Raw genomic sequence first — 52,925 nt, forward strand, 5'->3', positions numbered from 1 at the left:
CCGTCTTCAGTTCGACGGGCGTGCCGCGCCGGAGCGCGTCCGCTCGCCCCTTCAGTCCGAAGGTGGGCGAGATGAGCGTGAACTCCGACCGCCACGTGTCGTCGTCGCTCAGCGTCCCCTGCGCGAGCCACCCCTCGACGGCGGCGGCGTTGCGGCGCACCTCGTCTTCGACCTCCTCCGTCTCGTAGCCCAAGAGCCCGAGCTCGAGCCCGGCGTCCGCGACGCGGTCCTCCACGGACTCTTCCAGCTCCATCCCGCGGAGCAGGTCGCCGAACACCTCGTGGACGACGGTCCCCTTGACCACCGGGTAGTTGAGCGGGATCCCGGAGAGCTTGTTCAGGTAGTACATGCGGGGACACTGTACCCACGACCGGATCCCCGTCACGTCGACGAGGAAGTCGGGCTGGAGGACGACCCACGACTCGTCGGTCGTCGCGTACCCCGTCTCGCCCCGGTACTCGTCCGCCTCGGCCTCGGTAACGAGGAGCTCCATCCCCGTTTCGGCGTGTTCCGCGGTCTCCGTCCACTTCCCCCACAGCGTCACGTCGACCGGCTCGCCCGCGCCGCGGTCGGGCCGGACCCGCACCTCGCGGAGGTCGCGCTCGCCGTACGACGTCGACACCGTCCGCGCCTCCCCGACGGAGACGATCGGCCCCCGAACGTTCACGCCCCTGCTCGGCGGCGGCACCGAAAAACGCTGTCGGTGGGTGTACCCCGCGGTGGGCCCAGTCCCCGTCGTCTCCGCCGACCGCTTACCGCGTCACCGGCGCGCTCACGCTCCCGATCGACTCGACGACCGCCCGCACCTCGTCGCCGGGGGCGATCGGCGCCGCGCCGGGCGTGCCCGTGCTGAACAGGTCTCCCGGTTCCAGCGTCATCACGTCGGAGTGGAAGGAGACGATCTCCGTCGGCGGGAACAGCATGTTCCGGATCTCGTTTTCGGCCCGAACCTCGCCGTCGACCTCGGTCCGGACCGAGAGCCCCTCCAGATCGAGCGGCGCCTCCGGCACCGCGAGCGCGGCGCCGGGCACGAGGAAGGTGTCGTAGCTCTTCGCCCGCGTGAGGAACCGCGGGTTCCGCCGGAGGACGTCCTCGGCGGTCATGTCGATCGCGGGGAGGAACCCAGCGATCACGTCTTCGACCTCGTCTGCGGCGACGTTCCGGCAGGCCCGTCCCATCACGACCCCGAGCTCCGCCTCCGCCGTCACCCGCTCGCTCTGCGACTCCGGCGGCAGGCGGATCGGCCCGCCCGGTCCCGTCAGGGCCGACGACGGCTTCATGAAACTCGCCGGCTCCTCGGGGCGATCCTCGTCGAGGTCGCCGGCGTGCTCCTCGTAGTTCAGGCCGATTCCCCACAGCTTCCCGAACGACGCCAGCGGCGCGCCGAACGACAGGTCCGCCGCCGGGACCGGGTTCGCGGTCGCGTCGGTCACGTCGCCGAGCGTCCCCGCCGCTGCTCGCGGGAGGGCGTCGCGGACGCTGTTGAGGTCCGGCTCGACGGCGCCGAGGGGGACGTACCCCGCCTCGTCGCCGAGCAGGGGGTCGCCGGTCGCCGTGCGTGCGAGGTACTTCACGGCGCCCTCGGTCCGCTCACTTTCATTGCGCCTTCGGTCCGCTCATCTCACTCCTCGCGGTCCGTCCAGAAGTCGAACGAGCGGCCGGGCGCGAACACGTCGAGGCCGACCGCGCGCTCGTCGCCGGTGTTCTCGACGCGGTGGGCCTCGTTCGCCGCCAGGAGGGCGGAGTCGTTCTCCGCGAGCGTGACCGAGTCGTCCTCGGTCTCGACGGTGAGTTCGCCCTCCAGGCAGAGGCACACCTGCTCGTTCTCGTGGTCGTGCATCGGCGAACTGTGTCCCGGCGGCTTCTCGAACCACTCGAAGGAGAACCGGTCGCTGCCGGCCATCGAGACGCGCCGCCAGCCCTCGTCGGGCTCGTAGCTCTCCGCCTCGTCGAACGCGACCGCCCTCATAGGTTCGCACCGGTGGCCCCGCCGTCGATCGGCAGCGCGGTGCCGTTGACGAAGCCCGACTTCGGCGACGAGAGGAACGCGACGGTGTTGCCGAGCTCCATCGGGTCGCCGATGCGGTCGAGCGGGTTGCCCGCCCAGTCGTCGAGCCCGTCCTCGTAGGCGTCGTACTCGCCGCGCTCGACGCCGGCCTCGACGAGGTCGCGGATCCGGCTCGTCTCGTGGGGGCCCGGCAGGACGGCGTTGGCGCGCACCTCCGGGGCGAACTCCTTCGAGAGCGTCTTCTCTAACCCGATGACGCCCATCCGAACCGCGTTCGATAAGACGAGGCTGTCGAGCGCCTCCTTCACGCTCCGGGAGGTGATGTTGACAATGGTGCCGCCGTCGCCCTCCCTGAGGTGCGGGTACGACTCCCGCGCCAGCCGGACGACGCTCATCACGAGCAGGTCGTAGGCGTGCTGCCAGTCCTCGTCGTCGGTGTCGAGGAAGGCGCCCGAGGGCGGGCCGCCGGCGCTCGTCACGAGGTGGTCGATCGTGCCGAACTCGTCGACGGTCGCCTCCACCAAGGCCGTGACCTCGTCGGCGTCCGTCAGGTCCGCGGAGTGGGCGACGACCTCGCCGGTCGCGACCTCCTCGACCTCCGCTTTCGCGTCCGCCAGCCGCTCCTCGTCACGGCCGTTGATGACGACGTTCACGCCCTCCCGCGCGAGCGCCTTCGCCGATGCCTTGCCGAGTCCGCTGGACGACGCCGTGACGAGGGCCGCGTTCCCGTCGATCCCTAGGTCCATGTCTCCCCTATCCCGGGTACGCGGTGAAAACATTTTCCTGCAGGCAAGCGGCCCGCGATCCTGCGGGCGATTGTCGACTGTCGGATGTTCCCGTGGGCGACCCGCAGACATCGGAGCGGCGACCGAGGGGGACGAGCGAACGGCGTGAATTCTCACGTGTTGTCGTCGACCGCCGGCTCGAACCCCGCGATCCCCTCGTCGAATGCTATCGACTCGCGGTCGACCACCTCCGCTGCCTCCGGGAGGTTCTCGATCACCGCTTTTGAGACGCGGTACTCCCCGAGATCCTGGGTGTTCCGGATCCAGATGATCCGGACGGTTTCTGGGTCGTACGCGCCGAGCGCCGCCGTCGCGGTCCGAAGGGCGAACTCGTCGTCGGGCGCCACCAGCGGAAGCTTTGCCTTCGAGAGCGACCCGCTTGTGAGCGCGTTCGCATACGTCTTCTTCAGGTCCAGTTGGTCGACCGCGGCCCGCCGAGTGAGGTCCGCAAGCCCGATCCCGTTACCGTTCCCCCTCGTTGCCTCGGTCAGTCCCCGGACGTAAATGAGGTCGACATCCGGCGTCTCCGGGTCCGGCGCGTTAAGGACGCGGTAGCGACCGACGACGTTCGTGTCCATCCCGGCGCCCGAGATCTCCTTGCCGATCTCGTCGACGACGAGGAGGTCGATGTCGTCAACCGGGAGTGTCGGCATCTCGTCGTAGGCGCGTGCCAACAGCTCCGGCTCGCGGTCGAGGAACGAGCCGGCAGGGACCGCCTCTAAGTGCCCGATTTCCTCCTCAAAGTTTTCGACGAGCGCGACGCCGCCGACGAGTGGGGTCTCCCGCTCGATCACGTCGAGCGCGGCAGTCAGTGTCTCGACGTATCCCTCGGCGATCGCCGTCGAGTGGAACGACTTCGCGCCGCGCTGTTTGCCGAGGCCGACGACGGTCATCTTCGCGAGCCCGCTCTCGATCGGCCCGGAGAAGTTGGTGTGGGCTTTCACGCGGTTCACTACCAAAGCCGCATCGGCGTCGAGCGTCGCTGTCGAGAAGCACACCGGCATCTCCGCGTTGCCGACCGACACCGTCGCCAGCTCCTCAGCGTCCATGCGTGCGTCGATCGGCGCGCCGACCGCCTCCTCAGTGACACCGAGCGACGCTAGAACCTCGCGCTGTCCCTCGGACGTCGCGCCGCCGTGGCTCCCCATCGCCGGCACGACGACCGGCTCGAACCCCCTCTCCGCGAGGCGGTCGACAACCGCCGTCGAGACCTCGTCGATCCGGTCGATGCCACGACTGCCGACCCCGATGGCGACGGTCGCGCCCGCCGGAAGGTCGCCGAGATCAAGCTCGTCGACCGCCGCACGCGCCGCCCCGGCAGGGTCGTTGAGCCGCTCCGTCCGCGGCTCGTACCGCACCCGCACGAATGCCGGAAGCGGTTGCGGGTCGATGAGCCCATCGACATCGGACCGTTCGGGAAACTCCATACCGTCCCCTTGCGGCGTCGATACAAAAATCGCGGGTGGGAACCTTGCCGATACGGGGGCCTACTTGCCCCCGAGTGATACCGGATCGCATATGTGGAAGACCGGCGGAACGACGGCCTGCGTCCTCCCCGGCGCGGCCACCCCGAACTTCGACCTGCTGGAGTACTAGGCGCTGGAGGTCGATTGGTGGCACGGCCTGTTGTCCCGCGACGAGCTGCTGATCGAGGACGACCGCATCGCGGTGCTGGAGGCGTCCGGCCTCGGCATTGAATTCGACACCGAGGTCGCAAAGGACCACCTGCTTGACGGAACCGACGGCTGGTCGTAGGAGACACCGGGACGACCTCCAGTCCGTCGGCCGTGTAACCCTCCGTTCCGGTCGGATACGGAGATAGCTATGGTTATTTTATCTTCGGGATCGAACGTGAGCGTATGCTGGATTACTTCGACATGGAGTCGACCCTGACCGAGGAGGAGCGCCTGCTCGTCGACTCCGCCCGCTCGTTCATCGACGGCGAGGTCGACGACGTGGGACAACACTGGATCGACGGGACGTTCCCCACGGAGATCATCCCGAAGATGGGCGAGATGGGGTTTTACGCGCCGAACCTCGAGGGGTACGGTCTGCCGGGCGTCAGCGAGCGAGCGTACGGCCTGCTGATGCGCGAGTTGGAGGCCTGTGACTCCGGGCTCCGCTCGATGGCGAGCGTTCAGGGGGCGCTGGTGATGTACCCGATCCACGCGTTCGGCAGCGACGAACAGAAAGAGGAGTGGCTGCCGCGGCTCGGCACCGGCGAGGCGGTCGGCTGCTTCGGGCTCACGGAGCCGGAACACGGGTCGAACCCCTCCGCGATGGAGACGATGGCCGAGCCCGACGGCGACGAGTACGTACTGAACGGCTCGAAGACGTGGATCACGAACTCCCCCATCGCCGACGTCGCGGTCGTGTGGGCGAAAGACCACGGCGAGGAGGGGACCCCAGTCCGCGGGTTCCTCGTCGAGACCGACCGCGACGGCGTCACGACCAACGAGATCAAAGAGAAGCTCAGCCTCCGGGCGTCGATCACGGGCGAGATCAGCCTCCAGAACGTCCGCATCCCGGCCGAGAACCGACTCCCCGGCGTCTCGGGGATGAAGGGGCCGCTGTCGTGTCTCACCCAGGCGCGCTACGGCATCGCGTGGGGCGCGGTCGGCGCGGCCGCGGACTGCTTCGAGGCCGCCCGCGAGTACGCCACCGACCGAGAGCAGTTCGGCAAGCCGATCGGCGGCTTCCAGCTGCAACAGGAGAAGCTCGCGGAGATGGCGACGCAGATCACGCTGGCACAGCTGCTCGCCCACCGGCTCGCCGACCTCAAGGAGGCGGGCGAGATGCGGCCGCAACACGTCTCGATGGCCAAGCGCAACAACGTCCGGACCGCCCGCGACCAGTCGCGGATCGCCCGCGAGATGCTCGGCGGCAACGGGATCACCGCGGACTACTCGCCGATGCGCCACATGGCCAACATGGAGACGGTGTACACCTACGAGGGCACCCACGACATCCACTCCCTGATCCTCGGCGAGGACCTCACCGGGCTACAGGCGTTCCAGTAGGCCGGCGCCACCGACGCAGGCGTTCCAGTAGGCCGCCGCCACCGACACGCTCTTGCGCTCGCGCGGCCGACAGGTCGACCGTCATGCGCGTACGAGACTGGGACGACATCCTCGCGGACGTCGCGAGCGACTCGACCGACCCCGACGGCTGGCGCGCCGTCGCCGGGTCCCGCCGCGAGGGGCTCGGCGAGGACCTCTATTTCGGCCACCCGAGCGTCGGACTCTATCACCTGAAGACGTACGCGAAGAACCCGCGCGACCTCCGGGGCGTCGGCACACGGGTCGCCCGCAGGGTCGACGACGAACTCGACCCGCTCCTCCCGGACGCCGAAAGCGACGGGCGCTTCGCGGTCCGGTCCGCCCCGGAGGACGAGGACCACGCCGAGGAGATGATGACTCGCCTCACCGAGACGCTCCGCGTTCACGCCGAGGCGCCGACCGACCCGGACCACCTCTTCGAGGACGTGATGGAGGCGGTCGACTCGCCCGCGTTCGGCCCGATGGAGTACGAGTTCGACGGGCGCCCCGACGAGCTCGACGAGCTCTCCGACACCTTCGAGGCGGCCGAGGACCTGCTCACGTCGGAGCTCGACGACCTGATCGACGAGGACGACGTCGACCGCGGCTTTCACTGAGTCGCGGCCTGCCGGCCGCCGCCGACCGCGCAGTCACGCCGTCGTCGCGGCCGCTCGTCCTATATCGCCGTCACCCACGCCCGGTACTCCTCGTCGAGGTCGTACACCTCGCGGAAGGCCCGCTCGATGAACCCCGCGACGCGGTTCGCGTCCGACCGCGCCGTGACGACGGCGTTCGTCCCCTCGGCCTCCTCCGGGCTGACGAGCTCGTCGATCCGGAACTCCGGGAACTCGCCGAGGAGGTCCTTCAGCCGGTCCAGCTCGTCGTCGGTACAGTCCAGAACGAGCTCTGTGCCCGCGAGCTGGATCCACGGCGGCACCGCTCCTCCCTCGGAGTCGTCGCTGTCGGGGTCGACGTCGACGGTCATCACGTCGCTGGAGCGCGCGCGGTGCGCGGCCGCGGCGTCGGCGAACAGCTTCAGCCGCTCGTCCTCGGTCGCGGCGTCGAATCGGGTCATACCTCCGCTCGACCGCGACGGGGCTTAAAAATCCGCACTCGGCGACGACGTCCGGGGTGGCGCTTCCGCTCCCGCTCCGCTACGTTCTCTCCGCCCGCGCTACTCTCGTTCCGTCTCCGACAGCACGTCGTCGACCGTCGAGAGCGTCCGCTCCGCCTCGGCGAGCCGGTCGTCGGCCTCGCCGCGCTCGATCAGCGACAGCTCGGCCTCGTCGAGTTCGTCGCGGACCGCGGCCGCCCGGCGGAGCCGCTCGTACTCGTCGGTGCGCGCCAGCTCGCGGACGGACCGGAGCGTCGCGACCGCGTCGTCGTCGGCGATCCGGCCGACGAGCGGGACAAGTTCGTCGATCTCGTAGGCGAGCTCGTCGCCCGGCTTCGGCGGCCAGTCGAGCGTCAGCGGCTCGCCGTCGAGCCGTTCGAGGTACGTCCGGTGGACCGCGACCGCGGTGCGGAGCGCCCCCGGATCGTCGACGTAGTGTTCGAGCTTGGAGTTCGAGTAGTCGGCGTACTCCAACAGCGTCGCCGGCGGCTCCTCGCCGGCCGCGTGGCTCTCGACGTACTCGGACAAGTCGGTCGGCGGCACGTCGACGTCGACGAACGGCGTCGCGTCCGCGCGGTCGAGGAACCCGAAGACGTCGCGGGCGGACGCCGAGCGGAAGAACTCCCGGAACGCCTCGCGGACCGCCTCGTCGTACGCCTCCATCGGCTCGCGCAGGCGGCTCACGTCGGCGTCGAGGTCGGCGTCGGCCATCTCCGCGACCTCGCGCAGTTCGTCGAGCCGCGAGTCCAAGCGCTTGCGGGCCTCGCGGGCCTCCTTCCGGGCCGCCCGGTAGTCGTCGACGCCGTCGTCGTACGCCTCCAGCAGGTCGACGAACCGCCCGGCCGGCTCCAGCGCCTCGCGGGCGGCGGCGATGTCCCCCTCGGAGAGCCGGCGCTTGTCCACCGCCTCGTCGGCCGCCGCGAAGGACTCTCCCGCGGGCATGTCGTCGTCCACGTCGACCGCGTCGCCGAACTCGCCGCGGAACCGGACGTACGACTCGAAGTCGCCGGAGCCGACCGCGCCCTCCTCGTACCGGTCGAGGACCCGGTGCGCGGTGCGGTACGCGTCGGCCGCGGCCTCGACGCGGTCGCGGCCGTAGCCGTCGATCCGCGACTCGATCCGACGGAGCTCGTCGTAGCGTTCGCGGAGCCGCGCGGCCGCCTCGCCCGCCTCGGCGACGGGGCCGTCCGCGTCCGGGTCGGCTCCGCCGTCGGCGACGAGACCCATCAGTACACCTCGTCGGGGTCGAAGACGCGCTCGCCGACGTTCTCGCCCTCGATCGTTCGATGGAAACACGACCGGTGGCCGGTGTGGCAGGCGCCGACGTTCTGGTCGACGAGGTACAGCAGGGTGTCGGCGTCGCAGTCGACGCGTACCTCGCGGACCGACTGCGTGTGTCCCGAGGAGCCGCCCTTGCGCCACAGCTCCTCGCGGGACCGCGAGTAGTAGTGGGCCTCGCCGGTCTCGCGGGTGCGCTCGAGCGCCTCGGGCGAGACGTACGCGAGCATCAGCACCTCGCCGGAGTCGGCGTCTTGGGCGATCGCCGGCACGAGCCCGCTCTCGCCGAAGTCGACGTCGATCGGCTCGGCCCCCTCCCCGGCGGCGTCCGCCGGGGCGCTCCCGCCGCCGTCCGACCCGTCTTCCGCGTCGGCGTCACTCATGGCTGTCCGGAGACGTGGCGCTCGAATAGGCCTTATGCCTGCGGCGGTCGGCGGAGTCGAGAAACGGCCGTCCGCCGGCGCGCTCGCTACGCGTCCGGCGCGCGTCGCAGTACGAGCGCGTCGCCGTCGGCGTACGCGTCCGGCCGCCGCTCGACGACCTCGAAGCCGCACGACGCGTACAGCGCGAGGGCGGCGTCGTTGTCGGGATGCGCCTGGAGCGTCACCGCCCCGTCGGCGTCGGCGGTCACCGTCCGGAGCAGTCCCCGAGCGCGTCCCTCGCGGCGGAAGGCGGGCGCGACGACGAGCTCGGCGACGTGAACGCCCGGACGGTTCGGGGCGTCCACCGGTAGCAGGTAGCCGACCACGCGACCGTCCGCGACGCTCACGCGGGCGTCGCCGGCCGCGAGGCCGTACTCCAACAGGTCCGGACTCGGCTGTCGGAGGTGCGACTGGAGCTCTCGAATCCGGTCGGCGTCGGCGGTCCGTCCCCGCCGGATCCGCGCCGCGGAGCCGTCACCGGCGGGGTCGGGGTCGTCGCCAGCCATCTCAGACCACCGTCAAGAGGGCGACGGCGACGACCGACCCGGCGAGCGTCGCGAGGAAGTTCACGGCCTGGTTCCCCACCCGTTCCCCTTCGATCAGGGCGCCGAGAATGCTGTCGACCGTCATCCCGGCGAACCCGGCGGCGAGGACGACCGCGCCAGCGGCGACCCCGCCGGAGACCACCGGGTCGAGGACCGGGCCCCCGCCGGCGGCGAGCGCGCCGACGAGCAGGGCGCCGGTGAGCCCCGCGAGTTCGCCCTGCCAGGTGATCGCGCCGTCCGTGCCCGGTTCGACGCGCCGAAGCGTCGTCACCAGCCGCGGCCCGTCGTAGAGCCCGCCGATCTCCGAGGAGAGCGTGTCGGCCATGGCGGTCGCGGTCGCGCCGGCGAACGCGGCCCCGAACGGCGCGGCCGGTATCGCGGCGTGCGGGGCGGCCGCGTACCCGACCACGGCGGCGAGCGCGACGGCGGAGTTCGCCAGCACGTTGCCGGTGCCGCGGGCGCCCTCGTTCTCCTGTGCGACGCCGCGGTCCGCCTTCTCGTCGAACCGGTACTTGGAGGCGAGCCCGCCGACCGCGTAGAAGGACATCAGCGTCAGGAACCAGCCGACCCCGCCGAGGACGACCGCGAGCAACGCGGCGACGACGCCGGTGAGCATCCCGGCCACCGAGGCGGTGCCGATGGCGAAGGAGACGTAGCCGAGCGCGCCCGTCACCGCGAGGCCGACCGCGATGAGCGGCGCACTGACGGTCGGATCCAGGGTGAGGAACCCCCAGACCACGAACGCGACGAGTATCGTCGTGATGTGCGCGTCCCGCGCGAACACCAGCGAGCGGACGAGGGCGGCCGTCAGCGCGGCCGCGGCGGCGAGGAACACCAGCAGCGGCACGGTCGCGGCGTCGACGGCGGCGCCGGTCTGGAGCCGCACCGCGATCTGACCGGCGAGGGCGGCGACCGTCCCGGCCGCGACGTAGCCGGCGACGAGCGGGAACTCGTCTGTCGTTCGGCGGGAGACGAGCGTCCGACCGAAGCGGCCCGCGCCCACCGCGAGCGTCGCGGCCGCGAACGCCTCGTACGGCAGCGGGGCGCGCGGCAGCGACGCGAACAGCGCGAGCCCGCCGGCGGCGACCGCGAAGGAGACGAGTCCGTACAGGCGCTCGGCCTCCCGGTCCCCGGGAAGCGCGAGGGTCTCGAACCACTCGCCGTCGCGGACCCCGAAGAAGGCCAGGCCGGCGACGGCGAAGAACGGCACGGCGGCGGCGGTGCCGAGCGCGGGTGCGAGGACCGCGAGGGCGGCCACTGCGGCGAAGATACTCGCCCGTCGGAGCCTCCGTATCACACCCTCGGCTACCCGCGACGACCACTTAACGGTCCCGACAGCCGTCCGGCGGTCGGTACCGCCCGGAGAACCCGACGTAGTCGCCGTCAGTACCGGTACTCGTTGAACTGGACCGCGTGCCCCTCGACCACGCGAACCGCCTCCTCGGGGTCTTCTTCGTCGTCCCCGGTCCGATCTTCGTGTGAGTCAACCACTCCCATGAGAGAGACGAGCAGTTCTTCGCATATAGTTGTTACCCACACAGCGGAGGTTGTCCGCGCCTCGAAGGGGACCTTCAGCCGATGACGCGGTCGATCTGTCCGAGGTGGTCGATCACGTGGTCCGGATCGATCCCGGACGCCGCGAGGGTCTCGTCGTCCGTGACGCCCGACCGCACGAGGGCGGTCGTCATCCCGGCGCGCTCGCCCAGCGCGATGTCCGTGTCGAGCCGGTCTCCGACCACGAGACACTTCTCGGGCGGGTAGGGGAGGCGCTCGCGCACCATCTCGATCGCGACGTCCGAGGGCTTGCCGAGGACGGCGTCCGGCTCGCGCTCGGCGACGCCGGCGACGGCGTTTATCACCGCCCCGGATCCGGGCACGTCGCGCTCGGGCGCCGGGATGACCACGTCGGGGTCGGTGCCGATGAACGGCACGCCGCGCTCTAAGGTCCACAAGGCGGTACAGAGGTCGTCGTAGTCGAACTCGCGGTCGATCGAGGCGACGAGCGCGTCGGCGGCGGCCACCTCGTCGGTCGTCGAGAGGCCGGCGTCCGCGAACTGGTCGAGCAGCCCCGACTCCGCGATACAGAGCAGGTCGTCGTCGGCGTGGTTCTCCCGGAGGTACCTCGTCGTCACGCTGCCGGCGGTGAACACCCGCTCGGCGTCGACCTCGTACCCCGCCGCGCCGAGGCGGTCGACGTACGCCGGCGGCGCCTTCGTCGGGTTGTTCGAGACGAACAGGAGGTCGATCCCGGCCTCGCGGAGCCGTCGGTAGCCCGCCGGGGCGCCCGGGATCGGCTCGTCGCCGCGCACGACCGTGCCGTCGACGTCGAGGACGGCGCCGCTGTATTCCATGAACGCGCTGGGGGCGCCACGGTGGTAGTGGTTGCGCCCGGCGTGCCCGGTTTCGGCTCCCCGTCGTCCACACCCCGCGGGGGCTTCGGGGTCGCTGGATCACGAAGACGGTACCCGTCCCACCTTCGGGATAACGGAAGGGTAAAGCGGCCGCGTTGCGTACCGGTGTTCACTGTGACGACGACCCAGGTGACCCTCGTCCAGATCGACAACTACGGTCCGTGGACGACGACGCCGGAGCCTCGCCGCGAGATGGACCTCCAGACGCTCCAGTCGCGGCTCTTCGCCGACGTCGCCCAGTTCCTCGGCCACCGCGACGCCTACGTCTTCTTCACCCGATTCGACAACATGATCGCGGTGACGAACGGCGTCGACGGCGAGGGTCACGCGACCCTTCAGGAGTCGATCGGCAACCGCTACCCGGTCAGCGTCAGCCTCGGCACCGCCGTCGCCGAGCGCCCCGTCGACGCCCTCGAAGCGGCGAACCGCCGACTTCAGACCGCGGGCAGCGCACAGGACGAGAGCCGGACCGAGGTGCTCACCGGCGAGTACCTCTCCGAGACGAACCGCTCGGACCTCCAGGTCGCGCACTTCGACGTTGTCAACGCCACCGGCAAGTACACCGACCGCCTCAACGAGTTCGACACGTTCATCAACATCGAACAGGCGTACGGCTCGCTGATGCGCCACCTCCGCGAGGCGCACGGCGCCCTCTCCTTCTTCGTCGGCGGCGACAACGTGATCGCGGTCTGCCCAGACCTCCCCGAGACGGCCTTCTCGGCGGCGGTCGACCACGTCCAAGACGACGTCGACATCGAGCTCCAAGTCGGCGTCGGCCGCGGCGCCTCCGCGCACGAGGCCGGCTTCGCGGCCAAACACGCCCTCGAAGACTGCCGCCACGACGGAACGAGCGTCGAGCTGTTCGGCGCGCCCGCCGCCAGCGACTGACACACCGTTCGCGGTCTGCCCCGACCCACTGCGTCGCCGTACTCTCCTACGTAGCCCGAGTCTCCACTCCGGCTCATCGCCCCGCTGATTCGCCGATTCTCTCTTCGCGGATCGATCCCCTTCCGCCACTTTCGGCCTGATCGCCCGCGTTTCGGTCGCTCTCATCCGATCCGATCTGCGGTTATTCTCGAAATCAAATCTGATACTCGGGCTGTGGCATTTTTATACACCGACCTGGAAGACGCGGATAGCATGTCAGAGGATATAGTGTTCGTCTGTACGGCGGACGGCTGTGACGCGGGTCCCTGGGAGGGGTCACACGACGCGATGGCGCACTGCTCGGAGTACCCGGACCACGGGTACACGGGGCGGCCGCGGTCGGAGATCGAACCCACCCGCGAGGTCATCCCCGCGACGGCGACGCGGAAACGGGACAACCGCAACCTCCAGCACAAGGGCCACCCGGAGGGCGCGTACGCACAGAACGACTAACGACTGACGACTCCCGACGAACGAGCGACGATTCCCGACGGACCGGCCGCGACTCCGGCGCCCGCCCCCTGCGTCGACCGCGGTTCCCCGCCGTCGGACCACCACATCGCGTCGCGAGAGGTGGCTCTCCTGATTCTGCGGTTCCCTGCTTCACCCGAACCGACGACGGCCGATAGTTCCGCACGGCCTCGCTCGGCGGATCTCCTCGCGACCAGCGGATCTCCTCGCGACCGGCAGCCCCCTCCGCGACCACAGCGAACCCGGGCACCGATCCGGCGCCGTTTATTGGTGGGCCGGGCGTATCGCCCCGTATGGTTTCGGAGATATTCGACCCCGACGCGTGGGAGCCCGTCACCGACGAGTTCGACGACATCACCTACCACCGGGGCGTCGACGTTCCCGCGGTTCGGATCGCCTTCGACCGGCCCGCGGTCCGCAACGCGTTCCGACCCGGGACGGTCGACGAACTGTACGCCGCGCTCGACCACGCGCGAAAGCAGGCGGACGTGGGCTGCGTCCTCCTCACCGGCAACGGCCCCTCGGAGAAGGACGGCGGCTGGGCGTTCTGCTCGGGCGGCGACCAGTCCGTTCGGGGCGGCTCCGGCTACGAGTACCGCGACGACGACGAGGCGGGCGACGACGACGACGACCTCGTCCGCGACGCCCGGGCCGGGCGCCTCCACATCCTCGAAGTCCAGCGCCTGATCCGGTTCATGCCGAAGCCGGTCGTCGCCGTCGTCCCCGGCTGGGCGGTCGGCGGCGGCCACTCGCTCCACGTCGTCTGCGACATGACCCTCGCGAGCGAGGAACACGGGAAGTTCCTCCAGACCGACCCCGACGTCGCCTCCTTCGACGGCGGGTTCGGCTCCGCGTACCTCGCGAAACAGATCGGCCAGAAGAAGGCCCGCGAGGTGTTCTTCCGCGGGAAGACCTACTCCGCCGAGGAGGCCGCGGACATGGGGATGGTCAACGAAGCGATTCCGCACGAGGAGTTAGAGGACGTGGCCTTAGAGTGGGCCGCCGAGATGACAAAGAAGTCGCCGACCGCGATGCGGATGTTAAAATACGCGTTCAACATGACCGACGACGGGATGGTCGGCCAGCAGGTGTTCGCCGGCGAGGCGACCCGACTCGCGTACATGACCGAGGAGGCGGCGGAGGGTCGTGACGCGTTCTTAGAGGGTCGCGAGCCGGAGTTCAGCGAGTACCCCTGGCACTACTGAGCGCCGGAGGCCGCCGCAGGGGAGCCGGACCCGTCCCCCGCCGTCGGCCTCGCCGAGGTCACCTACAAGTGCTCGCCCGCGGTATCTCTCCCCATGCTCGTCGAGGAAGTGATGACGACGGACCTCGTGACCTGCGACGCCGACGCCACGGTCCGAACGGCCGCGGAGCTGATGCTCCGCAACCGGATCGGCAGCGTCGTCGTCACGGACGGCGGGACGCCCGCCGGGATCCTCACCGAGAGCGACGTCCTCCACGCCGCCTACGCCACCGACGACCCGCTGTCGACGATCCCGGTACAGAAGGCGGCGAGCGCCCCGCTCGTCACCGTCAGACCCGACGCCACCCTTCGGACCGCGACGGATCGTATGCGCTCTGAGGGCGTCAAGAAGCTGGTCGTCGTCGACGGCGTGACACCGGCGGGGATCGTCACCACGCAGGACGTCGTCGACAACTACGCCGGGATCCGACGCGAGGTTCACGACCTCGCGACGGACGCGACGGGGTGGTCGGAGCGGTCCGACGGCTTCGGCGACTGAGGGGTCCGGACGGTCGGCCCGTCGACCGCTCAGTCGTCGCCGGCGATCCCCTCTGCGACCGCCATGTCGTCCACCGATGGGTCTTCTTCCGACACGCGCAGGACGAACCGCTTGCGGATCAGGTCGGCCACGTGAACTGCCTCGGGGTCGAGCCCCGAGGCACTCGCCTTGTTTTCTCTGTAGACGACCGTCCCGACGATGATCAGCGTGTCACCGGGGAGCCGCGCCCAGAACAGCGTCTGGACGAGGCCGCCGTCGTAGAACTCGAGGCTGCGCGCCGCGGTAGCTCTCCGCGAACATGTTCGCGGGTCGGCTTACCCGGACCGGTGGTCTACGAACGCGTATGGCCCAACCCAGCGAGATGGCGGAGTCGAGCCCGGCCGAAACGGAGTCGAGCCCGGACGCGGCGGACGCGACCGCGACCGAAGCGGAGACGACGGTCACGGTCCGGTGTACCGGCCACGTGCGAACGGAACTGGGCGTGTACGAGTTCGAGTACACGTTCGCGGGCGACACGCTTCGGGCCTTCCTCGACGAGCTGTTCGAGGAGTACCCGCAGCTTCAGGACATGCTGATCGCGGAGTCGGAGTCCGACGCGACCCACAGCGGGTGGGCGCCCGCGCCCGACGAGCTGCCCGGAACGTGGACGAAGAACCCGGTCGGCGAGCAGACGACGACGTACGCCCGGATCCTCGTGAACGGCCACTTCAACGAGAACGAGAACGGGTTCGACACGGAACTGGAGGCGGGCGACCGCGTCGCCTTAGTCTACCCCTTCATGTTCTGCTGTTAGCCGCCGCCCGCGGCCGCCGATACCCTTTTCGGAGTCGCTCGTCGGTCTGAAGCCATGTACGCGGCCCTCTACCGATTCGCAGTCGGTGCTTACCTCCTGTGGATACTGCTGACCGTCGTCCACCTCGTCGGGCGGTTTACGCCGGCGCCGTCGTTCCGGATCGCTCACCTCGGCGTCGTCGTCGGTGCCGGCGTGTTGACCCTCGTCGGTGCCGCCAAACTGCTTCGGAACGGATACGAACGGGCGGCGCGTCGGCTCGACGAGCGGTCGTGAGTGCGGTCGCCCGGCTGCTGCTCGCGACGTGAGTGCGACAGCGAGAGAGGCGGGATTCGAACCTCACTCACTCCGCTCGCTACGCTCGCTTCGTTCCCTGGTTCGAATCCCTTCTGTGCCCGATGCTGTCGCTCACGTATTGTTCGCGACAGCATGCGGGGGAAGGGATTCGAACCCTCGAACCTCTACAGGAGCGGATCTTAAGTCCGCCGCTTTTGGCCAGGCTCAGCCACCCCCGCGCGGATTCGAGTATCCGCGGCGGGATGAAACGCCTTTCGGAACCGTCGGCCGAGGCCCTACCAGTCGACCGAGAGCGTCCCGTCGCCGTGCGGGTCCGGTGCTATCTCTTCGTCGGTCCGACGGTCGACGACGTGGATCACGCCCGCGTCCTTCTTCGCGGGACACGCTTCGGCCGCGCGGACGTTCTCGGCTAAGTCCTCCTCGCCGATGTAGTACGCCTCCGGCTTCGCCATCCCGCTCGCCACGTCCATCACCCAGTTGTCCGCGACCTCGGCGCACTTCCCCGCCCCGAAGCACTTGTTCGCCTCGAAGACGATCTTGTACGGCTTCTCGTCGATCGGCGGCCCCTCGCCGCCGATGTCGCTGGCGCGGAGCACCTCGTCGCCGCCGTCGGTCGCGGCCTCGTCGCCGTCGGCCTCGTCGCTCATGCCGTTCCCTCGGCGGTCGCGGGACTTTCGTCTGTCGGTCGTTCTCGCTCGCTCGCAACGAAGCCGTCGGTCACTCGTCCGCGTGGTCCGCGAGCAGCCGCTCGGCGTGGTCGGCCGACTCCGCCAGTTCCCACCGGACCTTCGCGGCGTCGCCGTACGCGAGCGCCTCCTTCAGGTCGTCGCGGAGGACGCCGGCGCCGAACCCGACCGTCTCGCCGTCGGCGTCGCCGAGTTCGTACAGCGCGTAGCGGTTCGGGGCGCTCCCGACGGTCGATCGGTCGAGGTCGCGCCACGGCTTCGCGAGACTCATCGGCTCCGGGTGGGCGGGCTCCGCGTCACACTTCCCGGTGGGCGTCGAGGCCGTCTTCCGGGCCATCGACGATCTCGTAGCTCCCCTCGGTCCAGCCGTCCTCGACGAAGACGAACACCCGTCCGCCGGCGATCTCGGGGTCGGCGACGACCTCGTTCCGCTGGCCGGTCCGGCCGACGATCACGCCGGGGAACACCTCGTCGCGCTCGCCGTCCTCGACGATGACGCGACCGACGCCGGACTCCTCTAAGATCTCGTCGTCGGTCTTGTAATCGTTCACGTACGTCATCACGCCCTCCGTCTCCGTGGGGTCGGTGACGAGCACGTGGGTCTCCTTGCCGGGACCGGCGGTCACCGACCCCTCGGCCGACTCGGGGACGCCCCGGTAGAGGGTCGTCCGGCCGTCGAGGTACTCGATGACGACGCCCTCCTCGCGGAGGTCGACGCCGATCGACGTCGGGGGCACGTCGCTGCGTGATGGCGCAGACATACGACACGCTCGGAGTGCCGGACTCAAAAGGACCGCGCTCGGCGCGCCGCGCCCGCTGTCAGCCGCGAGAATCGGCGTGCCACATTTAAGTTACTCCCGAGGGGAGTGCGTGTCATGCAACGGACGCGACGGACGCTTCTCGGCGTCGGTGCCGCCCTCGTCGGGACCGCCGGGTGTCTCGGCGTCGAGGGCGTCGAGTACCCCGAGAGCGCCGACGCCCCGGGCGACGCCGACCCCCCCGGCGACGACCCGCCGGAAGACGGCCCTCCCGACGACCCCGCGGACGCCGGCGACGAGCCCGCGACGCTCAATTCCGCGCTCGCCGACGCGACCCGCGAGGTCGTCGACGACGCGGTGTGGTTCGCGACCGAGTACCCGGCCGCGGTGGCGACGTACCGCGACGCGATCGCCGACGCGGTCTCGACCGTCCGATCGGTCCGCGCGACGGTCGACGAGGAGGCGGCGGTGACGACCGAACAGGTGGACGCGGTCGCGGCCGCGACCGCGACCGCGGAGGACCGCGCCGCGGACGCCTTGGAGCCGCACTTCTCGCCCGGTCCACGAATCCGCGCCCGAACGGACCGACACGTCGAGGCCCTGCGGACGGTCGCGCCCCGTGACGACGTCGACCGAGTCCTCGAGGAACTCGACCGTCTGGACGGGGAGCTGGCGAGCATCGGAACGGCGATCTACGTCGACGAGGCGTTCTCGCGTCGGCCGATACACAACCGGCTGTTCCGGCGGCTGCTGGCGCCGCTGCCGACGGACGACGACGATCGCAACCGGGTCCTCTCCGACACGCTCGTCGAAGTCGCCGTCGCGAGCCGCGGGTTCGAGACGTTCGCGCACCGGCCGTACGACCGAGACGAACTCGAGCGCGACGAGGTGCCGCGAATCTACGGCGACGCGTTCAACGCCGAGCGTCGCCGGGAGCTCCGCGCTCGGCTCGGGCCGATCCCGCAGTCGACGGACCGCGTCGAGGAGCTGTTCTTCGCGTTTACCGACCGACCGCTCCCCGGAAACCGGAGACGAGAGGCGTTCCGGGGGTGGGCCCGCGAACTCGACGGCGTTCCGGCTTACGTCCAGCGCTATCCGGACGCGGAGACCGCCGCGGAGCGCCTCTCTGCGGCCCTCGACGCCGGCTCGACCGAAGGACGTGCGCCGATCGATCCGGAGGCGACGCTCGCCGGCTCGGACGTCACCGGCAACGCCTCCGAGTCGGCGAACAACACGGCCGCCAACGCGACGGGGGCGGACGGGGAGGCGGTCGATCCCGGACCGACCGCTTGGCACCGGTTCTACCACCGCGAAGCGGAGGGCGAGCGGTACGGCTTCGACGAGCACGCCGGCGTCCAGTACGGCTACGTCGCCCGGGCCGGTGAGTTCCTGCTCGCGACCGGGTTCTCCGGCGACGCGTGGGAGGAACGGACCGGCTGGCACGGTGGCCTGCGGCACGGGTGGGTGACCGGCGCGTGAACGCGAACCGGATCGGCCTCGTGGCGGCCGCGTTCGCGCTCGTCGGCGCCGGCGCGGGGGTCGTGGGCGCGGCCGCGACCGGGTGGGCGGAGACGGCGCTGGCGACCGCCGCGACCGGCGAGACCGCGCGGTTCGGCCCGGTATTCGTCGCGCAGTCGTACCTCGCCGCGACCGCGACCGTCCTCGTCGGCGCGGTCCCGCTAGCCGGCGTCCTCGGCGTCCTCGTCGGTTCCCGGTCCCGGAGCGTCGTCTCCGCGGCGACGACCTGCGGCCTCGGCACCGGTCTCGGCGCGCTCGCCTACGGGCTGGTGGCGGTCACGGTGATCGTCGTCTCGCAGGGCGACGCCGCCACGCAGGCGCACGGGATCGTCGACGCGCTCGTGCCGACGCTCGCGACGGCGTTCGTGTCCGGCGCAGTCGGCGCGTCGACCGGCGTCTTGGGGACGGTGATGCGATGACCCCCGACACCGACGCGAGACGGAACGGTCGCCGTGACGCCGACCGACCCCTCCGGCGCGCGTCGCGTCGAGGGGTGCTCGCGGTCGGCGCCGCGGGACTGCTCGCCGGGTGTCTCGTGACCTCCGAAGAGGAAGGGGACGCCACCGCTCCGCAGACGGACGACGGTGCGAGCGGCGACGACTCCGACGGTGAGGGGTCGGGAACCGACGACGGGGGAGACGGCGAGAGCGACGACGACACGACGCCCGACGAGGTCGGTCCGGACGGAGCCGGCCTCGTCGTCACCGACACGACGGTCCGGGAGGTGACAGAAGGCGGCGGCCGGACGAGGGTCCGAGCCCGACTGACCGTCGAGAACGCGGGCCGGTTCGACTACGGCGTCGTCGAACTCCGCGTCGACGCGTACGCCACGCCGGCCGGGACCGACGAGCGCGAGGCCGTCGGGTTCGCGTACGTCACGAAGCGGTTCTCGCCCGACGACCCCTTCGACGGTTCGGACCCCCGTGCGTTCGACGTGACGATCAGGTTCGAGAGTAACGGAACCTCCGTCCGCCCGGCCCCCGACCGTTACGCGGTCGACGCGGCGGTCAGACGCGCGGAGCCGCTCTGACACCGGACCCCGGCCGGTGTGAGGTCACCGTTAGTTCGCGGGCTCGCGGCCGAGAGTCTCGCCGTGATCGCTACCTCTTTGTCCGCGCTCGCGAGCCGGGAACCATGGAGGGACGGGCAACCGCGCTCGGCGCCGGCACCGTGTTGAACGCGCTCGCGACCGGCACGGGCGCCGCCTTCGGCATCGACGTCGAGACGCGCGCGACCGTCGACCTCGTTCCCGCGGCCGACGGCGTCACCGGCGAGATCGCCGAGGACCCGGACGCCGACACCGAACTGATCGAGCGCTGCGTCTCGCTCGCGACCGACCGCTGGGGCGACGGCGAGGGCGGCACCGTCCGGACCGACAGCGACGTGCCGCTCGCGGCGGGGCTGAAGAGTTCGAGCGCGGCCGCCAACGCGACGGTCCTCGCCACCTGCGACGCGCTCGGCCTCGCGGTCGGCGACGACCCGGACGACCCCGCGGTCGACGTGACCCGCCTCGCGGCGTGCCGGCTCGGCGTGCGCGCGGCCCGCGAGGCCGGGGTCACGGTCACCGGCGCGTTCGACGACGCGACCGCGTCGATGCTCGGCGGCGTCACCGTCACCGACAACGACGCAGACGAACTGCGCGCCCGGGAAGCGGTCGACTGGGACGTCCTCGTCTGGACGCCGCCGGAGCGAGCGTACAGCGCCGACGCCGACGTGGCGCGCTGCGAGGCGGTGGCGCCGATGGCCGACCTCGTCGCCGACCTCGCGCTCGACGGGCGGTACGGCGAGGCGATGACGGTGAACGGGCTGGCGTTCTCGGCCGCGCTCGGCTTCGACGCCGACCCCGCGGTCGAGGCGATGCCCCACGCCACCGCCGTGTCGCTGTCCGGCACCGGGCCGAGCGTCGTCGCCGTCGCGGCCCCCGACGACCCCGAGGCAGACCTCGACGCGGTCGCCGACGCGTGGCGCGAGCGACCCGGCACCCTGCGGCGAACGACCACGAGAAACGACGGCGCGGCCGTCACCCGAGAGCCAACCCAATGAGCGAAACACCGAACCCCGAAGAGATGAGTCTGGACGAACTGCGCCGCGAGATCGAGGACATCGACCGCGAGATCGTGGAACTGATCGCCCGCCGGACCTACGTCGCCGACACGGTCGCGGCCGTGAAGGAGGACCGCGACCTCCCGACGACCGACGAGAGCCAAGAGGAGCGCGTGATGGAGCGCGCCGGCGAGAACGCCGAGCAGTTCGACGTGGACGCGAACCTCGTGAAAGCGATTTTCCGGCTGCTGATCGAGTTGAACAAGGTGGAGCAGCGGGAGAGTCGGTAGCTCAGTCGAGGCCGAGGCTCAGTTTTAATGCCTCGTCGACTGTCGCCATTGTGGCTCCGTCGAGTGAACCGACGACCGAGTGAATCCGTTCCGGAACCGAGACGGTTCGAACCTGGTCGAGGCGGATTGACGAATCTTTTTCGAGCGGTGACCCGTCCGCCTCGACGAACACCTCGAACGGATATTCGCGGTAGGTTCCCGTGACGGGCGCGACGATGGTCGTGCTGGAGTTCCGGTTTCCGATATCGTTTTGAACGACCACGGCCGGTCGCGTCTTCTTCGTCTCGTGTCCTTCGGCGGGGTCGAGTCGAACGATAACCACGTCGCCCCGTCGCACGTCCGTGCCGTCACTCATCGAGGCCTTCCCACGCTTCGTCGGACGCTTCGCTCCACTCCTCGGCGAGTTCCTCCGCGCTCTCGGAGGCCTCCCGATAGGCGGCTGCTAGCTCGTCGTCGTCCGGCCGGTCGGACTCCACCTCAACGACAGCGACGGTTACGCGCTTGTTCGCGTACTCGGTGCCGAGGTAGACTCGACCCCGGTCGTCCGTCTCGTTCGTTTTGAGGTCTGTCGCGTCGACTTTCATCGACGAACGGTACGGACCCACCGCGGATATGTGTTGCCCACTATTACCCACGGAGTTCCACGTAGAAGTTACAGGATGTATTATGGATTTCAGCTACCTGAACAAGGTAGAGCAAAGGAGGGCCGCTGAACGAGAACAGTTCGCGCTCTTCGACAGCTCAGCGCCTGCTTTGAACTTCACGTCGTCCGAGGCGTTCTCCGCGCTCGTCAGGGGCCGACGCGGCGGGTCCGCCGCCACGTGGGTCAGTTCGACGTCACGCGCGAGCCGAGTGGCCATACTCACCGCCTCCGAGGTCTCGGTTCCGCCGAGCGCATTTCGGTGAGAGCCGACTGACGCGACCGATGCGGGGCACGGGTTCGCCACGCCCGTCGGAGCGATACCGAATCGGTTCCGCTTCCCCGTCTGAGTCCGTGCCGGTGATATCGCCGATCAACCGCAGTCGCGGTCGTCCGGGTCCCACGCACACGCGTTCCCGGTCGTCAGGCCGTTCTCCTCGATGTACGCGGAGAGGCACGCGTAGTTACAGAAGTACTCGGGCGAGCCGCAGCCGTCGTCGCAGTCACGGACACAGATCGGATCGTGGTCGAAAATACGCGACTCACAGTACGCGCACAGTTCGTCTGCCCCCGGGGTCGCAACGGTTGCGGACATATCTGCCTCGAGGGGATCACCACCGAAAGGGTTTCCTGCCGTCCGGACTCGCCTCCGGCCGAGACGCGCCCGTACTCACCGGGGTTCGCGGAACCAGTCGGCGACGACCCGTTCCGACGGGGCCGCCTCTCGGATCACTCGCGTCGCACCCGGGCCGCGACTGCCGCTAGCAACAGCCCGAGCACGGCGCCGATCACGCCGAATCCCGGGGCACCCTCTTCGGTCTCAGTCCCCGCCGACGCCGTCTCACCGTCGCTCTCGCCGAAAAGCCCGATCGAGCCAACTTCGTTCCCCGCCAGAGAGACGGTTCCGCCCTCGGGTGGCTCGAACGCGATCTCGAGCGTCGCGTTCTCTCCCGGACCGAGCGACACTCCTCGTTCGGCGACAGATTCGCCGTCCACCGCCACCGTGAGCGTTCGGGTCGCCGGACGGTCGCCAGGGTTTTCGACCGTCGTCCGGAGGGTCGTCTCGTAGCCGATCCGAACCTGATCCGCCGGCAGTTCACTCTCGACGATGTCGACGCGGCCCGGTGCGAGCGCGACGACGGCCACGGGCGCCGCGTGCGGCAGGGTTACCGTGTGGTTTTCTCCCGATCGGTCGTGCGCGACGTTTGACGTCGTCCACCCGCCGTCGACGTATCGAAGCACTGCGACGTTCTCTTGGCTCAACCCTCGCGGGATCGTCGCCGCGTCGACGGTGAACCGAAGCGTCGCCGCACTCGTGTCCGCTTCGCCGAGCGTGGAATTGAACGCCACGTACCCGAGCGGGGTCCCGCGAGGAACGGGATCGCGGCCGGCCGGCTCGGCCGTCGGCCGACCGATCGTCGTCTCGTACGCCTCCGAGTCACCGGCCGGGTCGACGCCGACCGACGACACCGCCACTGCGGGCCGCGAGGTCGACGGGCCGACGAGATTAACCGCGATGTCGTAGCGTTCGCCCGTCGCGCCCTCGACGCCGACGCTGACGCCCTCGTCGGACTCGGCCCGGACCACCGTCGGCTCCGGATCGTTCGCTGCCGCGGCTCCCGTTCCGCCCGTCGACCCGGACGACCCCGAGGACCCGGACGAGCCGGACGGGGCGCCCCCGCCGCCCCCACCGCCACTTCCACCTCCCCCGCCGCCGGTTCCGGCATCGCTCTCCGGCTCGGCGACGGTGACGTTTCCGACGGTCACGTCGTTGATCGCGACGGTGTACTCCCCGGTGGTGGCGTACGCGTGCGTGACCGTCACCGTCGTTCCGTTGTCCGGAACTGTCTCCGTCCGCCGGAGCGTCGTCCCGTCGCCGAGGGTGACGGTGAGATTCTGCCGTCCCGTCGCTTCGCCGGCGTTACGCAGCGTCACCGTGAGCGCCACGGACTCGTTCGGTTCGACCGACTCGGCGCCGAGCGTCGTCTCGCCGACCGAGACGTCCGCCGGCCTGAGTACGCTCAGGGTGCCGACAGAGGCATTATTCACGCTGAGGGCGTACGCACCGGGCGTTCCGAACGTCTGGTTGAACCGAACGGTCTCGGCCGTGTTCGGCCCGACGGTCCGCCTGACCGTATCCAGCGTTTCGGCGTCGCTCCGGAGGCGCGTCGTAAACTCGCCCTTAACGTCGCCGTCGTTCGCGAGATCGACGGTCACCGCGGCCGACTCGCCGGTCGTGATCGTCTCCGGCGTGAGAGCGGTGTCGCGGATCGAGACGTTCGCCGGCTCGAGCACGGTCACCGTCCCGGCCGATTCGTTGTTGACGCTGAGCGCGTACTCGCCGGCCGTCTCGAACGTCCGCGTGAAGTCGACCTCGGTGCTTTCGCCCGGGCCGATCTCGTACGTCGTCGTCTCGACCGGCTCGCCGTCGACGGCTAACGTGGCGTTGTGGGTCCCCGGTTCGCTCCCGTCGTTCACCACGGTGGCGGTCACCGACGCCGACTCGCCTTCGAGCACCGTCGTCGGCTCGACGTCCGCGTTCGCCGTCCTGAACGTCGCCGGTCGGATCACGATGAGCGTCCCGGCGGACACGCCGTTGACCGTGACCTCGTACTCACCGGCGGTCGACGCCGTGTAGGTGAGCGATTCCCGGACGCTCTCTCCGGGTCCGACGGTCACCTCGCTCGTGGCCTTCCCTTCGTCGTTGGCCGCCACCGCGACAGTCGTGTTCCCGGTACGGCCGCCGGTGTTCTCGACGGCTGCGGTGACCGTGACCTCCTCGCCCACGGAGACGACGTCGTCGTCGAGGGACGCGCTCGTGACCGCCAGCGCGGCGGGCGCCTCGACCGTCAGCGTCCCGACCGCCGTCCGGTTGACGGTCACGTCGTACCGGCCCGGCTGCTCGAGGGCCCCGCTCAGCTCGACCGTCTGCGAGTCGCCGCCCGCGAGCGTCACCGGCCGTGCGTCGACCGTCCGCGTGGCGCCGTCCGGCCCTGTCGCGCGGAAGCCCGCGGTAAAGGTCCCCTCGTCGTCGCCGACGTTCCGGACCTCGACGGAGACGACGGCGTCGTCGCCCGCCAGCACCGTGTCGTTCGCCAGCCGCGCGTTCGATAGCTCGAAGGCCGCGGGCTCCGAGACGGTGAGCGTGTCGGCCGCCGCGTCGTTGACCGCGATGTCGTACGTCCCCGTCTCCTCGAAGGTCGGCGCGAACTCGATCGTCGTCCGCGTGTCCGGACCGACCGTGCGGGTCTCGGAGTCTCTGGTCGTCCCGTCGACTCTGAGGTCAGCTGTCACCTCGCCCGCGGCGCCGCCGTCGTTCACGACGGTCGCCGTGACCGTCACCGCCTCGCCCGGATCGATACGCGTCGCCGACAGTGACGCGTCCGTGACCGAGGCGTTCGCTGGCTCCGTCACGGTAACGCTTCCCGCGCCCACGCCGTTGACCGTGATGTCGTACTCCCCGGCTGTCGACGCCGTGTAGGAGAGCCCGACGTCCGTGCTCTCTCCGGGATCGAGAGCGACGTCGGTATCGGCTCTCTTTTCGCCGTCGGCCGCCACCGCGACCGTCGCGTTCCCCGCGCGGTCGCCGGCGTTCTCGACGACGGCGGTCACCGTGACCTCGTCGCCGACGCGGACGGTATCGTCTCCGACCGACGCATCCGTGACCGTCAGATCGGCCGGTGCGTCCACGGTGAGCGTCCCGGCGTCGGCCTCGTTGACGGCCACGTCGTACTCGCCGGGCTCCTCGATCGTCACTGCGAGATCGACCGGTTCCGACTCACCGCCGGCCAGCGTCACAGACTGGCTCGAGACGGTCCGGGTATTCCCGTCTGGCCCGGTCACTCGGGCCTCGGCCGTGAACGTCCCCTCGGCGTCTCCGACGTTCGTCACCTCGGCGCTCACGGCCGTCGACTCGCCCGTCAAGACGGTGTCGTCCTCCAGTTCAGCGTTCGATACCTCGAACGCCGCGGGCTCCGAGACGGTGAGCGTGCCGGCGGGCTCGCCGTTGACATTGACCTCGTACTCGCCCGCCTCCTCGAAGGTCGGGGCGAACTCGATCGTCGCCGACTCGCCGGGGTCGACGGTGCGGGTCTCGGTGTCTCTCTCCGTCTCGTCCACCCGCAGTGCGGCGGTTATCTCCCCCGCGGTGCCGCCGTCGTTCACGGCGGTCGCCGTGACCGTCACCGCCTCGCCCGGATCGATGCGCGTCGTCGACAGCCCGGCGTCCGTGATCGAGACGTCCGCGGGTTCGACCACGGTGAGACCCTTGGGCGGTGCGTCGCCGACGGTCACCGAGTACTCGCCCGCTGTCTCGAACGAACGCGTGAAGCCGACCGTGGCCGTCTCACCGGCAGCGATCTCGACCGACTTCGACGCGGAGACGTTTCCGTCGACCAGGAGGTCGGCGGTGTAGGTCCCGTCCGCGTCCCCGGTGTTCTCGACCTCGGCGGCGACGTCGACGCTGTCGTCGACCTCGATCTCGGACTCGGACAGCCGCACCCCCGTCACGGTGAACTCGGCGGATGCGGGTTCCGTCACGGTGAGGTCGCCAGCTGACTCGCCGCTGACGCTGAGCCCGTAGGTCCCCGCCTTGTCGAAGGTCCGGTCGAACTCGACCTCCTCGGTCTCTCCGGCCTCGATTTCAACGTCTTTCGTGTCCACGACGCCGTCGTCGTCAGTCTCGAGTTCTGCCGTGAACGTGCCGGTCTCGGTCCCGACGTTCTCGACGGTCGCCGTGACCGTGGCGCTCTCGCCCTCCTCTATCGGCGTCTCCTCTAGGCCGGCCTCGACGACGTTGAACTCGGCGTTCACCGCGGCCGAAGCCGCGAGACCGACACCCCCCGCGAACGTCACCGTCGCGAAACATACCAGTACACAGAGCCAGACGGCGGCGACCTTACGGCCGGACATGGACGCTCGACGCCATCGAGAGACATTGTAATAGACACCCAATCGCGTGTAAGCCCGCCTTACGTCCGGTGCGGACGAGCGGTGATCGAGACGACCGGCTCCGTCGAGACGCCCGGTAACGGGTCCGTTCGCGCCGCGTGGGCCGATCCGTAACGTCTAGCCTCTACCGCTCGCGGCCGGCATTGACCGATATATAGCGGGACTGATTTTCGAACGCGCGGTGCGTCTCGACGCGAGGAATCTGCCGCTCCCTCGTGTGTACGGCCCGTTCGATGAGCCGCGTAGACCGGTCACGGCAAACGACGCGATGACGCCTTCTTAACCGGTCCTCCGGTGGCGGAACATCCCCGGCTGTGACCGACCTATCAGTGTACGTTCACTCACCTCTCCCGCTCGAGAGACCGCCTCGTAACCGACGGAGACCTACTCGTCGCCGTCGCGGATCATCATCACCTTCACCCGACGGACGCCGTCGAAGTCGCGGAGGCGGTACGTCAGTTCGCGGACCCGCTCCGCGTTCCCGCGGCAGAACAGCGATTCGAGACACCACTCCCCTTGGTGGGTGTGGCTCGTGTTGAGAATGACGTCTTGGTACTCGTGTTGGACGCTGTGGAGCTCTCGAATGACGTCGTGGTGGCGGTAGTCGAACCCGACGAGCGCGACGACCTCGCCCGAGGTGTCTTCGAGCCGCGAGTGCGACTCGACGAACTCCAGCATCGCCTCCCGAACCGCCCGCGAGCGGTTCTCGATCCCCTCGTCTCGCCACGTCCGGTCGAACTCCTCGATCAGCGCGTCGGGGATGTTGAAACTCGTTCGCATCGCCTCGTCGTCGAACCCGACGACACAAGAGGCTCCGTATTACGTTTCCCCCGATTCGGTACTAACAACCGCTAAACGGTGGCGTTCCCGACCCTCACGCAAGGATGCTCCCAAGCGAACTGTTCGGGCCGCTCGCGGGCGCGGTCCTCCTCGGCGCGGTTCACGGCGTCGAACCGGGACACGGCTGGCCGGTCGCCGCCTCGTACGCGCTCGACCAGACGAACAAGTGGCTGTACGGGTTCGCGGCGAGCGCGATCATCGGGCTCGGTCACCTCGTCAGCAGCATCGCGATGGTGGCCGTCTTCTTCTACGCGAAGAGCTACTTCGATCTCACGCAGGTCAACGAGCCGATAACGATACTCGGCGGCGTTCAGATCGGCGGTCCGGTCAGCCTCGTGGCCGGGGTCCTGCTCATCGGTCTCGGTGTCCGGGAATACGCTCACGGACACTCTCACGGGTCTCCGGACGAGGCGCACGGCCACGGTCACGACGATCACGGCCACGATGACCACGCTCACGACGACCACGGCCACGACGACCACGCTCACGACGACCACGGCCACGACGACCACGGCCACGACGACCACAAGCACGCTCACGACGACCACGACCACGGGCACAATCACGACACGCACGACCACGACCACAGCCACAGTCACGACGAGTCCGACGACCGCGACGCCGGGATCTGGTCCCGACTGCGGGGGTTCCTCCCGTTCGTCGGCGGCCACTCCCACTCGCACGACGGCTTCGAGGAGAGCGCCGACAGGGGGCTCCTCGGCATCGCGTGGTTCGCGTTCGTCCTCGGGTTCGCCCACGAGGAGGAGTTCGAGATCATCGCGCTCTGTGCCGGGTCGAACCACTGTCTCGAACTAATGGGGGCGTACGCGCTCACGGTCATCGCGGGCATCGTGGGGCTCACCATGCTGCTGATCGCGGGCTACCACCGCTCCCGAGAGCGGGTCGAGCGGTACACGCCGTACCTCCCCGCCTTCTCCGCGGCGGTCCTCGTCGTCATGGGTCTCGGGTTCATCGCCGGGCTGTTCTGAACCGCCGGCGACCCGAGGGCGTTGGCGCGGCGCGCGGCCGCCCGGCCGATCGCTTTTGGTGCGGCCCCCCGAACCCGTGGTATGACACGCGTCGCCGAACTCCTCGCGTACCCGCTGAAGTCCTGTGACGGCGTCGCCGTCGACCGCGCCGCGATCGGTCCCGAAGGCGCCCTCCGCGGCGACCGCTCGTACGCCCTCGTCGAGGCGGGCGTCGACCCCGAGGCGGCCTCGGTGGGCGGTGGCGGCGGGTACGTGAACGGGAAGAGCGAGCCCGCGGTCCACGGTCTCCGCGCCGAGTACGAGCTCGCGGGGCCGACCGACGCCACCCCGACGGCCGTGACGCTCTCGCGGCCCGAGACGGACCGCGCACCCGCCGACGAGCGCACCTTCGCGCTCCCCGCGGAGGGCGACGCGCTGGCCGACTGGGTGGGCGAGTACCTCGGCTACGCGGTCGACCTCGTCCGCGACTCCGCGGGCGGCTTCCCCGACGACCTCGCCGCTCACGGCCCGACGGTCGTCTCCCGAGCGACGCTGGAGACGGTCGCCTCGTGGTTCGACGCGGTCGCGGACGCGACGGAGATGCGGCGGCGACTCCGCCCGAACGTCGTCGTAGACGACTGCCCCGCGTTCTTCGAGGACCGGCTGTTCGCCGACCACGGGGAGGGGGTCCGCGTCGCGGTCGGCGACACGGAGCTGATAGGCGTCAACCCGTGCCAGCGCTGCGTCGTCCCCTCTCGCGACCCGGACACGGGCGCCGAGATAGCCGACTTCCGCGAGACGTTCGTCCGGCGGCGCCGCGAGACGCTCCCCGAGTGGACCGCGAGCGACCGCTTCGACCACGACTTCCGACTGATGGTCAACACCGTCGTCGAGGAGCGGTCGTGGGGCGACGTCGTCGCGGTCGGCGACGCGGTCGCCGCCGAGGGTGTCGTCGCCGTCGACGAGAACGAGACGCCCGTCGCGGAGGCCGATCGCCCCGCCGATCGCTAACGTCGCGGAGGCCGATCGCCCCGCCGATCGCTAACGTCGCGGAGGCCGATCGCCCCGCCGAACGCTAACGTCACTGGTCGGACGGAGCGAAGCGGGAGGGACACCGACCCGTCTCAGCGAAACGCGAAGGAAGGAGTTCGAACCGGAACGGACCGTGAAATGAGGCGCGCCGCGGGCGGACTCAGCGCCCGCCGTCCGTCATCGCGACCGGCTCGTCCCCGCCGTCGTCGGCGGTCTCCTCCGCCGCGGACTCGTCGCTCTTCGCGAGGTCGAACGCGGTGTCGGTGACGCCGAACTGCGTCCACAGGGTGGCGACGACGACCGCGTACGCGACGAGGTCGTAGTGGACCGCGCCGCCGAACTCGGTGAACGCGGCGAGCGTGCTGTAGCCGTACAGGGCGACGACGCTCCCGACGAACGCGGTCTCGTTGGTGAAGCGACCGTCGCGCACCGCCGCGACCGCCCGTCGGATCATGGGGCCGCAGGCGACGAGGAACGCGATCCCGGACAGCGAGCCGAGGTTCACGAAGAAGTGCGTCGCCATCTGCGAGTCGAGGATCGACTGGAGGTACTGGACCGTCACGGGGTCGTAGAACAGCCACTCGACGCGCGTCGGGTACAACACCGCGATGTACGGCGTCGCGACCATCAGGCCGAACAGGACCGCGACCGCGACGCGGGCCGACGCGAACTGCGAGGCGCGCCGCGCCTCGAACGCCGCGTCGCCGGACGCGACGACGAGCCCGCACTCCTCGAGTTCCTCGCGGAGCGCGCCGCGGGAGAGCGAGGGGTCGTGGTGGACGCCCACCGTGCCGTTGCGCCACGTCGCCGAGGCGGCGCTGACGCCGTCAACGTCGCGGAGGACGGCTTCTAACAGCCCCTCGCGTCGCTCGGTCTCGATCCCCTCGACCGAGAACGTGTCGTGCTCGTGGCCCTCCGGCACGCGGGCGACTCGCGGCCCAGACTCGGACGCGTCGCCCTCGCGGCTCCCGTCACCGGCCGGGTCGGACCCGCCCGACCCGTGGGGGGCGTCGATTCTTCGTTCGCGGACCACGGTGTCGAGCGGCGTCCCGCCCCCGTGGTGGTCACGGTCTCGCATGAGAGATACCTACGGTTGCGCGACTATGAAGTTTCCCCCGCGTTACCGGCTCGCGGCGACGGTCCGCGGCGCGTTCCCGGCCGGTCGCTACGCGTTGACCGACTCGAGGTACGAACTCACGATCATCTGCCCCTTGCGGGTGAGCGTGGTTCCGGACTCGCCGTCGGCGACGAGTTCGGCCTCGCGCAGCGAGTCGAGGATCATCGAGGTCTGCGTGACGTCGCCGGTGACGATGTCGGCGACGTTCGCCTCGCCGCCCGCGGAGTAGATGGAGACGAGGATCTCCATCTGCTCTTCGGTCGGGTCGAACGAGTCGAGGTCCTCCATCACGTCGTCGTACTCGATCTTGATGTAGCGACCGAGGATGTTGAGCGCCCGCTTGTTCGGGACGGTCGTGATCGACGTGACGGTCTGCCCGTCGGCGACGTGTCGGAAGACGAGCGCGGGCCGCTTTTTCCCGCCGAGGGTGCGGTCGGTGCGCTCGTAGTCGATCACCGACGAGAGCTCCACGGTGAACGGATCGGGGCAGTTACTGAACCGGATCGCCCCCGGCGACACGGTCACCGAGGCGCGGTGATCGGTCGCGTCAGTGACGCGCCCGCCGACCTTCGCGGGGTGGCGCACGGTGACGGTCACGTTGCGCAACAGCGCCTTGAACAGGAGTCGGACGAACCGGTCCATGTCCTCGGGCTCCCCCTCGACGAGCGCCGCGCGCCGTGACCCGTCGCGGTCGTACGCGATCGTGACGCTCTCGTTGAAGAACGACCGGAGGTCTCCCGGCACGCTGCCGACGACGACGTCGAACACGTCCGAGAGGGGTATCGTCTCCTTCCCGTCGTCCGTGGCGAGGACCAGCCGTCGCTGGCTCAACAGCACGCGACCCGTCACCGGCTCCTCGGTCTCGAAGCTCGCCGCGTGAACGCGGCCAACGAAGTCGGCGACGACGGACTCCTCCATCGATCTCCTCTGAGCGCCGTGTACTATTTATTGTTACTCACGCCGTATCAATCGTGATAAGCAGCTGTCACCAGCGCGGTGACGGACTGGCGAGAACGGGCGCGCGCCGACGGACAGACCGATCGGAACGGAAGCTCACCGACGGCGGAGCGAACTCACCACCGTCTGGCGGTCTGGCGGCCGCAACGCACGCCGAGACCGGTCGAACGTGTTCGGTCTCGGTGGCCTCGCTCCGCGGGGGGAGCGGTCAGGGAACAGCAAAGCCTAATGACGTGGGCTTCAAACCATCAGGTGATGCCCACAGTAGAATACCTCAACTACGAAGTGCTCGACGACCACGGCTGGTCGATGGACGACGACGACCTCTTCGAGGAGGCCGCTGACGCGGGCCTCGACGCCGAAGACTACGGTACCCTCGAAGTCAACCAGGGCGAGTACATCCTCGAATCCGCCGAGGCACAGGGCTACGACTGGCCCTTCTCGTGCCGTGCTGGCGCGTGTGCGAACTGCGCCTCCATCGTCAAGGAAGGCGACATCGAGATGGACATGCAGCAGATCCTCTCCGACGAGGAAGTCGAAGAGAAGAACGTCCGTCTCACCTGTATCGGCAGCCCGGCCACCGACGAGGTCAAGATCGTCTACAACGCGAAACACCTCGACTACCTGCAGAACCGCGTCATCTGATCGGCCCCGTCACCACCGTGACGGCCCGTTCTCACACGGGATCGCGGCACCCGCGGTCCCCGTAATTCTCTCCGTTTCGCCCCGCTAGCCGCGCTCCTATCAGTTCGTCCGCCGGACGTGTCCTTCCGTTCCGTCGCTTCCTCTCGGCTCACCGTCGCTCGACCGAACGTGTTCGGTCGAATTTCCCGACCGTGAAAACCCGCGAAACACCGTTCGGAACCCCGTCCGTACGCGAGGTATGGTCGAAAAGACGAGTCGAAGCGAGGACGCGGCCGGGCCGCGGTCGGCCGACGGTCGTCGGTTCGAGGTGTTCGTCCGCGACGAGGAGTCCGACCCGCTCCGACACGTCGGCACGGTCGCCGCGCCGACGCCGGACGCCGCCCACGAGGAGGCGAGCAAGCTCTTCGGGTGGTACGCCCGGGACGTGTGGGTGTGTCCGGCCGGCGAGGTGTCTCGGTACTCGGCCGAGCCGCTGGCGGGCGAGGCGGACGGCGACGAGGGAGGCGAAGCGGCCGACGACGAGGGAGGCGAAGCGGACGGCGAGGGGAGCGAGGCACGCGTTCACGAGGAGACCGAGGGGACGCCGGTCGCCTCCTGCGGCGGCTCGCCGGTCGACGACGCGGGGGGATCCCGATGATCTCCGTCAGCAAACTGCTGTGCGGGCTCGACGCCGAGAGCGACGGGCTCCGATACGACGCCGCGGACGGCTCGAAGAAGCCGCAGATCTCCGAGGAGGTACAGCAGCGGCCGGTCGTCGTCTGGAACACCACGAAGCGGTGTAACCTCTACTGCGAACACTGTTACGCCGGCGCCGACGCCGAGGGCGCCCCGAACGAGCTGTCGACCGCGGAGGGGAAGGCCCTGATCGACGACCTCGCCGAGTTCGGCGCGCCGGTCCTGCTGTTCTCCGGCGGCGAGCCGATGGTCCGCGAGGACCTCGCTGAGCTCGTCGCCTACGCGGCCGACAGCGGCGTCCGACCGGTCCTCTCGACGAACGGCACGCTCCTCACCCGCGACCGGGCCCGCGAACTGAAGGACGCGGGGCTGAAGTACGCCGGCGTCTCGGTCGACGGCCTCCCGGAGCGCAACGACCGCATCCGCGGCGAGGAGGGCGCGTTCGACGCCGCGGTCCGGGGTATCGAGGCCTGTCTCGACGTGGGGCTCAAGACGGGACTGCGGTACACGATCACCGAGCACAACGTCGACGACCTGGCCGGCGTCGTCGACCTCCTCGTCGACGTCGGCGTCGACCGGTTCTGCTTCTACCACCTCGATTACGGCGGCCGCGGCGCAGACATCTCCGACGTGGACCTGAGCCCCGAGGCGACCCGCCGGGCGGTCGCCGACCTCTGTGACCTCACCCGCGAGTACCACGACGCGGACGAGGAGATAGAGACGCTGCTCGTCGGCAACTACGCCGACGCGGGGTACCTCGTCGAGTACGCCGACCGCGAGATGGGGACCGACCGCGCCCGGCTCATCTACCGGTACCTCCGGCGCAACGGCGGCGACCCGACCGGCGAGCGCGTCGCGGACGTCGACCCCGTCGGCAACGTCCACCTCACCCAGTTCTGGCAGGGGTACTCGCCGGGCAACGTCCGCGACCGCTCGTTCGGCGCGATCTGGTCGGACGAGTCGAACCCGCTCCTCGCCGGGCTTCGCAACCGCGAGGAGCACCTCTCCGGCCGGTGTGCCGACTGCGCGTACCAGTCGATCTGCCGCGGCGGGTCGCGGCTCCGCGCGCTCTCGGCGCACGACGACCCGTTCGCGCCCGACCCGAAGTGCTATCTCACCGACGAGGAACGCGGCGGCGAGGCGGCGCTCTCTCGTATCGAGAGCGCCGACGGCACCGCGACCGCCGACGACTGAACGCTCTCGGGTCGGTCGCTGTCGTCATCCGTCCTCATCACCCCGCGTCGCTGTCCTCTCTCCTCGTTCTTGCCGCCCGGCGCGCCGGTGTCGCACTTCGCGGCGAACCGTTTCGCGGGCACCTCGCCGCGGGCGACGCCGATCGCGTCGCACACGAGTTCGACGGTGGCGTCGTCGCGGACCGGTTCGGGCACTGGCGGTTCGTCCTCGTTCATGCGCGGAGAGAGAAGCCGGCGGGCCGTCCGCGTCCCGCTTCACGTGTGTATCGCTTCAAACGATCCCCCGCGGTCACCGCTCGGCGTCGTCGAAGATGTCGGTGACCAGCTTCGCCTGCGCGGTGCGGAGCCGCTGTGAGAGCGCGGACTTGCTGATCTCCAGCTCGTCGGCCAGATCGCTTAAGCGCACGTCGCGGTCGCCGTCGAAGTAGCCGCGGACGACCGCGAGTTCGAGCCCGCGGCGCTGTTTCGGCGTCAGCGCGGAGAGGTCGAAGGTGACCTGTTCGGTCGCGTCCGGCCCCTCGACGACCGCGAGTCGGACGAGCCGTACCCGGTCGACGACCCCTCGGAGCTCCTCGACCAACCGGCGGACGGCGGTCCGGTCGTCGACGTACGCGGTCACGAGGACCGTTCCGCCCTCGACCCGTCGGAAGTGGGGCACGCAGCCGACCCGCCCGAACGCGTGACAGAGGCAGTCGTCGGTGACCTCGCCGGTCCCGCGCCGCACCTCGCCGTCGGGCGTCGTCACGTCGACGACACAGTCGTCGCCGACCGCGTTGACCGTCACCGACGCGGCCTCGTCGGACTCGGCGACGATCGGACAGCCGCTGTCGGCGGCCGGGTCGACGTCGAGGTCGACCCGCAGTCGACGGTCCCCGTCGGCGGCCGCCACGTCGGACATATCGATCGATACGGGCGGGGCCCGTTTGATTCTTCGGCGGATTCTCAGGGTCCGGCGCGGCGCCTCGGGCCGTTCGCGTTCGGCCTCGAACGGACCTCCCCTCCAGCCGATCCCGCACCGTTTATTTCTCGCGGGCGGGTGTACCGGGACGACGTGCGAGACACGCTCGGCGGTATCGTCGAACTCGCGCGCCTCGGCAACTGCGTCGCCGCCGGGGCGCTCACGGCAACCGGGGCGTTCGTCGCGGGGGCGAGCGGCGCCGCCGTCCCCACGGCGCTCGCGGCCGCGACGACCGCTTTCGCGGTCGCCGCGGGCAACGCGATCAACGACTACTTCGACCGCGAGGTCGACGCGGTGAACCGTCCAGACCGACCCATCCCCCGGGGCGCGGTCTCGCCGCGGGGCGCGCTCGCGACCGCCGGCGCCTGGTTCGCGGTCGCGGTCGCGGTCGCGGTCCAACTCCCGCCGCTCTCGATCGGTATCGCCGCCGTGAACCTCGTCGCCTTGGTCACCTACACGAGCCTGTTCAAGGGGACGCCGGGGCTCGGCAACGCCTTAGTCGCGTACCTCGTCGGCTCGACGTTCCTGTTCGGCGGGGCCGCGGTCGGGAGCCCGCGGGCGGTCCTCGTGCTCGCGGCGCTCGCCGGCCTCTCGACGTTCACCCGCGAGGTGATCAAAGACGTCGAAGACGTGGCGGGCGACCGCGAGGAGGGGCTCACGACGCTCCCTATCGCCCTCGGCGAGCGCCGCGCGCTGTGGATCGGCGCGGCCGCGATCGTCGTCGCGGTCGCCGTCAGCCCGCTCCCGTACCTCACCGGAACGCTCGGCGGGGCGTACCTCGCGGTCGTCGCGGTCGCCGACGCGGTCATGCTGTACGCGACCTACGAGGGATTCACCGACCCCGCCGCGGCCCAGCGCCGGTTCAAGTACGGCACGTTCCTCGCGGCTGCGGCGTTCGTCGTCGGTCGGGTCGTGGTGGTCGTCTGAGACCGCTCGGCCATGCGAGTCGCTCACGGTCGAGAGCTGCGAAAAAACGGTTGCGGTCCGAAACGACGCTCGACGGCGGACGGTCAGGTGACGGTCACGCGACGTTGAAGCCCTTATCGCGGAGGAAGTCCTCCACGCGACCCGAGTGGTTCCCCTGTAGCTCGATGGCGCCGTCCTCGACGGTGCCACCGCAGGCGAACTTGGACTTGAGATCCGAGGAGAGTGAACTCAGGTCCACGTCCTTCGGGTCGAATCCTTCGATGACCGTTACCTCCTTACCGTACCTGCGCTCGTCGATGCGGATGCTGATCTGCTGGGACTCTTTCGCGACGTCTTCGCAGACGCAGAGTTCCTGGGGCAGTCCGCACGTCGAGCAGACTTCCGACATTACAGCCCGAATCTACAGGACGCCCGTATTAAATAGTGTCGGGAAGCCCCCCGATCAGCGGACGAAGCGCCCGATAAGCGGCAGGCGTTCGAGCGCGAGCCGCCGCACCGCTCGGCGCGCCTCGTCGGCCTCCGCGCGCGTCACCGATCCGGCGTACGCGGCGCGCTCGTAGGCCGCCGCGACGGTCTCGACGCGCTCGTCCGCGCCGAGCGTCCGGACCGCGTTGACGTAGCTCCGCGGCGTCTCTCCGGGTCGCCGCTCGCGGTACCGGCCGGCGAGGAGCCGTTCGAGGTCCGCGAACGCCCGCTCGGCGTCCGACCCCGGGTCGCGCCGCCGTCGCGGGAGCAGCGGGCCCACCCGCCGACCCGCGCGGCCCGCGATCCCGGTCCGGCGGGCGCCGGCGACCCCGAGCGCGACGACGAGCAGCCAGTAGGCCGCGGTCTCCGGGTCGGGGAGCGACACCGGGCCGAAGCCGAGCCGGCCGGCCCCGTCGGACTCGGCGGCCGACGAAGGGTTCCGGTCGGCTCTCACCTGATCGATGTCCGTCTGCGGGTCGGCGTTCGCGTCGTCGACCGAGCCGGACTCCTCGCCCGTCGAGCCGGCAGACCCGTTCTCTCCGCCGCTCGACGCGGACGCGTCGCCGGTGACCGTCACCGGGCGATCGGTCCCGACGTCGGCTTCGAGCGTCTGATTGGCGGCCGTCTCCTCGGTGTCGACGTTCTCAGTCCCGCTCGCGCGCGCCTCGGCGAGGCGGGTCGCCCGGACCTCGTCGCGGGGGCCCGACGGGGTCGGGTCGAACGACACCCAGCCGTGTTCCGGCACGTAGATCGACACCCACGCGTGTGCGTTCTGGCCTCTGACGACGTACTCGTCGTCGCCGACCCGCTCGCCCGGGGTGTACCCGCTCTCGAACCGCGTCGGGATGCCCTGTGACCGGAGCATCGCCGCCATCGTCGTCGCGAAGTAGACGCAGTAGCCGGCGTCCATCTCGAAGAGGAACGCGTCGGCCACGTCGCCCTCGGGCCGCTCGATGGTCAGCGAGTAGTCGTACTCCGAGCGCAGGTACGCCTCGACCGCGGCCGCCTGCTCGTACGGCGAGTCGGCGTCCGCGGCCGCGACGATCTCCTCGGTCCGCTCGCCGACCCGGTCCGGCGTGCTCTCCGGCAGCTGGGTGTACCGCTCCTCGATCGCGTCCGGGTAGTCGGTGCTGGCGTTCCGGAGCGCGGCCGGGTCGGGGTCGATGACGCGGCTCTCCACCGTCACCGTCTCCCCCTGCCCGAGGGGCTCCGCGAGTCGGAGGCTACCGCGCTCGTCCACCTCGACCGCCCCCGCGCCGGACGCCGACACCGCCTTCCACGGCGCCGGCAGCGCGGTCGACTCGGTCTCCGCGGTGACCGAGACGGAGACGGCCTCCGCGTCGCCGGGCGGACCGGCCAGCGAGCCGCCAAGGGTGGACCGGTCTCCGGTTCTCACCCACCCGTCGCCGGTGTAGGTGTCGTAGGCGCTCGTGTGCCAGTTCCGTTCGACGGGGCTCTCTATCGTGTACCGCACCTCCGGCGAGAGCCGCGTCGTACCGACGACCTCCAGTTCGTCGTCGCCGCTCAGGCTTGACTCCAGCGTCGACGCGCCGCGGTCGAGCCCCAGCGGCTCCGCCGCGCCAGCCGGGATCACGGTGACGGTCGCGCTCGCGACGACCATCGCCGCGACGACCACCGCGAAGGTGCCGACGTGGCCGCGGCGGCGGCCGGGCGTCGAGAGCGTCGAGAGCCCGACGGCGAGCGCCAACCCGACGACGCCGGCGACCGCCGCACCGGTGCCCGCGTCGCCGGTCAGCACGAGGAACCCGAGGGTCCCGCCGGCGACGGACGCGGCCGCGACGTGCCGACCGCGACCCGCGAAGTAGCCGACGAGGAACGTCGGAACGGGCACGACCGCGAGCACCCAGACGTCCGCGAGCGCCAGTCGCAGGACCGAGAGCCCGGTCGACAGCGCGAGGAGGTCTAAGGCGACGCTCCGAACGGTGAACAGCGCGCGCTGGCTCTCCGGGATCGCGAGGAAGTAGCCGGCGAGCCCCGCGGCGAAGAGCAGTCCGGACAGCCACAGCGCGGTCCGCTCGCGCACGACGCGGGCCAGCGCGACTCCGCCGACCCCCGCCACGGCGAGGACGGCCGCGGTCCGCGCCGTCCCGCCGACGACGTTCGTCACCCCGAAGAACACGGCGAGGTACGCGGCCGTGACGACGGCGACGCCCGCGACCGCCGGATCGACGACCCCCGAACCGACGATTCCCGGACCGATCTCGCTCGGCCCGGACGGCGATCCGCTCGGTCCGACGGACGAGTCGTCGCTCACGGCGACGCCACCTCGCCTCGGTCGCTCGGTTCCGCTCCCCGTTCCGTCGCGGACGCGTCGTCCCCGGCGAGCTCCTCGGCGGCATCGCGGCGCAGGTCGTCGAACGAGACCGACCGGTCGCCGGCTCGGAATCGCGCGCCGTCGGCTTCGGCGACGACCGTCACGTCGGCCTCGTCGTCGGGCACCGGACCCGGTCCGGTCCGGGCCGCGAGTTCGAGCACGTCGCGTCGGCCGCGACCCCCGGGCTCCGCCGAGACGCGCCCCGTGGGCAGCCGCACGTCGACCGGAACGCCGTCGTCGAGCAGCGCCAGCGCGAGGCTCACCGTCGCCCGCGCGAGTTCGTCGGCGGCGGCCGCGCTCGCGGCGCGGTCGTCGGTCGCGCCGCCGCGACCGAACGAGACCCCGCCGACTGCGGTCCCGCGGTCGTCGGCCCCCTCGTCGCCGCGGACCTCGGTGCCGCCCGCGACGGTCACCCGATTCCGCGCGGTCTCGGCCGCGAACTCCTTGACGACGATCTCGTCGCGCTTCGCCGTCGTCGCCCAGTGAACGTCGCGGACCGCGTCGCCGGGGGCGTACTCGCGGAGCCGGTCGAACTCCTCCCGCTGTCGGCTCACGTCGACCGCGTCGGCCGCGTACAGCTCGCGTCGGAACCACGCCGGGACCGGGTCTCGGGGCGGATACACCGTCACGGCGTCGGTCTCGTCGACGACGATCTCTCGCTCGAAGAGGCCGAACACGTCGGTCACGGTGAGGTCGACCGGTCCGAGAACGCGCTCGCCGCGCTCGCGGTAGGTGACGCGGTACGAGACCGGTTCCGTGCCGACGGACGCCCGTATCGGGGCCGTCGGACCGTCGAGCCCCTCGCCGACCCGGACGCGAACGTCGGCGAGGAACGACGGCGACGAGCCGCCGCCGGCCGCCGTCGCCTCGGAGCCGAACTCCAGCCGCACGTCCCGCGTCTCCCCGACGAACCCGTCGGGCGGGGTCACGTGGCGGACCGCGGGGGCGTCGACGCGCGACACCTGAACGTAGCCGGCGACGAGCGCGATGGCGACCGGGATCACGATGGCATCGAGCGCGCGCCCGCCGGCGGCGACGGCGCTGGCGGCCGCGAGGACGCCGACGAGCCCGGCGACGCGTCCCCGGCGCGTGAGCGCGGCCTTCATCGTGGTTCCCGATGCGTCATCCGCGGATCACTCCACGCGGACTCGGTCGAGCGCGTCGGCGACGACCTCCGCGCCGTCGACCCCGCCCGACTCGGTCCGGATCCGGTGGGCTAACACGGTCGGCGCCTCGGTCTGTACGTCGTCGGGGATCACGTACTCGCGGCCGTCGAGCGCGGCGCGGGCCTGCGCCGCCCGGACCAGCGCGAGGCTCCCGCGCGGACTCGCCCCGAGCCGGGCGTTCTGACGGGTGTACACCGCGAGCCTGGCGACGTACTCCCGGATCGGCTCGGAGGCCTCTATCTCGCCGACGATCCGCCTCGCGCGCCGCACGTCCGCCACCGTCGCCACGGGCTCGACCGCGTCGACCGGGTGATCCCCGGTGAGCCGGCCGAGGATCGCCGCCTCCTCGTCGGTGTCCGGGTAGCCGAGCCGGATCTTCTTCGTGAATCGGTCGACCTCCGCGACCGGCAGCTCGTAAGTCTGTCCGGGCTCGACGTCGTTCTGTGTCGCGATCACGCAGAACGGGTCCGGGAGGCTCCGGGTCGTCCCGTCGGTGGTCACCTGGTTCTCCTCCATCGCCTCCAACAGCGCCGACTGCGTCTTCGGCGGGGCGCGGTTGATCTCGTCGCCGAGGACGACGTTCGCGAACACCGGCCCGGGCTGGAAGTCGAACTCGTCGGTTCGGCGGTTGAACACGTTGACGCCGGTGACGTCGGACGGGAGGAGATCGGGCGTGAACTGGACGCGCTTGAACGAGCCGTCGATCGAGCGCGCGACCGACTTCGCGAGCGTCGTCTTCCCGACGCCCGGCACGTCCTCGACGAGGAGGTGGCCGCGGGCCAACACGGTGACGAGGACGTGCTCGACCGCCTCGCGCTTGCCGACGATCACGTCCTCGACCTCGGCGACGATCCGGTCGGCGAGGTCGGCGACGTCCGCCGGGGTCTCGGGGTCGGCGTGTCGGTCCGACAGGTCGGCGTCGCTCGCCGACCGAGCCCCTCCCGGCCCGTTCTCGGCAGCCTCGGTAGGGTCCGCGCCGATCGGCCCGGAGTCTCCGGGGCCGGTCATTGTCGGCCGGTCCCGTCAGGCTCGGTCTGCCGACCGGACGCGGCCGTGCGAGTGCTCCCCATGGTCATCGATATGGATCCGATACGGCTGGAGGCGTCATATGCGTTCCGCCGGCGGGTATCCGTCCGTTGCGGCGGGTCGCGGTCTCGCGCTCGTCGCGCCGGCGCGCGTCTCCTTCGCTCCGAGCGCCCGGTCGCCGTTCCCCGACTACGACTCGCGCACGTTCCGCCCGACGGCCTCGCCGAACGACGCCGCGCCGGTCGCCGGATCGCGCTCGTAGACCACCTCGCCGCGGACGAGTGTGACCTCGGGGAAGACGCCCCGGAGCCCCTCGAAGGGGGTCCACGCGCAGGCGCTGTGGAGCGCGGCGGCCTCTATCTCCCGCGATCCGGCGGTGTCGACGAGCACGAGGTCGGCGTCGTACCCCTCGGCGACCCGCCCCTTCCGGTCGAGCCCGAACGCCGAGGCGGGGTTCGCGGCCGCAACGTCGCGGACGCGTTCGAGCGACAGTTCGCCCTTCCGAGCGGATTCGAGGAGCAGCGGGTACAGCGTCTCGACGCCCGGAACGCCGCTCGGCGCGTCCGCGAGCCCCTGCCGCTTCTCCGCGACCGTGTGCGGCGCGTGGTCGGTCGCGACGACGTCGACCGCGCCCTCGGCGAGCCGCGCGAACAGCGCTTCGCGGCGCTCCTCGGACCGGAGCGGGGGGTTCATCCGCCCGAACGTGCCGAGGGACCGAGCGCGCTCGCGCGAGAGGAACAGGTGGTGCGGCGTCACCTCGCAGGTCGCCGACGCGCCGTCCGCCCGTGCCTCGCTCACCGCGTCGACCGCCTCCGGCGTCGAGGTGTGCGCGACGTGGACCCGTGCGTCGCGGTCCGCGGCCGTCGCGAGCGCGCGCTCGACGGCCGCGATTTCGGCTTCAGCGGTCCGGTAGGCGGACCACGCGTCCGCGGTCGCGGCCGTGCCGATCCCGCCGAGGTCACCGTCGAGGGCACTCTCGTCGAACAGCGTCGCGTCCTCGGCGTGGACCGTCACGGGCACGTCGCGGGCGGTCGCCTCGTCGAGCGCGTCCGCGAAGAGGTCGGCGTCGATCCCCATGTCGCCCGTCGAGTCCGCGAGGAACACCTCGCCGAGCGCGAACAGCGGCCGGTCGAACAGGCTCTCTGGATCCCAGTCGGCGGTCACACCGCCGTTGATCCCGTAGTCGACGAGCGACTCGGCGGCGAGCGCCGCCTTCTCGTCGAAGCCGTCGCCGTCGACGGTCGGCGGCGAGGTGTTCGGCTGGTCGACGACGGTGGTGACGCCGCCGGCGGCCGCGCTGCGCGAGCCCGACGCCCACGTCTCCTTGTGGCTCCCGCCCGGCTCGCGGAAGTGGACGTGGACGTCGACCGCGCCCGGAAGGAGGTGTCTGCCGCGCGCTTCGAGGACGCGCTCGCCGGCGTCGGCGCCGAGCCCCTCGGCGACCGCGTCGATCCGTCCATCGTCGCCGATCCGCACGTCCCGAACCCGGCCGTCGGCCAGCGTCGCGCCCGTGATGAGCATGTTGTCGGCCGGTCGCGGCGAGCGGGATAAACGCTGGTGGTTCTCGGCGGCCGACCCGCGGACCCCGGTCGCCAGGCTCGCGCCCGCCCCGCGGCCGGCGTCACCACAAGACGTTTGCCGCCCGCATCGGGTTCCTCTCGCATGGTCTCGCCCCTCCCCGCGGTCGCCGATCCGAACGCCCTCCCCGCGGTCCCCGATCCGATCGGACTCCTCGCGGCCGCCGATCCGAGCGCCCTCCCCGCGGTCTCGACGCTCGCCGACTCGGTCGTCACGTGGCTGTGGACCCTCCTGTTGTTCCTCTTTCCGGGCCTCGTCGCCGCGGGGCTGTGTGTCCCGTTCCTCGCCGTCACGCGTCTCCGGGCGCTGTTCCGCTCGCTCCCCCCGGCGGGACGCGTGCTCCCCTCGTACGTCGCCGTCTCGGTCGGACTCTCGGCCCCGTACATCGCCGGCGTCGCCCTCACCGTCGGCCTCGTCGAGTCGGCGGGGCCCGGCTGGAGCGAGGGATTCATCGCCACGGCGGCGCTCGGCGCCGTCGGCCCCGTCCTCGTCGCCCCCGCGGTCGCCGTGCTCGGACTCCCGCGGCTCGGCCTCGACTGGGACCCGACGGGATACGGCTACTCGACGTGGCTCCTCCTCGTCGGTGCCGGGGCGGCGTACGCGGTCGTCGCCGCGGTGCCGCTCGTCGCGCTCGCCGTCGGGATGGCGCTGCCGGGCGGGTACTGAGAGAAACCGTCGGTTACCGCTCTCCTCCGACCCGGGAATTCCCGCGACCGACCGATACGCGTCTCCTAACTAAGCGGGCGAAGGTCGTGTGGCCGAGCATGAGCCTTACTCAGGCGATTCACAGCGGAGTGATGGCTATGCCTCTGCAGTTCGGCGGAGACCTGATCGAACTGGCGATCCTCTTTCTCGTCCTCGCCGTCATCGCGGCGGTCGCCGGCGCCAGCGGGGTCGCCGGACTGAGCATGAGCATCGCGAAGTGGCTCGTCATCATCTTCGTCGTGCTCGCGGTCGTCACGTTCGTCCTCTAATCCAGAAGCGAACCCCACAACCGCCGTAGGGTCCGCCGATGTTCTTCCAGACGAGTCGAACGGGTCGACCGCCAGCGACTGGTCGCCGACCGAACGGGTGTCACGGACGCTCGCGATCGACCGTGTCACTCCGTGCCGACGCTCCGATACGGTTTTGGGTCGCCCCGCGGAACTGCCGTTAAATGCTGTCTCGACAGTTCGTCCGGGAGAACCCCGAGGTCGTCCGCGAGGCGCTCGCCAACAAGGGCGTCGACGTCGACCTCGACCGGATACTCGACGTCGACGAGGAGTGGCGGGAGCTGAAACAGCGCGGCGACGACCTGCGTCACGAGCGCAACGAGGTCTCCTCGACGATCGGCGAGCTGAAACAGGCCGGCGAGGAGGAGGAAGCCCAGGAGGCGATCGAGCGGTCTCAAGACCTCAAGGCCGAGCTCCAAGCGATCGAGGAGCGGGCCGACGAACTGGAGGCCGAACTGGAGGAGTCGCTGCTCGAGCTCCCGCAGATCCCGCAGGAGTCGGTCCCGGTCGGCGCCGACGAGTCGGAGAACGTCGAGCGCCGCCGCGAGGGGTTCGACGACCTCCGCGACCTCCCCGCCGAGGTGACCCCGCACTACGACCTGGGCGAGGAGCTGGAGATCCTCGACTTCGAGCGCGGCGCGAAGGTCGCCGGCGGCGGCTTCTACGTCGCGAAGGGCGACGGCGCCCGGCTGGAACACGCGCTGATCCAGTTCATGCTCGACGTCCACCGCGAGCAGGGGTACGAGGACGTGTTCCCGCCGATCCCGGTCAACTCCGCGTCGATGCGGGGTACCGGCCAGCTCCCGAAGTTCACCGAGGACGCCTACCGGGTCGAGGGATCGAACGAGGACGAGTACGACGACAACGACCTCTGGCTGCTCCCGACCGCCGAGGTACCCGTCACTAACCTCCACCGCGACGAGATCCTGCTCGGCGAGGACCTCCCGCTGAAGTATCAGGCGTACACGCCGAACTTCCGCCAGGAGGCGGGCGAACACGGCACCGAGACGCGCGGTATCGTCCGCGTCCACCAGTTCAACAAGGTGGAGATGGTGAACTTCGTCCGCCCCGAGGAGAGCGACGAGCGCTTCGAGGGGCTCGTCGACGACGCCGAGGAGGTGCTCCGGCGCCTCGAACTCCCCTACCGCATCTTAGAGATGTGTACCGGCGACCTCGGCTTCACGCAGGCGAAGAAGTACGACGTCGAGGTGTGGGCGCCCGGCGACGACATGGACGAGGGCCCCGAGCAGGGCGGCCGCTGGCTGGAGGTCTCCTCGGTCTCGAACTTCGAGGACTTCCAGGCGCGCCGCGCTCAGATTCAGTACCGCGAGGAGCACCACGAGTCCGCCGAGTACCTCCACACCCTCAACGGCTCGGGGCTCGCGGTCCCGCGGATCGTCGTCGCCATCTTGGAGTACTACCAGAACGACGACGGCACCGTCACCGTCCCCGAGGCCCTGCGCCCGTACATGGGCGGCACCGAGGTCATCGAGGGCCACGACCCGGTCGGCGAGTCGAAACTGGGCGAGGAGTAGTCCCGAGCGTTCCTCCTCGGAACCGTCTCGCCGTCCGGCCGAGCGACGTCCGTCGCGACGGCGACCGAATCAGAGCTCGTGTTCGACCGCCCAGTGGTGGAGGTGTCCGAAGGCGGGGAACAGCGACTCCGCCTTCTCTGTCGGCGTGTACTCCACGCGGGGCGGGACCTCGTCGTACGCCTCGCGGTCGAGCAGCCCCGCTTCGGTCAGCTCTCGTAACCGAGTCGAGAGCGTGTTCGGCGCGATGTCGAGCTCGGCTTCGAGGTCGCTGAACCTGAGCGACCCCTCGGCGAACGCGAACGCGCTCAACACCGCCATCGTGTGGGCCTTTCCGAGCAGGTCGAGGAGCTCGGCCACGGTCCGACTGATGCGCTCTTGCGTCTCCGGTTCGAACGACTCGCGGAGCGCGGTCGCTTCCTCACGGGTCAGTCCGCCGCTCAGTTCGGGCACGTCCGGCGGATCGCTCGGGTCGTCCATCGGGCGGAACGTCAACACTTGTCGTATTGTATCTTTGGCCGTTGGTCCTAGATTCGCCCGATACTTCGAGACTTCGAAGTCGCACGTATATGCCCTCAGCGCTCCTTCACCCGGTATGCGAATCGCAGTATTCGGTGCGTCGGGACGAACCGGGCGTCCGCTCGTCGAACAGGCGCTCGACCGCGGACACGAGGTGGTCGCGTTCGTTCGGGACCCCGCGGGCCTCCCGTCGGCGTTCCGGGACGACGACCGAGTGACTGTCGTCGAGGGCGACGCCTACACCGGCGACGGCGTCGACCGCGCCGTCGGCGGGGACGGGGTCCCCGTCGACGCCGTCGTCAGCGTCCTCGGACAGACGAAGGAGGGGCCGGACGACCTCCTCACGGCGGCCGGCGGGCATCTGCTCGTGGCGATGGAGGAACACGGCGTCGACCGGATCGTGACGCTGGTCGGCGCCGGGGTCCGAGAGGAGGGCGAGTCGGTGAGCCTCGGCGGGAAGGTGATGGGGTCGCTGCTGAAGCTGCTGGCGCGGGCGGCCCTCGAAGACGCCCGCGACCACGTCGAGGCCGTCCGGGCCAGCGACACGCGGTGGACGGTCGTCCGCGGCCCGCGGCTCACGGAAGAGCCGGAGGCGGGCGCCTTCCGACACGGAACCGACCTCACGCTCGGGATGCGCGACACCGCCGCGCGGGCGAACGTCGCCGCGTTCGTCCTCGACTGCCTCGAGGACGATCGATACGTCCGCGAGATGCCGAAGATCGCCGACGACCGATGAGGGAGACGCTCCTCGTCACCGGTGGGACGGGGACCGTCGGCGAGCCGCTCGTCCGAGCACTCTCTGCCGGGGACGCGTCGGTCCGCATCGCGACTCGGAGCCCGGATAACCCACGCGAAACGTTCGGCGACGGGCAGGAGTACGTCGAGTTCGACCTCGATCGCCCGGAGACGTGGGGAGAGACCTTGGCCGGCGTCGACCGGCTGTTCCTCCTGTATCCGCCGGGAACCGGCGTGGGCGAGGTCACCGAGTTCGCCGACGCCGCCGACCGAGTGGGCGTCGAGCACGTCGCCTTCCTGTCGATCCTCGGCGCGGAGAAGCTCCCGGTCCTTCCGCACCGGCGGATCGAGACGCACCTCGCGCGAACGAACATGTCGTACACGCTCCTCCGCGCCTCGTGGTTCACGCAGAACCTGAGCGAGGTTCACCGCGCGGAGATCGTCGAGCGCGACGAGCTATTCTTCCCGGCGGGCGACGGCGTGCTGAGCTTCACCGACGCGCGGGACGTGGCGGCGGTCGCCGCGACCGTCCTCACCGAGTCAGGGCATGAGAACCGGGCGTACGACCTCACCGGCCCGGCCGCGCTCGACTTTCACGAGGTCGCCGCGGTGTTCTCGGACGTGCTCGACAGACCGATCAAATACGCCGACCCGTCGCGGCTGACGTTCGCGCGGCAGATGTACCGACGCGGGTTCTCCCCGGGGTTCGTCGCGTTCATGGTCGCCGAGTACTCCGTCGTCCGGCTGGGCCGCTCCGGACGGACGACCGACGACGTCGAGACGCTGCTGGGGCGGCCGCCGCGAACGGTGCGCGAGTTCGTCGCGGATTACGCCGACGAGTTCCGCGCGTAGTGCGCACCGGAATCCCACACTGCCCGGGTCCTACTGGTTCTCCAGGGCGTCGAGGATACACGCGGCGGCGACGACGGCCTCCTTCGGCACGTCGCTCGCGTCGTCGATGGTGACCGTGTAGGCGTCGCGCAGCGAGAACTGCCCCTCGATGTCGCCGACGTGGCCGCCGTCGGCGTCGAATATCTCGTACTTGTTCGGGATGAGGTTCGCGGCGCCGACGAGGTGCCGGAGCGCGGAGAGGAGCTTATTTTTCGACTGAATCGTCGCCAGCGCCTCGCCCGTGTCGGGGTCTCGGATCGTCCAGTTCTCGACGAAGATGGAGTAGTCCTCGTCTAAGACGACGACCTCCTCGCCGGTCCCCGCGTCGACGATGGCGTAGTTCCCGCCGATGTCCATGATGCCGCCCGCCTTCACGGAGAACGCGTCCTCGTCGTCGCCGGTGACGAACGGGAACTCCTCTTTCAGCTTGAACATCTTCTGTTTCCCGCGCAAGACGACGTCGCCCGCGCTGTCGCGGACAGTGTACTTGTTCCGGACCATCGACTGTTTCACCTCGTAGCGGTCGTCGCTGAGGTCGACGGTCGAGATGTCGTACTTGCCCGGCTCGGACGAGCCGGTGGAGGGATCGTTCATGGCCGACACGATGTCGAGGCGTCAGAAAACGGTTCCGCTCGTCGCAGCCGGCGGGAATACCCCGGCCGCGGCGGGGCTCTTCAGCGCGTCAGCCGGCCCACCGGCTTCGCCGCGTCGCCACGGCGGCGGAGCGAGCGGACTACGGTCGCGGCCGGCGGCGAGCGCGTCGGGCGCGGTCGCCTTGTCATCGATCCCGGCCGTCAATTAGTAGATCATAGAACAAATTACGAAAAGAAAATAGAACCCCGACAAACCGCTCACAAGCGAAACTATTTCTAATCAGGTTTTGTGTGGGCTGGTATGGAGCACCCAAACGTACTGGTCTTCGTCGAGTTCCCCGACCCGACGGTCCCCACGACGGGCTTCCTCAATCACCTCAAATACCCGGACGCCGAGGTCGTCGGCTTCTACCACCTCGACGACGACGAGTCCGCCGAGGAGGTGCGCGCCGCGCGCGGGGCCGAGTTCGCCTCGGAACTCGAAGCGATAGCCGAGCGGTTCGAGCAGGTGGGCGTCCGGACGGATCACGACCTCGTGTTCGACCGGGACCGGTTCGCGGCCCGGCAACAGATCGTCGAGCAGGAGGACGTCGACGCGGTCCTGCTCCCCGGGGCGGCGAACACGCTCGGCAAGGTGTTGATCGCCTCTCGCGACCTGCGGAACGCCGAGCGGAAGGTCCCGCTGCTCGACATCGTCGACCAGACGGACCTGATCTCGATCGGCCTCGTCCACGTCGCCGATCCGGACGACCCCGATGGCGAGGCGGAGGGAGCACGGATCCTGAAGGAGACGGCCTCGACGCTCACCGACGCGGGCTTCCCGGAGTTGAAGATCGACCGGACCGTCAGGACGGGGACGGACGTGGCGTTCGAACTGGGCCAGGCGGCCAGCGGTTACGACCTCATCGTGTTGGGCGAGACGGAACAGGACATCGGCGACCGGATCTTCGGCCCGGTCGGCGAGTACATCGTCGACGAGCGGCAGATTCCGGTGCTGATCCTCCGCTGATCGCTCGGCGGTCAGGGCGTCAGCCGGTCGACCGAGAGCCACGCCACGTCGGCGTCGACGGACGCGTCGTCGGCGTCGGCGGCGGGATGGTCGTCGCCGACCGCGGTCAGCGCGAACACCATCTCCTTGCGGACGCCGCCCGCGAGGCGCACGTCGAGCGAGAGTTCGCGGGGCGAGAAGCGGTGGTCGCTTCCGACGACTCGGACGAGGTGCTCCGAGTGCGGCAGGTCCTCGACCGTCTCCACGTCGAGGTAGGTCCGGAAGTCGGCGCCGAACTTGAAGCCGGTCTTCGGCACGGCGTCGGCGCCGCGGAGGCGCCGGTAGACGGCGAGCCGCCGGTCGAACCGCTCGCCCTCCACGTCGCGGCCGCGGGCGACGATCCGGGCGGCGTCGTCGGTCGTCCCGTTCCCCGGGTCGTCGCCGGGAGCCTCGCCCGTCGCCCCGACCGACGCCGACAGCGACAGGCGCCCGTCGGCGGCCAGCGACGCGGCCTCGACGAGCGAGAGCTGGAGCGCGCCCTCGACGTCGGCGGCTCGGCCGGTGAGGGGTCGGCCGTAGAAGCCGCGCTCGTAGAGCCCCTCGGGGGCGTCCCAGACGACGACGCGGTCGGCGAGGAGGACCCCCGACAGCGACCCCGGCGGCTCGTAGCCGGTCGCGCCGTCGATATCGCCCGCCTCGGCCGCGAAATAGGTGATGTCGGACTCCTCGTCGACGACCGCGAGGGTGCGGCCCGCCAGTCCCGCCGCCGCGATCGACTCGCGCTCGCCGACCACTTGGATCGGGTACTTCACGTTCCCCGTGTCGGGCGTCTCGCCGCGCTCGTAGGTGACGAAGTCGACCGCGTCGCTCGGCGCGTCGCTCCCGCCGGGCCACGGCTCGCGGGCGGGCGAGAGGTAGAAGCCGCGGTCGCGGAGGTCCGAGTAGACGAGGAACCGCACCGCGAAGCGGTCGGCGGCGGCCGCGCTCGCGACGAAGAAGCGCTCGAAGCCGACGGGGCCGGCGTCGGGTCCGCCGGCGTCGTCGCCCCCGAGTTCGATCCCGGACAGGTCGCCGCGGAACAGCAGGTGCGCGGCCTCGACCCGCGAGAGCGCGATCTCGTTGCCGTCGAGCGGCCGCCCGTACCCCCGGGCGTCGTAGAAGCGCTGGCGGGCGTCCCCGCCGACGCGGACCGCGTCGCCCCGCAGGTGTCCCGTCGGTTGCATACCCGTCACGGCGGGCGGCCGAGGGAAGGGGGTTGCGGTCGGCGTTCGCGGGGTCGTCTCCCCGTCCTCCCGACGTATCGGATAAGGATAAAGAGCCGCCGGCGAGAACGTGGCGTATGAACGACACCGCAGGGCTCCGGCTCACGGTGCGTGCCGCCGAGAAGCGGGACGCGGGCCGGGGCATCGCTAGGCTCCCCGAGTCGGCCCGCAAGCGGCTCGCCCTCCTCAGCGGCGACACGGTCGAGGTGCGCGGCGAGCGCACCGCCGTGGCGAAGGTGTGGCCGGGCGGCCCCAGCGCCGCCGACGGGTCCGTCCTCATCGACGCCGACACCCGCGCGAACGCCGGCGTGAAGGTCGGCGACACCGTGACGATCGCTCCCGTCGACGTCTCCGACGCGGACCGCGTGACGCTCGCCGCGCCGGGCCGGCTCGCCGAGGTCGACGTGAGCCGCGAGGTCGTCGAGCGCGCGCTCTCCCGCGAACTCCGCGACCGCCCCGTCACCGAGGGTGAGGCCGTCCACGTCGAGCGGCTGGGGGGGCTCCGGTTCGTCGTCGCCGCGACCGCCCCGTCCGGGACCGTCCGGATCACGGCCTCGACCGACGTGTCGGTCGAGTACGAGGAGCGCGCGGGCGACACGCCCGAGGCGTCGACGGGGACCGACGACCGCGCCGCGAGGTCGACCGACTCGGGCACCGATCTGCCCGGAGACGACGCCGCCCCGAAGGGCGGGTCGCCGCCCGCCGAACACACCGCGGGCTCGACGTACGAGGACATCGGCGGCCTCGACGAGGAGCTGGAGCTGGTCCGGGAGACGATCGAGTTGCCCCTCTCCGAGCCGGAGGTGTTCACCCGGCTCGGCGTCGACCCGCCGAAGGGCGTGCTGCTCCACGGCCCGCCGGGCACCGGGAAGACGCTCATCGCCCGCGCCGTCGCCAACGAGGTCGACGCGACGTTCATCACCGTCGACGGCCCGGAGATCATGTCGAAGTACAAGGGCGAAAGCGAGGAGCGGCTCCGCGAGGTGTTCGAGCGCGCGAGCGAGAACGCCCCGGCGATAATCTTCTTCGACGAGATCGACTCGATCGCGGGGAAACGCGACGACGGCGGCGACGTGGAGAACCGCGTCGTCGGGCAGCTGCTCTCGCTGATGGACGGGCTCGACGCCCGCGGCGACGTGATCGTCATCGGCGCGACGAACCGCGTCGACACGATCGACCCGGCGCTCCGGCGGGGCGGGCGGTTCGACCGCGAGATCGAGATCGGCGTCCCCGGCGAGGCGGGTCGCCGCCAGATCCTCGACGTCCACACGCGCCGGATGCCGCTGGCCGACGACGTCGACTTAGACCGGATCGCGAGCCGGACGCACGGCTTCGTCGGCGCCGACATCGAGGGGCTCGCGCAGGAGGCGGCGATGACGGCGCTGCGCCGCGCGCGTCAGGACGACGCGAAGGCGCTCGCCGACGTGACCGTCACGAAGGCGGACTTCGAGGCGGCCCACGCGAACGTCGAGCCGAGCGCGATGCGCGAGTACGTCGCCGAGCAGCCGACGACCGACTTCTCGGACGTCGGCGGGCTCGAGGACGCGAAGGAGGAACTCGAACGCGCCGTGACGTGGCCGCTGTCGTACGGGCCGCTGTTCGACGCCGCGGGCGCCGACCCCCCGACCGGCGTCCTGCTGTACGGCCCGCCCGGCACCGGGAAGACGATGCTCGCGCGCGCCATCGCCGGTGAGAGCGGCGTCAACTTCATCCAGGTCGCGGGGCCGGAACTGCTCGACCGGTACGTCGGCGAGTCGGAGAAGGCGGTGCGCGAGCTGTTCGACCGCGCGCGGCAGGCGGCGCCCGCGATAATCTTCTTCGACGAGATCGACGCGGTCGCGACCGACCGCGACGCGGCCGGCGGCGACGGCTCCGGCGTGAGCGAGCGGGTGGTCTCACAGCTGCTGACGGAGCTCGACCGCGCCAGCGACAACCCGAACCTCGTCGTCCTCGCGGCGACGAACCGGCGGAACGCGTTGGACCCGGCGCTGCTCCGTCCCGGTCGGCTGGAGACCCACGTCGAGGTGCCCGAACCGGACCGCGAGGCGCGCCGCAAGATTCTGGACGTTCACACCCGCGGGAAACCCCTCGTCGACGGCGTCGACTTGGAGCGCGTCGCCGACGAGACGGAGGGGTACTCCGGAGCGGAGATCGCCTCGCTGTCGCGCGCGGCCGCGATGCGCGCCATCGAACGCGTCGCCGACGAACACGGCGAGGCCGCCAACGACCACGCCGACGAGGTCGGGATCACCGACGAGGACTTCGACGCGGCGATCGAGTCGGTCCGGCCTGAAACCGCTTGAGGCCGTCCGAATCCCCCGCGCAGCCCGCTCGCCTCAGTCGTCTTCCGCGGTCGGGCTCTCTTCGGCGTCGCTCGCCTCCGCGTCGGCCTCGCCGCTCTCGTCGCTCCCGTGCCCGCCGTGGGCGTGGCCCTCGTGAAGCGCGCCGGCGCCGAACTCGTCGACCGGGGTGACGCTGTAATCGACCGTCAGCGTGTCCTTCGTCGCGCGGACCTTCCCCACGAACGCCGATATCTCCTCTAAGCCGCCCTCTAAGACGAACAGCTCCATACAGTACTGCGAGCCGACGTGGCTGTGGAAGTTCGAGGCGACGATCCCCTCGTGTTCGTGTCGCAGCCGCATCATCCGCTCCTCGACGCTCGTCGTCTCGTAGTTGAAGAGGACGGTCACCACGGCCATCAGGCTCCGGTCTTCGAGCTTGGCGTCCTCGAACTCGCCGAGGAGATTACGCGAGGCCTCGCGGACCACCTCGCTGCGCCCGGTGTACCCGTGTTCGTCGGAGAACTGGTCGATCCGGT

Annotated in this window: 59 protein-coding genes, 1 tRNA gene and 1 pseudogene (2 of these 61 only partly in view); 28 read left to right on the forward strand and 33 right to left on the reverse strand. The window is 70.5% G+C overall.

All coding sequences use genetic code 11. The features are described from left to right. From ABDZ89_RS13780 to ABDZ89_RS13800, 5 genes are all read right to left on the reverse strand, one after another. Positions 1 to 667 carry the 5' end (the start) of an AAA domain-containing protein gene (locus ABDZ89_RS13780; RefSeq protein WP_343780083.1) on the reverse strand. The gene continues 2,099 nt to the left of window position 1, outside the view, so 667 of the gene's 2,766 nt are visible here — the first part of the coding sequence; it begins with the start codon at positions 665 to 667; its stop codon lies beyond the left edge, outside the window. An 85-nt stretch (positions 668 to 752) separates the two neighbouring features. Next, positions 753 to 1,574 (reverse strand): fumarylacetoacetate hydrolase family protein, encoded by an 822-nt coding sequence (locus ABDZ89_RS13785; protein WP_343780084.1) that lies wholly within the window; start codon positions 1,572 to 1,574, stop codon positions 753 to 755. Between the two features lie 47 nt (positions 1,575 to 1,621). After that, entirely contained in the window at positions 1,622 to 1,969 is a 348-nt protein-coding gene (locus ABDZ89_RS13790) for a cupin domain-containing protein (protein ID WP_343780085.1), read from the reverse strand. Continuing rightward, positions 1,966 to 2,754, reverse strand: a complete 789-nt coding sequence (locus ABDZ89_RS13795) for an SDR family oxidoreductase (protein WP_343780087.1) — start codon at positions 2,752 to 2,754, stop codon at positions 1,966 to 1,968. Before ABDZ89_RS13795 ends, ABDZ89_RS13790 begins: the two co-directional genes overlap by 4 nt. A 152-nt stretch (positions 2,755 to 2,906) precedes the next feature. Next, positions 2,907 to 4,220: a nickel pincer cofactor-dependent isomerase, group 22 gene (locus ABDZ89_RS13800; RefSeq protein ID WP_343780089.1), complete on the reverse strand. Its 1,314-nt coding sequence runs from the start codon at positions 4,218 to 4,220 to the stop codon at positions 2,907 to 2,909. 199 nt (positions 4,221 to 4,419) lie between these two features. Between ABDZ89_RS13800 and ABDZ89_RS17150 the strand changes: the two genes are divergently transcribed. The 3 genes from ABDZ89_RS17150 (at position 4,420) to ABDZ89_RS13815 (ending at position 6,448) form a co-directional block, all read left to right on the forward strand. Beyond that, positions 4,420 to 4,548 (forward strand): hypothetical protein, encoded by a 129-nt coding sequence (locus ABDZ89_RS17150; RefSeq protein ID WP_371152468.1) that lies wholly within the window; start codon positions 4,420 to 4,422, stop codon positions 4,546 to 4,548. 104 nt (positions 4,549 to 4,652) lie between these two features. Continuing rightward, positions 4,653 to 5,813 (forward strand): acyl-CoA dehydrogenase family protein, encoded by a 1,161-nt coding sequence (locus ABDZ89_RS13810; protein ID WP_343780091.1) that lies wholly within the window; start codon positions 4,653 to 4,655, stop codon positions 5,811 to 5,813. Between the two features lie 83 nt (positions 5,814 to 5,896). Further along, positions 5,897 to 6,448 (forward strand): hypothetical protein, encoded by a 552-nt coding sequence (locus ABDZ89_RS13815; protein WP_343780093.1) that lies wholly within the window; start codon positions 5,897 to 5,899, stop codon positions 6,446 to 6,448. A 59-nt stretch (positions 6,449 to 6,507) separates the two neighbouring features. Here ABDZ89_RS13815 and ABDZ89_RS13820 read toward each other — a convergent pair whose 3' ends face one another. The 6 genes from ABDZ89_RS13820 to ABDZ89_RS13845 all read right to left on the reverse strand — a co-directional run bounded on the left by ABDZ89_RS13820 (position 6,508) and on the right by ABDZ89_RS13845 (position 11,541). Further along, positions 6,508 to 6,906, reverse strand: a complete 399-nt coding sequence (locus tag ABDZ89_RS13820) for a DUF7975 family protein (protein WP_343780094.1) — start codon at positions 6,904 to 6,906, stop codon at positions 6,508 to 6,510. Positions 6,907 to 7,005: 99 nt separating this feature from the next. Beyond that, positions 7,006 to 8,172, reverse strand: coding sequence for a DUF7118 family protein (locus ABDZ89_RS13825; protein WP_343780095.1), 1,167 nt, complete (start codon positions 8,170 to 8,172; stop codon positions 7,006 to 7,008). Beyond that, entirely contained in the window at positions 8,172 to 8,606 is a 435-nt protein-coding gene (gene hisI, locus ABDZ89_RS13830) for a phosphoribosyl-AMP cyclohydrolase (RefSeq protein WP_343780097.1), read from the reverse strand. The genes ABDZ89_RS13825 and hisI overlap by 1 nt, the downstream gene beginning before the upstream one ends. Positions 8,607 to 8,692: 86 nt before the next feature. Further along, on the reverse strand, positions 8,693 to 9,151 hold the full coding sequence (locus tag ABDZ89_RS13835) for a GNAT family N-acetyltransferase (protein ID WP_343780100.1): 459 nt from the start codon (positions 9,149 to 9,151) through the stop codon (positions 8,693 to 8,695). Position 9,152: 1 nt separating this feature from the next. Next, complete coding sequence (locus ABDZ89_RS13840; RefSeq protein ID WP_343780102.1) at positions 9,153 to 10,487, reverse strand: DUF92 domain-containing protein; 1,335 nt, start codon at positions 10,485 to 10,487, stop codon at positions 9,153 to 9,155. A gap of 274 nt (positions 10,488 to 10,761) precedes the next feature. Continuing rightward, positions 10,762 to 11,541, reverse strand: coding sequence for an HAD-IIA family hydrolase (locus ABDZ89_RS13845; protein WP_343780104.1), 780 nt, complete (start codon positions 11,539 to 11,541; stop codon positions 10,762 to 10,764). Between the two features lie 174 nt (positions 11,542 to 11,715). On the opposite strand from ABDZ89_RS13845, the gene ABDZ89_RS13850 reads away from it, so the two are divergent. The 4 genes from ABDZ89_RS13850 (at position 11,716) to ABDZ89_RS13865 (ending at position 14,741) form a co-directional block, all read left to right on the forward strand. Continuing rightward, positions 11,716 to 12,489, forward strand: coding sequence for a GTP cyclohydrolase III (locus tag ABDZ89_RS13850; protein ID WP_343780107.1), 774 nt, complete (start codon positions 11,716 to 11,718; stop codon positions 12,487 to 12,489). Between the two features lie 252 nt (positions 12,490 to 12,741). After that, positions 12,742 to 12,981, forward strand: coding sequence for a hypothetical protein (locus ABDZ89_RS13855; protein ID WP_343780108.1), 240 nt, complete (start codon positions 12,742 to 12,744; stop codon positions 12,979 to 12,981). Positions 12,982 to 13,292: 311 nt separating this feature from the next. Then, positions 13,293 to 14,204, forward strand: coding sequence for a 1,4-dihydroxy-2-naphthoyl-CoA synthase (locus ABDZ89_RS13860; RefSeq protein ID WP_343780110.1), 912 nt, complete (start codon positions 13,293 to 13,295; stop codon positions 14,202 to 14,204). A gap of 93 nt (positions 14,205 to 14,297) precedes the next feature. After that, positions 14,298 to 14,741 carry a CBS domain-containing protein gene (locus ABDZ89_RS13865; RefSeq protein ID WP_343780111.1) on the forward strand — a complete coding sequence of 148 codons (444 nt, stop codon included), beginning with the start codon at positions 14,298 to 14,300 and terminating at the stop codon, positions 14,739 to 14,741. Positions 14,742 to 14,770: 29 nt separating this feature from the next. On the opposite strand, the pseudogene ABDZ89_RS13870 reads toward ABDZ89_RS13865, so the two are convergent. Then, positions 14,771 to 15,022, reverse strand: a pseudogene (locus ABDZ89_RS13870) (hypothetical protein); the annotation flags it as partial. A gap of 62 nt (positions 15,023 to 15,084) precedes the next feature. Between ABDZ89_RS13870 and ABDZ89_RS13875 the strand changes: the two are divergent. Then, entirely contained in the window at positions 15,085 to 15,534 is a 450-nt protein-coding gene (locus ABDZ89_RS13875) for a MoaD/ThiS family protein (RefSeq protein ID WP_343780113.1), read from the forward strand. A gap of 54 nt (positions 15,535 to 15,588) precedes the next feature. Further along, positions 15,589 to 15,807 (forward strand): hypothetical protein, encoded by a 219-nt coding sequence (locus tag ABDZ89_RS13880; protein WP_343780116.1) that lies wholly within the window; start codon positions 15,589 to 15,591, stop codon positions 15,805 to 15,807. 154 nt (positions 15,808 to 15,961) lie between these two features. Here the strand turns inward: ABDZ89_RS13880 and ABDZ89_RS13885 are convergent. From ABDZ89_RS13885 to ABDZ89_RS13900, 4 genes are all read right to left on the reverse strand, one after another. Next, a tRNA-Leu gene (locus tag ABDZ89_RS13885) sits at positions 15,962 to 16,046 on the reverse strand. A gap of 57 nt (positions 16,047 to 16,103) precedes the next feature. Beyond that, positions 16,104 to 16,475 (reverse strand): ferredoxin, encoded by a 372-nt coding sequence (locus tag ABDZ89_RS13890; RefSeq protein ID WP_343780117.1) that lies wholly within the window; start codon positions 16,473 to 16,475, stop codon positions 16,104 to 16,106. A 70-nt stretch (positions 16,476 to 16,545) separates the two neighbouring features. Next, entirely contained in the window at positions 16,546 to 16,785 is a 240-nt protein-coding gene (locus tag ABDZ89_RS13895; protein ID WP_343780119.1) for a DUF7508 domain-containing protein, read from the reverse strand. 25 nt (positions 16,786 to 16,810) lie between these two features. Further along, positions 16,811 to 17,275, reverse strand: a complete 465-nt coding sequence (locus ABDZ89_RS13900; RefSeq protein WP_343780120.1) for a DUF5796 family protein — start codon at positions 17,273 to 17,275, stop codon at positions 16,811 to 16,813. Positions 17,276 to 17,389: 114 nt separating this feature from the next. Here ABDZ89_RS13900 and ABDZ89_RS13905 point away from each other — a divergent pair, with 114 nt between their 5' ends. The 5 genes from ABDZ89_RS13905 to ABDZ89_RS13925 all read left to right on the forward strand — a co-directional run bounded on the left by ABDZ89_RS13905 (position 17,390) and on the right by ABDZ89_RS13925 (position 21,123). Beyond that, positions 17,390 to 18,751, forward strand: coding sequence for a hypothetical protein (locus tag ABDZ89_RS13905; protein ID WP_343780122.1), 1,362 nt, complete (start codon positions 17,390 to 17,392; stop codon positions 18,749 to 18,751). After that, entirely contained in the window at positions 18,748 to 19,209 is a 462-nt protein-coding gene (locus tag ABDZ89_RS13910) for a hypothetical protein (RefSeq protein ID WP_343780125.1), read from the forward strand. Before ABDZ89_RS13905 ends, ABDZ89_RS13910 begins: the two co-directional genes overlap by 4 nt. Continuing rightward, entirely contained in the window at positions 19,206 to 19,820 is a 615-nt protein-coding gene (locus ABDZ89_RS13915) for a hypothetical protein (protein ID WP_343780127.1), read from the forward strand. The genes ABDZ89_RS13910 and ABDZ89_RS13915 overlap by 4 nt, the downstream gene beginning before the upstream one ends. 104 nt (positions 19,821 to 19,924) lie before the next feature. Continuing rightward, positions 19,925 to 20,833 carry a shikimate kinase gene (locus ABDZ89_RS13920; protein ID WP_343780129.1) on the forward strand — a complete coding sequence of 303 codons (909 nt, stop codon included), beginning with the start codon at positions 19,925 to 19,927 and terminating at the stop codon, positions 20,831 to 20,833. Further along, the gene (locus ABDZ89_RS13925; RefSeq protein WP_343780132.1) at positions 20,830 to 21,123 is read left to right on the forward strand and encodes a chorismate mutase; all 294 of its coding nucleotides are present in this window, start codon (positions 20,830 to 20,832) and stop codon (positions 21,121 to 21,123) included. Before ABDZ89_RS13920 ends, ABDZ89_RS13925 begins: the two co-directional genes overlap by 4 nt. Position 21,124: 1 nt before the next feature. Here ABDZ89_RS13925 and ABDZ89_RS13930 read toward each other — a convergent pair whose 3' ends face one another. Together ABDZ89_RS13930 and ABDZ89_RS13935 are read right to left on the reverse strand one after the other, a co-directional pair. Continuing rightward, on the reverse strand, positions 21,125 to 21,478 hold the full coding sequence (locus ABDZ89_RS13930) for a type II toxin-antitoxin system PemK/MazF family toxin (protein ID WP_343780133.1): 354 nt from the start codon (positions 21,476 to 21,478) through the stop codon (positions 21,125 to 21,127). After that, complete coding sequence (locus ABDZ89_RS13935) at positions 21,471 to 21,707, reverse strand: hypothetical protein (protein WP_343780135.1); 237 nt, start codon at positions 21,705 to 21,707, stop codon at positions 21,471 to 21,473. Before ABDZ89_RS13935 ends, ABDZ89_RS13930 begins: the two co-directional genes overlap by 8 nt. 82 nt (positions 21,708 to 21,789) lie before the next feature. Here ABDZ89_RS13935 and ABDZ89_RS13940 point away from each other — a divergent pair, with 82 nt between their 5' ends. Further along, complete coding sequence (locus ABDZ89_RS13940) at positions 21,790 to 22,029, forward strand: hypothetical protein (protein ID WP_343780138.1); 240 nt, start codon at positions 21,790 to 21,792, stop codon at positions 22,027 to 22,029. Positions 22,030 to 22,136: 107 nt separating this feature from the next. On the opposite strand, the gene ABDZ89_RS13945 is transcribed toward ABDZ89_RS13940, so the two are convergent. From ABDZ89_RS13945 to ABDZ89_RS13955, 3 genes are all read right to left on the reverse strand, one after another. Beyond that, entirely contained in the window at positions 22,137 to 22,358 is a 222-nt protein-coding gene (locus ABDZ89_RS13945; protein ID WP_343780139.1) for a hypothetical protein, read from the reverse strand. Positions 22,359 to 22,492: 134 nt separating this feature from the next. Then, positions 22,493 to 26,674 (reverse strand): CARDB domain-containing protein, encoded by a 4,182-nt coding sequence (locus ABDZ89_RS13950; protein ID WP_343780142.1) that lies wholly within the window; start codon positions 26,672 to 26,674, stop codon positions 22,493 to 22,495. 423 nt (positions 26,675 to 27,097) lie between these two features. Continuing rightward, positions 27,098 to 27,493: a CopG family ribbon-helix-helix protein gene (locus tag ABDZ89_RS13955; RefSeq protein WP_343780145.1), complete on the reverse strand. Its 396-nt coding sequence runs from the start codon at positions 27,491 to 27,493 to the stop codon at positions 27,098 to 27,100. Positions 27,494 to 27,597: 104 nt separating this feature from the next. On the opposite strand from ABDZ89_RS13955, the gene ABDZ89_RS13960 reads away from it, so the two are divergent. Together ABDZ89_RS13960 and ABDZ89_RS13965 are read left to right on the forward strand one after the other, a co-directional pair. Then, positions 27,598 to 28,542, forward strand: coding sequence for a hypothetical protein (locus ABDZ89_RS13960; RefSeq protein ID WP_343780147.1), 945 nt, complete (start codon positions 27,598 to 27,600; stop codon positions 28,540 to 28,542). 81 nt (positions 28,543 to 28,623) lie between these two features. Next, positions 28,624 to 29,532 (forward strand): MOSC domain-containing protein, encoded by a 909-nt coding sequence (locus ABDZ89_RS13965; RefSeq protein ID WP_343780149.1) that lies wholly within the window; start codon positions 28,624 to 28,626, stop codon positions 29,530 to 29,532. Between the two features lie 181 nt (positions 29,533 to 29,713). On the opposite strand, the gene ABDZ89_RS13970 is transcribed toward ABDZ89_RS13965, so the two are convergent. Then, positions 29,714 to 30,631 carry a hypothetical protein gene (locus ABDZ89_RS13970; RefSeq protein WP_343780151.1) on the reverse strand — a complete coding sequence of 306 codons (918 nt, stop codon included), beginning with the start codon at positions 30,629 to 30,631 and terminating at the stop codon, positions 29,714 to 29,716. A gap of 87 nt (positions 30,632 to 30,718) precedes the next feature. After that, positions 30,719 to 31,588, reverse strand: coding sequence for a CheF family chemotaxis protein (locus tag ABDZ89_RS13975; RefSeq protein ID WP_343780153.1), 870 nt, complete (start codon positions 31,586 to 31,588; stop codon positions 30,719 to 30,721). Between the two features lie 294 nt (positions 31,589 to 31,882). On the opposite strand from ABDZ89_RS13975, the gene fer reads away from it, so the two are divergent. From fer to ABDZ89_RS13990, 3 genes are all read left to right on the forward strand, one after another. After that, positions 31,883 to 32,272: a ferredoxin Fer gene (gene fer / locus ABDZ89_RS13980; protein ID WP_297886178.1), complete on the forward strand. Its 390-nt coding sequence runs from the start codon at positions 31,883 to 31,885 to the stop codon at positions 32,270 to 32,272. Between the two features lie 238 nt (positions 32,273 to 32,510). After that, on the forward strand, positions 32,511 to 32,909 hold the full coding sequence (locus tag ABDZ89_RS13985) for an Htur_1727 family rSAM-partnered candidate RiPP (RefSeq protein WP_343780156.1): 399 nt from the start codon (positions 32,511 to 32,513) through the stop codon (positions 32,907 to 32,909). Further along, complete coding sequence (locus tag ABDZ89_RS13990; RefSeq protein WP_343780158.1) at positions 32,906 to 34,141, forward strand: TIGR04347 family pseudo-SAM/SPASM protein; 1,236 nt, start codon at positions 32,906 to 32,908, stop codon at positions 34,139 to 34,141. Before ABDZ89_RS13985 ends, ABDZ89_RS13990 begins: the two co-directional genes overlap by 4 nt. Before the next feature lie 288 nt (positions 34,142 to 34,429). On the opposite strand, the gene ABDZ89_RS13995 is transcribed toward ABDZ89_RS13990, so the two are convergent. After that, a complete protein-coding gene (locus tag ABDZ89_RS13995) occupies positions 34,430 to 35,038 on the reverse strand; it encodes a helix-turn-helix domain-containing protein (protein ID WP_343780160.1) in 609 nt (202 codons plus the stop codon). A gap of 153 nt (positions 35,039 to 35,191) precedes the next feature. On the opposite strand from ABDZ89_RS13995, the gene ABDZ89_RS14000 reads away from it, so the two are divergent. Next, on the forward strand, positions 35,192 to 36,025 hold the full coding sequence (locus tag ABDZ89_RS14000) for a geranylgeranylglycerol-phosphate geranylgeranyltransferase (protein ID WP_343780161.1): 834 nt from the start codon (positions 35,192 to 35,194) through the stop codon (positions 36,023 to 36,025). 94 nt (positions 36,026 to 36,119) lie between these two features. Here the strand turns inward: ABDZ89_RS14000 and yciH are convergent, their stop codons facing one another. The 5 genes from yciH to ABDZ89_RS14025 form a co-directional block, all read right to left on the reverse strand. Then, a complete protein-coding gene (gene yciH / locus ABDZ89_RS14005) occupies positions 36,120 to 36,413 on the reverse strand; it encodes a stress response translation initiation inhibitor YciH (protein WP_004596695.1) in 294 nt (97 codons plus the stop codon). 54 nt (positions 36,414 to 36,467) lie between these two features. Then, a complete protein-coding gene (locus ABDZ89_RS14010; RefSeq protein ID WP_343780521.1) occupies positions 36,468 to 38,711 on the reverse strand; it encodes a transglutaminase TgpA family protein in 2,244 nt (747 codons plus the stop codon). Positions 38,712 to 38,761: 50 nt separating this feature from the next. Further along, entirely contained in the window at positions 38,762 to 39,931 is a 1,170-nt protein-coding gene (locus ABDZ89_RS14015) for a DUF58 domain-containing protein (protein WP_343780163.1), read from the reverse strand. Between the two features lie 27 nt (positions 39,932 to 39,958). Continuing rightward, positions 39,959 to 40,999, reverse strand: a complete 1,041-nt coding sequence (locus ABDZ89_RS14020; protein WP_343780164.1) for an AAA family ATPase — start codon at positions 40,997 to 40,999, stop codon at positions 39,959 to 39,961. Between the two features lie 207 nt (positions 41,000 to 41,206). Continuing rightward, the gene (locus ABDZ89_RS14025; protein ID WP_343780166.1) at positions 41,207 to 42,538 is read right to left on the reverse strand and encodes a dihydroorotase; all 1,332 of its coding nucleotides are present in this window, start codon (positions 42,536 to 42,538) and stop codon (positions 41,207 to 41,209) included. A 141-nt stretch (positions 42,539 to 42,679) separates the two neighbouring features. On the opposite strand from ABDZ89_RS14025, the gene ABDZ89_RS14030 reads away from it, so the two are divergent. The 3 genes from ABDZ89_RS14030 (at position 42,680) to serS (ending at position 45,122) form a co-directional block, all read left to right on the forward strand. After that, on the forward strand, positions 42,680 to 43,261 hold the full coding sequence (locus ABDZ89_RS14030; RefSeq protein WP_343780167.1) for a DUF8162 family protein: 582 nt from the start codon (positions 42,680 to 42,682) through the stop codon (positions 43,259 to 43,261). A 98-nt stretch (positions 43,262 to 43,359) separates the two neighbouring features. Beyond that, the gene (locus tag ABDZ89_RS14035) at positions 43,360 to 43,569 is read left to right on the forward strand and encodes a DUF1328 family protein (protein WP_343780168.1); all 210 of its coding nucleotides are present in this window, start codon (positions 43,360 to 43,362) and stop codon (positions 43,567 to 43,569) included. Between the two features lie 182 nt (positions 43,570 to 43,751). Then, on the forward strand, positions 43,752 to 45,122 hold the full coding sequence (gene serS, locus ABDZ89_RS14040; RefSeq protein ID WP_343780169.1) for a serine--tRNA ligase: 1,371 nt from the start codon (positions 43,752 to 43,754) through the stop codon (positions 45,120 to 45,122). 69 nt (positions 45,123 to 45,191) lie between these two features. Here serS and ABDZ89_RS14045 read toward each other — a convergent pair whose 3' ends face one another. Continuing rightward, positions 45,192 to 45,599 (reverse strand): winged helix-turn-helix transcriptional regulator, encoded by a 408-nt coding sequence (locus tag ABDZ89_RS14045; protein ID WP_343780170.1) that lies wholly within the window; start codon positions 45,597 to 45,599, stop codon positions 45,192 to 45,194. Positions 45,600 to 45,714: 115 nt separating this feature from the next. Between ABDZ89_RS14045 and ABDZ89_RS14050 the strand changes: the two genes are divergently transcribed. Together ABDZ89_RS14050 and ABDZ89_RS14055 are read left to right on the forward strand one after the other, a co-directional pair. Beyond that, positions 45,715 to 46,374: an NAD(P)-dependent oxidoreductase gene (locus ABDZ89_RS14050; protein ID WP_343780171.1), complete on the forward strand. Its 660-nt coding sequence runs from the start codon at positions 45,715 to 45,717 to the stop codon at positions 46,372 to 46,374. Then, positions 46,371 to 47,225 (forward strand): SDR family oxidoreductase, encoded by an 855-nt coding sequence (locus ABDZ89_RS14055; protein ID WP_343780172.1) that lies wholly within the window; start codon positions 46,371 to 46,373, stop codon positions 47,223 to 47,225. The genes ABDZ89_RS14050 and ABDZ89_RS14055 overlap by 4 nt, the downstream gene beginning before the upstream one ends. A gap of 30 nt (positions 47,226 to 47,255) precedes the next feature. On the opposite strand, the gene ABDZ89_RS14060 is transcribed toward ABDZ89_RS14055, so the two are convergent. Continuing rightward, a complete protein-coding gene (locus ABDZ89_RS14060; protein WP_343780173.1) occupies positions 47,256 to 47,858 on the reverse strand; it encodes an LURP-one-related family protein in 603 nt (200 codons plus the stop codon). 300 nt (positions 47,859 to 48,158) lie between these two features. On the opposite strand from ABDZ89_RS14060, the gene ABDZ89_RS14065 reads away from it, so the two are divergent. Next, entirely contained in the window at positions 48,159 to 48,866 is a 708-nt protein-coding gene (locus ABDZ89_RS14065; protein ID WP_343780174.1) for a universal stress protein, read from the forward strand. Positions 48,867 to 48,877: 11 nt separating this feature from the next. Here the strand turns inward: ABDZ89_RS14065 and endA are convergent, their stop codons facing one another. Next, complete coding sequence (gene endA, locus ABDZ89_RS14070; RefSeq protein WP_343780175.1) at positions 48,878 to 50,068, reverse strand: tRNA-intron lyase; 1,191 nt, start codon at positions 50,066 to 50,068, stop codon at positions 48,878 to 48,880. A 116-nt stretch (positions 50,069 to 50,184) separates the two neighbouring features. Between endA and ABDZ89_RS14075 the strand changes: the two genes are divergently transcribed. Further along, a complete protein-coding gene (locus tag ABDZ89_RS14075; RefSeq protein ID WP_343780176.1) occupies positions 50,185 to 52,410 on the forward strand; it encodes an AAA family ATPase in 2,226 nt (741 codons plus the stop codon). Between the two features lie 33 nt (positions 52,411 to 52,443). Here ABDZ89_RS14075 and ABDZ89_RS14080 read toward each other — a convergent pair whose 3' ends face one another. After that, a protein-coding gene (locus ABDZ89_RS14080; protein WP_343780177.1) for a CopG family ribbon-helix-helix protein crosses the window boundary here: on the reverse strand, positions 52,444 to 52,925 show its 3' portion. Its footprint extends 40 nt past the window's final position; only the last 482 of its 522 coding nucleotides appear in the window; its start codon lies off the right edge, out of view; its stop codon occupies positions 52,444 to 52,446.

Origin of the sequence: Halorubrum ejinorense, assembly GCF_039522565.1 — an archaeon.
GTDB lineage: Archaea > Halobacteriota > Halobacteria > Halobacteriales > Haloferacaceae > Halorubrum > Halorubrum ejinorense.

Excerpts from the sequence above, each read along its gene's own strand:
- ABDZ89_RS13865 (WP_343780111.1), top strand. The coding sequence starts at position 14,298 with ATGCTCGTCGAGGAAGTGATGACGACGGACCTCGTGACCTGCGACGCC.
- ABDZ89_RS14015 (WP_343780163.1), bottom strand. The coding sequence starts at position 39,931 with ATGAAGGCCGCGCTCACGCGCCGGGGACGCGTCGCCGGGCTCGTCGGC.
- ABDZ89_RS13855 (WP_343780108.1), top strand. The coding sequence starts at position 12,742 with ATGTCAGAGGATATAGTGTTCGTCTGTACGGCGGACGGCTGTGACGCG.
- ABDZ89_RS13935 (WP_343780135.1), bottom strand. The coding sequence starts at position 21,707 with ATGAAAGTCGACGCGACAGACCTCAAAACGAACGAGACGGACGACCGG.
- ABDZ89_RS13905 (WP_343780122.1), top strand. The coding sequence starts at position 17,390 with ATGCAACGGACGCGACGGACGCTTCTCGGCGTCGGTGCCGCCCTCGTC.
- ABDZ89_RS14030 (WP_343780167.1), top strand. The coding sequence starts at position 42,680 with ATGGTCTCGCCCCTCCCCGCGGTCGCCGATCCGAACGCCCTCCCCGCG.
- ABDZ89_RS14050 (WP_343780171.1), top strand. The coding sequence starts at position 45,715 with ATGCGAATCGCAGTATTCGGTGCGTCGGGACGAACCGGGCGTCCGCTC.
- ABDZ89_RS13900 (WP_343780120.1), bottom strand. The coding sequence starts at position 17,275 with ATGTCTGCGCCATCACGCAGCGACGTGCCCCCGACGTCGATCGGCGTC.
- ABDZ89_RS14025 (WP_343780166.1), bottom strand. The coding sequence starts at position 42,538 with ATGCTCATCACGGGCGCGACGCTGGCCGACGGCCGGGTTCGGGACGTG.
- ABDZ89_RS13950 (WP_343780142.1), bottom strand. The coding sequence starts at position 26,674 with ATGTCCGGCCGTAAGGTCGCCGCCGTCTGGCTCTGTGTACTGGTATGT.
- fer (WP_297886178.1), top strand. The coding sequence starts at position 31,883 with ATGCCCACAGTAGAATACCTCAACTACGAAGTGCTCGACGACCACGGC.
- ABDZ89_RS13985 (WP_343780156.1), top strand. The coding sequence starts at position 32,511 with ATGGTCGAAAAGACGAGTCGAAGCGAGGACGCGGCCGGGCCGCGGTCG.
- ABDZ89_RS13990 (WP_343780158.1), top strand. The coding sequence starts at position 32,906 with ATGATCTCCGTCAGCAAACTGCTGTGCGGGCTCGACGCCGAGAGCGAC.
- ABDZ89_RS13915 (WP_343780127.1), top strand. The coding sequence starts at position 19,206 with ATGACCCCCGACACCGACGCGAGACGGAACGGTCGCCGTGACGCCGAC.
- ABDZ89_RS13820 (WP_343780094.1), bottom strand. The coding sequence starts at position 6,906 with ATGACCCGATTCGACGCCGCGACCGAGGACGAGCGGCTGAAGCTGTTC.
- ABDZ89_RS13960 (WP_343780147.1), top strand. The coding sequence starts at position 27,598 with ATGCTCCCAAGCGAACTGTTCGGGCCGCTCGCGGGCGCGGTCCTCCTC.
- ABDZ89_RS13920 (WP_343780129.1), top strand. The coding sequence starts at position 19,925 with ATGGAGGGACGGGCAACCGCGCTCGGCGCCGGCACCGTGTTGAACGCG.
- ABDZ89_RS13955 (WP_343780145.1), bottom strand. The coding sequence starts at position 27,493 with ATGCGAACGAGTTTCAACATCCCCGACGCGCTGATCGAGGAGTTCGAC.
- ABDZ89_RS13930 (WP_343780133.1), bottom strand. The coding sequence starts at position 21,478 with ATGAGTGACGGCACGGACGTGCGACGGGGCGACGTGGTTATCGTTCGA.
- ABDZ89_RS14060 (WP_343780173.1), bottom strand. The coding sequence starts at position 47,858 with ATGAACGATCCCTCCACCGGCTCGTCCGAGCCGGGCAAGTACGACATC.
- ABDZ89_RS13860 (WP_343780110.1), top strand. The coding sequence starts at position 13,293 with ATGGTTTCGGAGATATTCGACCCCGACGCGTGGGAGCCCGTCACCGAC.
- ABDZ89_RS13880 (WP_343780116.1), top strand. The coding sequence starts at position 15,589 with ATGTACGCGGCCCTCTACCGATTCGCAGTCGGTGCTTACCTCCTGTGG.
- ABDZ89_RS13940 (WP_343780138.1), top strand. The coding sequence starts at position 21,790 with ATGGATTTCAGCTACCTGAACAAGGTAGAGCAAAGGAGGGCCGCTGAA.
- ABDZ89_RS13965 (WP_343780149.1), top strand. The coding sequence starts at position 28,624 with ATGACACGCGTCGCCGAACTCCTCGCGTACCCGCTGAAGTCCTGTGAC.
- ABDZ89_RS14075 (WP_343780176.1), top strand. The coding sequence starts at position 50,185 with ATGAACGACACCGCAGGGCTCCGGCTCACGGTGCGTGCCGCCGAGAAG.
- ABDZ89_RS14020 (WP_343780164.1), bottom strand. The coding sequence starts at position 40,999 with ATGACCGGCCCCGGAGACTCCGGGCCGATCGGCGCGGACCCTACCGAG.
- serS (WP_343780169.1), top strand. The coding sequence starts at position 43,752 with ATGCTGTCTCGACAGTTCGTCCGGGAGAACCCCGAGGTCGTCCGCGAG.
- ABDZ89_RS13845 (WP_343780104.1), bottom strand. The coding sequence starts at position 11,541 with ATGGAATACAGCGGCGCCGTCCTCGACGTCGACGGCACGGTCGTGCGC.
- ABDZ89_RS13895 (WP_343780119.1), bottom strand. The coding sequence starts at position 16,785 with ATGAGTCTCGCGAAGCCGTGGCGCGACCTCGACCGATCGACCGTCGGG.
- ABDZ89_RS13825 (WP_343780095.1), bottom strand. The coding sequence starts at position 8,172 with ATGGGTCTCGTCGCCGACGGCGGAGCCGACCCGGACGCGGACGGCCCC.
- ABDZ89_RS14055 (WP_343780172.1), top strand. The coding sequence starts at position 46,371 with ATGAGGGAGACGCTCCTCGTCACCGGTGGGACGGGGACCGTCGGCGAG.
- ABDZ89_RS13815 (WP_343780093.1), top strand. The coding sequence starts at position 5,897 with ATGCGCGTACGAGACTGGGACGACATCCTCGCGGACGTCGCGAGCGAC.
- ABDZ89_RS13975 (WP_343780153.1), bottom strand. The coding sequence starts at position 31,588 with ATGGAGGAGTCCGTCGTCGCCGACTTCGTTGGCCGCGTTCACGCGGCG.
- yciH (WP_004596695.1), bottom strand. The coding sequence starts at position 36,413 with ATGTCGGAAGTCTGCTCGACGTGCGGACTGCCCCAGGAACTCTGCGTC.
- ABDZ89_RS13790 (WP_343780085.1), bottom strand. The coding sequence starts at position 1,969 with ATGAGGGCGGTCGCGTTCGACGAGGCGGAGAGCTACGAGCCCGACGAG.
- ABDZ89_RS13890 (WP_343780117.1), bottom strand. The coding sequence starts at position 16,475 with ATGAGCGACGAGGCCGACGGCGACGAGGCCGCGACCGACGGCGGCGAC.
- ABDZ89_RS14045 (WP_343780170.1), bottom strand. The coding sequence starts at position 45,599 with ATGGACGACCCGAGCGATCCGCCGGACGTGCCCGAACTGAGCGGCGGA.
- ABDZ89_RS13810 (WP_343780091.1), top strand. The coding sequence starts at position 4,653 with ATGCTGGATTACTTCGACATGGAGTCGACCCTGACCGAGGAGGAGCGC.
- ABDZ89_RS13795 (WP_343780087.1), bottom strand. The coding sequence starts at position 2,754 with ATGGACCTAGGGATCGACGGGAACGCGGCCCTCGTCACGGCGTCGTCC.
- ABDZ89_RS13800 (WP_343780089.1), bottom strand. The coding sequence starts at position 4,220 with ATGGAGTTTCCCGAACGGTCCGATGTCGATGGGCTCATCGACCCGCAA.
- ABDZ89_RS13945 (WP_343780139.1), bottom strand. The coding sequence starts at position 22,358 with ATGTCCGCAACCGTTGCGACCCCGGGGGCAGACGAACTGTGCGCGTAC.
- hisI (WP_343780097.1), bottom strand. The coding sequence starts at position 8,606 with ATGAGTGACGCCGACGCGGAAGACGGGTCGGACGGCGGCGGGAGCGCC.
- endA (WP_343780175.1), bottom strand. The coding sequence starts at position 50,068 with ATGCAACCGACGGGACACCTGCGGGGCGACGCGGTCCGCGTCGGCGGG.
- ABDZ89_RS14035 (WP_343780168.1), top strand. The coding sequence starts at position 43,360 with ATGAGCCTTACTCAGGCGATTCACAGCGGAGTGATGGCTATGCCTCTG.
- ABDZ89_RS13835 (WP_343780100.1), bottom strand. The coding sequence starts at position 9,151 with ATGGCTGGCGACGACCCCGACCCCGCCGGTGACGGCTCCGCGGCGCGG.
- ABDZ89_RS14065 (WP_343780174.1), top strand. The coding sequence starts at position 48,159 with ATGGAGCACCCAAACGTACTGGTCTTCGTCGAGTTCCCCGACCCGACG.
- ABDZ89_RS13970 (WP_343780151.1), bottom strand. The coding sequence starts at position 30,631 with ATGCGAGACCGTGACCACCACGGGGGCGGGACGCCGCTCGACACCGTG.
- ABDZ89_RS13925 (WP_343780132.1), top strand. The coding sequence starts at position 20,830 with ATGAGCGAAACACCGAACCCCGAAGAGATGAGTCTGGACGAACTGCGC.
- ABDZ89_RS13875 (WP_343780113.1), top strand. The coding sequence starts at position 15,085 with ATGGCCCAACCCAGCGAGATGGCGGAGTCGAGCCCGGCCGAAACGGAG.
- ABDZ89_RS13995 (WP_343780160.1), bottom strand. The coding sequence starts at position 35,038 with ATGTCCGACGTGGCGGCCGCCGACGGGGACCGTCGACTGCGGGTCGAC.